Here is a 57,671-nt window from a genome sequence, read left to right as displayed (position 1 = left end):
GTGCAATAAACTGGGGGCCATGACTTCTTATGACCTCATCGTTGTTGGCTCTGGATTTTTTGGCCTCACGGTTGCCGAGCGCGCCGCTAGTCAGCTGGATAAGAAGGTGCTCATTGTGGAGCGCCGCAACCACCTCGGTGGCAATGCCTACTCCGAGGCTGAACCCACCACCGGAATCGAGGTGCACAAGTACGGTGCGCACCTCTTCCACACCTCCAATAAGCGCGTGTGGGACTACTGCAATAAGTTCACCGATTTCACCGATTACCAGCACCGCGTCTTTGCTATGCACGATGGCACCGCCTACCAATTCCCGATGGGTCTAGGTCTTATTAACCAGTTCTTCGGCCGCTACTACTCCCCGGATGAGGCCCGCCAGCTCATCAAGGATCAGGCCGGCGAGTTCTCCCCGGAAGAAGCGCAAAACCTGGAGGAAAAGGCCATCTCCCTTATCGGTCGCCCGCTGTATGAGGCCTTTATTCGCGATTACACCGCTAAGCAGTGGCAGACCGACCCGAAGGAGCTGCCGGCCGCGAATATCACCCGCCTGCCGGTGCGCTATACCTTCAACAATCGCTACTTCAGTGACACCTATGAGGGCCTGCCTGTTGACGGCTACGCGGCATGGCTAGAAAACATGGCTGACCACGACAATATTGAGGTCCGTTTGGATACCGATTGGTTCGAGGTTCGTGAGGAGCTGCGCGCTGAGTCTCCGGATGCGCCCGTGGTCTACACGGGCCCATTGGACCGCTACTTTGATTTTGCCGAGGGCGAGCTGGGCTGGCGCACCCTCGACTTTGATCTGGAGGTGCTGGACACCGGCGATTTCCAGGGCACGCCCGTGATGAACTACAACGATGCGGACGTGGACTACACCCGCATCCATGAATTCCGCCACTTCCACCCGGAGCGTAAGGATAAGTATCCGAAGGACAAGACGGTCATCATGAAGGAGTACTCGCGCTTCGCCGATAAAGGCGATGAGCCGTATTACCCGATTAATACTCCGGAAGACCGCACTAAGCTGGAGGCCTATCGCAAGCTCGCCGCCCAGGAATCGAAGGACAATAGGGTTCTCTTCGGTGGCCGTTTGGGCACCTACCAGTACCTGGATATGCACATGGCTATCGGTTCCGCGCTGTCCATGTTTGATAATAAGCTCGCGCCATTCTGGAACGAGGGCAAGGCTATCGAACAGGAGCGTGGCCACTAAGCTTGATCACCTCTGCAGGAAGGAGGTGACGGTATGGCTGATCGCCGCATGTGGAAAATGTCGCCGGAGCGGCTGCAAGAGCATCTAAAACTGCGTAGCCGTGCATCGCGCATTCCCGATAAAAAGAAGGAACAGTCCAAGAAGGCCTGCCGGAACTCCCGGCGGGCCTTCCCGCATTTTCGGTGCAGAAAACTATTGGGTTTCTCCCAACCGTTTGACTTAACCCACCGTTAACCTGTAAAGTTAACGCCAGGTTAACACTTAGCAAACGGGACAATAATCCGAGAAAGGGGATAACAATGAACCAGTTTGAAACCCTGCGTCAGGATCTGCACGAAAACTACGGCCACGAGTACACCGCCGCAGAAATCGATGCCAAGCTCGATGAGGTTATTGCCAAGCACACCAAGAAGGCAGAGCTCGAAGAATTCGTGCCGCTATTGGTGGAGCGTGAGGTGCGTGAATACTTCGGCGCTCACCGCCTTCATATCCGCTTTGCCGCCGGTACTAATAATGCGCTGGCCCAGGCTGCGGCGGAACTGACCCGCAAGCACGCCGGCGAGGCCCTCTTTGTAGATACCGCCGTTGCCCACCCGGAAAACGAGGCAGAAGGCCACCTCGCCCACGTCATGAACGAGCGCGGTATGGGTGAGGCTCCAAATAAGTACCTTGATGAGGTGCGGACGGTAGCGATGCCGGATTATATCGTGTTCCTAGGCCGTGAGGTCGAACGCGATGAGGCAGGCAAAGACATCAAAATCTGGGATATTCCTACCGCGGATACCGTAGAGCAGGCGCGCGAATTGGCCGATGACCTCGAAGCCCGCGTGCTCTACATGCTCAATAAGCTGGGCATTGATCCGGTCACTGAGCCGGTTAACGCCTAGAAGCGATACGGGTTCGGTAGCTGGGAGGAGACATTGTTGTTGGCCACCCAGAAGCCCGCGAACCTATAGGGCATATAGTGTGTGCCCATGCCGGGGCGCCATTCCGGCGTGCCCAACAGCGGGGGAGTCTGGCGGTCGCGCTGTGGATATAGCCTTTCTGGCAGCGCACCCACCAGTGGGTGGTAGTCCTCTAAGAGGCGAGCGAAGGCGAAGTCAAAGTCATCCCGCGAAAGGTCCTGAGATAGGTTACTAATGCGCTGGGTCATCTGGCGGAGGCTGGCGTTGTCGGGTTGACGGGAGAGGGCCGTTTGGGCGTCGTTAAGCAGCCATTGCGTCTCGCCGGCGCGTACCGCAGTATCGCCGTCGCAGAATTTTTCCAGGGAATCTATCTGCGCTGCGGCCGTATGGATCTGCTTGAGCGCCTTATAGGACTCCTTGATGGAGGCGGCATGCGAGGAAAAGTCCTGGACGTGTTCTAAGGCCTTGAGCGTCGGCCGCGCATCGGTGTACTGATTGACTAGGAAACGCCACTGGACCTTGAGGGAATCGCCCGCCAAGGGGGATTGCAGGGCATTAATGCGCGCCTCCGTGCGCTCGATGAGCTCCTCGGCGCTATCGCGAACTCCCGCAATATAGTCAAAGCGCTTGCGCAGGCGGGCGCGGCGGGTGAGCAAGTAGGTAATGAGCCCCACCGCGGCGAGGACCACGATCACTGACGTGGTGGCAATGAACATAGACCACGTGGGCGCCTCCTGCGCATATTGCCGGCGCACGGTCGGATCCGCGGCGGCGCGCGTGGCCAAGATCATGCCGACGGTATAGTCATCGTCCTCCAGCGCCGGCCGCATCTGATCCAAGATGCCGTCCACGCGGCCTGCGTCATAAATCTTGATGTCTCGGCACACTTGGGCGCCACAGCGCACGGCCATGCTATTGGGTTCAAAGCCTACGGCGATAACGAGTACATTCTTCTGCAGCTCACCGTTGCTGATGAATTGTGGGTGCTCGCGCGCCAAGTCATGCAAAAGGGTGCGGGAAAAATCCTCGCCCGAATTCGGATACGTGGCGTAGACAACCTCGTGCACGGAATCTGGAAGGTGCATGGACTGCGCTTGCGATTTCACGGCCTCTTCGTCCGAAGAGCTTAGAATCTGGGCGTGGTCCAAAAAATCCACCGCGGGCTTGTCCTCCGCGAGGGCGGCGGGTGCGCTAGCTGCAGCAAAAAGACCTACTACTGCCGCGCAAGGAACCCATCTCATGATGTTCCATCCTACGGGCTCCGCGTGTAAACCGTAGTACTTATGCAAAAGCAACTACGCTAAATCGCTGACTACTGTTTATACCGTTTGGAGAATCGAAGTTATCGTGACTGCCAACAACACCCAGGCCCATGAGCCCCTGCAGCGCATTCTGCTGCCTAAGCGCGGCGAGCCCTTTGATGTGCGGATGCTCTACCTCATCGAGGCCGAGCAAAACCGCGAACGCCTCAGCTGGTTTAACCGCACGTCCGTAACCATCCCGGCCGGCGAGGAAGCCTCTTTTGAAACCTACTTCAACGCCTTCCCGGCCTCCTATTGGCGCCGCTGGTCCCAGCTGCGCTCCGTTATCCTCAGCCTGGACATTGAGGGCCAGGCAAATATTTCCCTCTACCGCTCCAAGCAGGATGGCCAGCGCATTTCCGTGGCCAACCACCTGGTAAGCACCGGCCACCATGAGTTCGAGCTGCCACTCAAAAACTTCGAGGACGGCGGCTGGCTGTGGTTCGATATCACCGCCGAGCAGGACACCACGCTTGCCGACGCCGCCTGGTGCTCCCCCCACGCCCCCGGCCCGCAGGTGCTGCCGGACGGCACCGAGCAGCCGGCCCAAGACAAGCGCGTGGCGGTAGGCATTCCCACTTTCAACCGCCCGACCGATGCCGTAGCAGCCCTTAAGGCATTGGCCGAGGACCCAGTAGTCGATGAAATCATCGACTTCGTCCTCATGCCGGACCAAGGCAACCAGCACCCTGCTGATGAGCCAGGCTATGACGAGGCAGTCGCTCACTTTGGCGAGCGCTTCCGCGAGTTCCGCCAGGGCAACCTGGGCGGCTCCGGTGGCTACTCCCGCATCATGTACGAGGCGCTGGAAAATACCGATTCGCCCTTCATCCTTTATATGGACGATGACATCGCCATCGAACCGGATTCCGTGCTGCGCGCGGTGCAAGCGGCCCGTTACGCTGCCAAGCCGATTATCGTCGGTGGCCAAATGCTTAACCTGCAGGAGCGCTCCCAGCTGCGCACTACCGGCGAGCGCGTCAACCGTGCCGATTTCATGTGGGGTGCGGCACCGCACGCCGTCTACGACCACGACTTTGCCAAGTACCCGCTGCGCGCCATCGGTACCCGCGAAACTCACCTAGATCCCAAGAAGTACGATTCCCGCGCGCTGCACCGCCGCGTTGACGTGGAGTACAACGGCTGGTGGATGTGCCTCTTCCCGCGCATTGTGGCAGAAACCAACGGCCAGCCGCTGCCGCTCTTTATCAAGTGGGACGATACCGAGTATTCCCTGCGCGCAGCGCGCAATGGCTTCCCCACGGTGACCTGGCCAGGTGCCGCCATCTGGCACATGGCTTGGGCCGATAAGGATGATGCCATTGACTGGCAGGCCTATTTCCACTTGCGCAACCGCCTCATCGTTGCCGCGATGTACCACGAGGGACCGGCCAAGGGCATTACCAAGTCCATCTTCAAGTCCACCCTCAAGCACACCATGTGCATGGAATACTCCACCATGGCCATCCAGATTGAAGCTATGCGCGACTTCCTAGCGGGGCCGGACCATCTCTTTGACATCCTGGAGTCCTCGCTGCCGCGCATCGCGGAAATCCGCAAGAACTATTCCGATGCTGTTATTTTGGAATCCGCAGATGAGCTGCCCTCTCCCACCGGCGCGCCGGGTGTGCCTACGCGCAATATCGGCGGCCGCCTAGCCAAGATTAAGAAGATCCCGTGGGCCATCAAGGGCCTCAAGCACCTCGTGAGCAAGGAAGACGCTGCGCACCACGAGGCGCCTCAGCTTAACCTCACTCCGGACGAGGCCCGGTGGTTTACCCTTTCCCGCGTGGACTCTGCCACCGTCTCTACCGCAGGTGGCACCGGTGTGGCCTTCCGTAAGCGCGACCGCGACTTGGCCAAAGACCTCGTATCGCAGACCCGCGAGCTACTGAAGGAGATCGAGGAAAACTTCGATGACCTGCGCGCTGAATACCGTGCGGCGCAGCCGGAGCTGACCTCGCGCGAGTCCTGGAAGAAGGTCTTTGATGCCCAATAAACTTTCCGTAGCAGAATCGCGCGTCCTCGAATCCATCCAGGGTGCGGCCTTTGACGTGCCCGGCGTGCTTCCTACCGCCCGCGGGCTCAGCCACTGGGGCGAGCATGCCCTGGGCTGGATGGGCAGCGCTGCGGTAGGGGCGGGCGTCGACAAGCGCCGCCGCGAGGGCTGGATCCGGGTGGGCGCTGCTGCTTTTCTCGCGCACGCCGCTAGCGTGGTGCTCAAGCGCATCGTGCGCCGCAAGCGCCCCGATTATCCGTACGTGCGCGTGGGGGTAAAGACTCCCTCCAAGCTATCTTTTCCCAGTTCGCACGCGACCTCGACTACTGCATTCCTGGTGGCGGCGAGCCGCCTTACCGGCTGCAATGCGCCGCTTCTCGGCGTGCCAGTCATGATGGCATCGCGTATGGTCCTCGGAGTGCACTACCCAACAGATACGGCAGTGGGTGCGGCCATCGGCGCTGCTACCGCAGAGGTCGTGATGAAAGGAATGAAGCATGAGTGATGATGGAAACCAGCACTTTTTCCATTCGGAACCGCACACCTCTGGCGTAGATACCGGCCGCAAGCGCAAGCCGCCGAAGAATCTTGTTGATGGCATGATTAAGGCCCTGCGTCCCAAGCAGTGGGTCAAAAACGTCCTCGTGCTGGCGGCCCCCGCCGCGGCCGGCGCCGATGCCCTATTTCACGGCCGCGTGCTTGTCGATGTCCTCTTGGCCTTCGTCGTCTTCTGCCTCGGCGCTTCCTCCATCTACCTGATCAATGATGCGAAGGACTGGCGCGAGGATCAGGAGCATCCGACCAAACGCTTCCGCCCGATTGCCTCCGGCGTGCTGCCCATCAAGCTCGCCTATGTCATGGCCGTGGTGCTCATCTGCTTGTCCATCGGGCTATCCTTCCTTGCTACCGCTGGCCCGCAGCTGGCAATTGTGATGGCGATTTATATCGCGTTGCAATTGGGCTATTGCTTCGGTTGGAAGCACATGCCGGTGATTGATATTGCCCTGGTTTCCTCCGGCTTCATGCTGCGCACCATGGCCGGTGGCGTGGCTGCAGGCATCGAGCTTTCGCAGTGGTTCCTGCTGGTGGCGGCCTTTGGCTCGCTATTTATGGCCTCAGGCAAGCGCTACTCGGAGATCCTTCTTGTGGAGCAAACCGGCGCGAAAATCCGCAAGTCCCTGGAAGGTTATACGCCTACCTACCTGCGCTTCGTGTGGACGCTAGCCGCCACCGCGGTGGTTATCTGCTACACCCTCTGGGGCTTCGAGCTTGCTAACGATGCCCAGACCGGTGGCGTGTGGTACCAAGTCTCCATGGTGCCGTTTACCATCGCCATCTTGCGCTATGCGGCCGATGTGGACCGCGGCCAGGGTGGCGCTCCGGATGAGATTGCACTGGAGGACCGCACTTTGCAGGTTCTCGCTTTGGCTTGGCTCGCTTGCATCGCCATGGCGGTGTATATCATGCCGTTGTTCTAGACACAGCTGAATCGATATAGAAATTTTCCGCGGGGCTGATAAACTTTCTTCCCGTGCTTAACACCGACCACAAGAGTATCGCCCGCTGGAGTACCCCGGCGGTCGTTCTTGTGATCGGTGTTTTATCTTTGTGGGGCGGTTTTGCGCGCCGCTGGATTTCCGATGACGGACTCATTGTCCTGCGCACCGTGCGCAACCTCGAAGCCGGAAATGGGCCCGTGTTCAATATGGGCGAACGCGTAGAGGCCAATACCTCCACGCTGTGGCAGTACCTCATTTTCCTGGTGCGCTGGGTGACCCACGCAAACCTAGAAGGCATCGCCATTTACTTGGGGCTCATTCTGGCGGTCGCGGCAATGGTAGTCGGTACGGGCGCTGCGGCAAGCATGCGCACTGGCGCCGTTCTTCCGGCCGGCGCGCTAGTGTATCTGGCCCTGCCGCCGGCCCGAGACTTTTTTACCTCTGGCCTGGAATGGGGCTTGTGCATCTTCTATCTCGCTATGCTGTGGCGGCTTTTGCTGCGTTGGACGCGCCCGCGCCGCCACTCTGGGAGCAATAGCGATGCCTATTGGCTCGCCTTCTGGGCCGGATTGTCCTGGCTGGTGCGCCCAGAGCTCGCTTTATACGGCGGTCTGGTGGGAATCGTGCTTCTTGTATCCCACCGCTCGTGGAAGATTCTTGCCGCCGCGGTGCCGCTGCCGTTGGCCTATGAGATTTTCCGCATGGGCTACTACGGTCTACTAACCCCGCACACGGCCGTGGCTAAGTCTGCGGCTGGGGCCGAATGGGGCAAGGGGTTTACCTACCTGGCGGATTTTGTCGGCCCATACTGGCTCTTCCTGCCGCTTATCGTGCTCGCCGTGGCAGGTCTATGGAAGGCAAATCTGCGCCCCACCTCGGTGCGTTCTACTGCCACCGCTATTTATCTCTTTGAAGGCACTGCGCTCATTCACACGCTCTACGTGCTGCGCGTGGGCGGAGATTTCATGCATGGTCGCATGCTTTTGCTCCCACTTTTTGCGGCACTGCTTCCCATTTTTGTGGTCAGCGTTCGAGTATGGATAGCCTCCGTGTTCTGTGCGGTATGGGCGCTAGTTATCGTTCTGCGCGGACATCCGGTGGACCGCAGCATCTACGAGGGCGAGATCTCCATCGTGGATGAGCGCGATTTCTGGACCAACGCGACCCAGCGTGAGAATCCTCCCAGGCGAGCCGAAGAATTCCTCGGCGCCAAGTTTATGGAGGACTACCAAGAGGGTATCGACGAGCTGGAGGCTGGCGACGCCATGACCTTCCGCTATATCAAGGGGGAAGATAGGTTCTCGTGGACGGCGGCCCCCGCAGATCCCTCGCGCACCGACCCACCCACCGTTTACCTGCTCAATTTGGGCCTTTCTTCCATGAATGCACCGCTGGATATTCGCGTGCTGGACAATATTGGACTCAGCAATCCTTTGGCGGCGCGCCAGCCACGCATCGAGGGTGGGCGCATTGGGCACGACAAGAGCTTGGACATGTCATGGCAGGTGGCAGACTCTGCCGTCGATATTGACGAGGTTCCGGCGTGGATTGATAAGTACGAGGCTGCCAAGGCTCGCGCCGCTCTTGCCGACGCCGATTTTCAGAAACTCTTCGCTACCTACAGGGATCCTTTAACTTGGGACCGTTTCTGGAAAAATATTAAATTCTCCCTGACAGACGGGCGGACCCTAGCCTTCTCCTCGGATCCCTCGGACTACCTGCACTAATTCCTTCAAATGCAGACTTTAGGGCCAACCTAAGTTACACTAACCTGTGACATTGTTATCGATCCGTGACGTTAACGATATACAGGGTTCGGACGATAGAGCTTAGTGACAATCACCGAGTAGTTTGGAGGAGAAAGATGACTGCTTCCATCAAGGGTCGCGTCCTTTCAGTCATCATGGCAGTTGCCGTAGCTTTGGGCCTAGCCGTCGTGGCGGGGTCCCAGCCGGCAGAAGCAGCCAACCGCGACTGGCTGCGCCGTGACGCCACTGGTACGTGCGAGTGGGACAAGGTTGCCTGGTGGGTCCAGCGCTGTGACGTTTGGTCCCAGGCCATGGGCCGCACCATCCCGGTACAGATTCAGCCCGCAAAGCGCGGCGGCAATGCTGCCCTCTATTTGCTTGATGGTCTCCGTGCCACCGATCGCACCAACGCGTGGGTAAACGACGTCAATGCTGCAAGGACCTACGAGCCGCACAACATTACCTTGGCTATGCCGGTTGGCGGTGCCGCTTCCTTCTATGCTGATTGGCAGGGGCCTGCGACCTACGATCTATCAAACCCCGTTAATTATAAATGGGAGACGTTTCTGACCAGCGAACTCCCAGGCTATCTGGAGCGAAACTTCGGCGTTGCACGTAACAATAACTCTATTGCGGGTTTGTCGATGGGCGCTGGTGCCGCGCTAACCCTGGCAGCGAAGCACCCGAATCAATTCCGGCAAGCGCTGTCTTTTTCCGGTTTCTTGACTACCACTGTTCCGGGGGCACAGACGTTCATGCGTCTGGCTATGTTGGATGCTGGTGGCTTCAATATCAATGCAATGTACGGATCGCTGTTTAATCCGAAGCGTTTCCAAAACGATCCGCTGTTGCTGATCCCTCAATTGCGTAACACTAATCTATATATTTCTTCGGCCTCTGGTATTCCTGGTCCTGGGGACAGCCATTATCTGCCAGAGCATCAAGCCGCTGGGGCAGCCTTAGAGGTCGGGTCTAACGTGACTACTCACGTGTGGGAAGGTGCTGCGCGGCTGCAAGGTCTAAATCCGACTGTAAGCTACCCAGCCCAAGGCCTGCACAACTGGGAACAATTTGGTTATCAGCTTAATCGCTCTAAACCTCAAGTTCTGAACGTGATGAACGCGTGGTAGCGCAGCAGTTCATTTACTAGAGTTGGTTGTTTGAACAGTGTCCTTATAACTAAAGGCCGACAGCTAGAGTTGAAGATCGCAGTACAATCATGGTCTCGCTATATTGAATTGGTATGAATCTGAATGGCCCTACGGGGGTCGTCTCTTGCCACATCTGATTGAGTGGACACGGGTGTGGTTCTACGCGACTAGTCCGATTTTATTTGCGGTCATAGCCATCAAATTGATGGAGCAGTAATAGCACCACGAGTTCCGCCGTTTCGCCTTGTAGCGTGCGTACCAGATAAAAATTTCCTGTGGGATACGAGATGTTTTGAGGAGAACTTGGCTTAAGGGTCAAAATGTGTGTCTGGCTCGGCGTGTCGCTGGGATTGGATTTGGCCTTTTTGGATGCCGATTGAGTGGGTGTACTCGGTGTCGATACCGTTGTCGTAGAGGGCTGGTCGTCCTGTTTCGTGGTCGGCTTGGTTCTCGGTGTGGGTCAGGATGGATACTTTGGCGAGTTGGTCCTGGCCCCAGTGGGACTGCTTGGCGATGCGTAGTGGCTCGTCGGGCAGTTCTGCTTTTAGATAGAGCCACCACTCGAGCATTCGGCGTTGGCGTTCTCCGCGTCGTCCGCGGTTTGTTCTCGCTAGTAATTTCAACTGGGGGTTGATTCCGCCTTCGAGACTATTGGTGGTGGCTTATATTCGTGAGTATCAACGACTCCTTCAGGCGGGGTGAGGTAGACAAGCAGCAGGTCGCTACGCCAGGCTGTTGTAGGCCTTGCGCACGTTTGCATGGGCCAACGTATGCGTTCAATGGACTGTTTGGGGTCTTTGACGAGGGTCTTTTCCTCTAACCAGGTGCGGTAGACCGAGGCGAATCCATTCAGTTGTGCGCCCCATTGGCTGGCTTGGTCGATAGTGGTAATGCGTGTGAGTTTGGGTGCCAGTTGGTAGATGGGGCACCCAGCATCAGTACGTGGACGTGAGGTGGTATAGCGGCGTACCACACGCTGAGCATGCACCAGGCAGCGTTGGATGACAGTGGTAGGCCAGCACTGTTTGATGGCGCTAGCAGCTCCTTGCTCGCCGTCAATGACGGCGATTGAAGGCGCTGATATTCGTTCCAATAACTGTGTGTAGGCATGGGTGGTTTCGCGCTTGCACCAGTGGCAGGCAATGACGTGGTCTAGGGTGCCGGCCACGATTAAACATCTGTTGGCGGTGTAGGTGCCGTCGATAAAGACTTGGTCATAGATCCGCCCGGTATGACCGACGATGAGGTCGAGAACATCTACAAGCCAGCACCAGCTAAAGCGTCGTTTCGTTGTTGAAGCACTGATACCATTTTGTGTAGCCAAAGCTTCCAGTGAAGTTGTGGAGATGCAATGTTCGATGAACTGGCTCAATGCGGCAGCTTTGGTGACATCTGGTCGGCTTTTATTGACTGAAACTCCGCAGGCCTTACACCGCCTTCGGGTAGTTCCTTTGCAGTTGGTATCGCCGCCGCAGTGGCAACGTGGTCGATCCTTTGGCATTGGGCCACCAGACCACCGCCTACTACCACGGGTTGGCTACCACGTCGTGGATTTCGCATCTGAAGCTCAGATATACGCCCGCGAAGCATATATCCTGCGAAACGCTACAGGTCAGAATCTAAAAATACCTGATCTTAGGCATGCATTGTGACCCTCAACCCCCGTTTTATTCGAACAGCGTAAAGAGAGCGTCAAGGGAATTTTGGTATCAGTGGTAAAGCGCACTAGCAGTCAGTTAGCGCGTGTAGGTGCCATTCCGGTGCATTGAACGAAAAACGGCCCTACTAAGGAGCAGTGCACCGCCAAAGCGATATTCCAATGTGTCAACTCGAATGCATGCTTACAAACTAGACACGCCTTCTGCTCAAAAGACGGAGGAATGTCCGAACGCTGGTCAAGCATTTATGGTTTGCATGTAGTGGAATCCGCGCAAATATAGTGCTCTAGTGCGAGGAGATTTAGCAAGTAATGGGGACACATTGGATACAGCGCAGAAAGGGATTTCTAAAAAGTTACAAGCTATACAGAATATCCCTGAGGAACTTTGAGATGACGTGTAACATTTTAACGAAAGCTGAAGAACTATAAATAGTGCCACTGTGGTACTTTCAAGGATTAGCCAGTCAATTTTAACCTTGAGAAGAGGACCAATGAAGATACGAAAAATTTGCGGTGTAATAGTCGCGCTCGCCATCGGGGTATCAGGGGTGCCAATTGCACAGGCAGCCCCTTCTTTACCATCGTTACCTCAACAAGCGCCGACGCTTCCCCAACTGCCGCAAATGCCACCGCTTCCCCAACTGCCGCAAATGCCACCGCTTCCAGCGGCACCAAAAAACCTCCAACCAAAGCCTCAAGTGAACCAAAACGTTCGGGAAACCTATCTGAGCTTTGGCGACTCCGTAGCGGCCAACCCTACAGCACTAGACGTGGCGGTATACAAGACTAAAAAGAACGTCCCGAATCTTGAGTGGCCAACCATTCGCAATGGCTCCTGCGCACAGGATCCTAACAACTTTGCAGTTCAGGCTGCGAAGCGTACTGGCCTGCGCCTAGAGGACTATTCTTGTCCGGGAGCGACTGCATACGTCGAACCGCACGGAAATGATGCAATCCCACATGACACAGTTCGTCAGCAGGTTGAGCGAGCAATAGCGGATCGTAAGCTCGATGCGAATACGCGGCTGGTGACTATCAGTGCTGGAGTTAACGACACTTACCAGCCAAATAACTTGCCATCAATGACTACACAGCCCCAACGAATGGCTCGTTACGATGCGGCAATGACAGGTGCTATTAACCGTGTGAAAAGCGTCGCCCCCAACGCAAAAGTAATTCTTCTGGGAATCCCAGATGAAACAGATGGGCACAATCATACGTGTGGCTCCAATCTTCTAGGGGTTACCAGTCACTGGTATTTCCCACTTGTGGCCTATTACCAAGATGAAGTGCGGGAACAGCAACGATTGGCCGCTCTGCATACGGGAAGTGAGTTTCTGGATATGGTCGCCGAGATTTCCGTTCAAAGTGGCAAGAATGGGTGCTCTAATGATCCTGGACGTTATGGTGCCTCGATCTTTGACGATTCACCGCATAAGTTGGCCGGGCATCTCACTGATGCCGGGCACGGATATTATGGTAGGCGTATTGCCGAAACTTATCGCTAAGGCATCCAAATGGGTCAACAGGCAGGTGATGGAAATAGCCACTAATTCCTGTCTATGACTTTTACTAGAAGAGACGGCAATTTCGTCATTGACACAGAAAGAACGACGATATGACTCCTGAGTTTGTATTCACACTGGTCCAGAACTATCCGCTCACGACGCCGCTGGTTCATCTAACCGGTACATTGCGTTTAGACAATTTCTTGGACAGAACCTTGAATGCATGGCCGAGCATTCAACAAGTATTTCAATTATTTTAGAAGTACGCCTTCAAGAGCCATTTAACGTAGCTGTACAAATTCCTATCTGTAAGTCCAACAAGGACTTCAATCCGAGACGTATTACTGCGATGTGAATTCAAAGAAGGAGCTAATCTAGATGACTGGCACTAACACCAACGCCTCGAAAAATGACAATAACTCAACTTGTTTGGCGGAATTGCCAGGACCCAAGGTTTACCCGTTTGTCGGAACTGCATATTCGGTTGACCCTAATAACATTGTACAATCCGCAACTAAGCTTGCTAAAGAACATGGGCGATTTTATCGACAGGTAATCCCTGGGACAGAGCCTTTCTATGTAGTGAGCTCCTTCGCACTGGTGGATGAACTATCGGATGAATCCCGATTCCATAAATTAGTCCACCCTGCTCTGCAAGTAGTGCGTAATTTTGCGGGGAATGGACTGTTTACTTCTGAATATGATGATCCGGAGTGGGGCAAAGCCCACCGTATTCTCATGCCGGCGTTCAACCCGTTAGCGTTGCGGAGTATGTATGGTCAAATGACGGACATTGCGGACCAGTTAATGCTTAAGTGGTCCAGAAATTCTTCAGGAGCGGCAGTTGACGTTGCTAATGATTTCACTCGTTTGACTCTCGATACGATCGCGCTATGCTCGTTCAGCTATCGGTTTAACTCGTTTTACACCGAAGGTTTCCACCCGTTTGTCAATGCAATGGCAAGAGGCCTACATCATGCAGGCCGAAAGGCTCACGCACTTGAAATTCAAAAAAAGCTTGACTTTATTGGTCAACACCGATTCCAGGGGGACATTAAAACCATGGAAAATACGGTGGATGAGTTGATTTCAGAGCGGCGTCGGAATCCCAGCGCTGAGGGTGATGAAGATGTTCTCGACGTGATGATGAATGCTGAAGATCCGTCGACTGGTGAAAAGCTAAGCGATGAGAACCTCCGTTATCAGCTCATTACTTTTCTAATTGCAGGCCACGAGACTACCTCAGGACTTCTAAGTTTTGTGGTGTATGAGTTAATCAAGAATCCGGAAGTCCTTCAGAAAGCTCGAAAATTAACAGACAAGGTTTTGAATGGTCGCTTTCCTAAGTATGAAGATCTTAAAAATCTGGGATACATAGACCAGATCTTACGTGAAGGCTTGCGACTATACCCGACGGCACCAGCATATGCTGTGACACCTTATGAAACCACCACAATCGGCGAAAATGGAGGAACGGCTGGCGACCCTGTAACTGTTAATCCAGGCGACACTCTTCTTGTCCTTTTGGGACACATGCATCGTGATCCGGCTGTGTGGGATAGTCCTGAGGAATTTAGACCGGAGAGGTTTGAATTTGAGAGTGCAAAGAAAATTCCGCACAACGCCTGGAAGCCGTTTGGCAACGGCGAGCGATCCTGCTTAGGCCGTGCATTCGCCATGCAGGAAGCGACAATGGTTCTTGCTTTAATTATCCAACACTTCGATCTTGAATTCGCTGATCCTTCATACGAACTTACCATGTTGGATGGACTCACTTCGAAACCGAAAGATCTATTGATCAACATCGCTCCGCGAGAAAAGTTCCCGTACCGGGGTCGAGGCGGGGAGTCTGAGACCGAAGCAGGTGGGTCGATTTCCGGCGAGGAAAAGTTTGACAAGGTTGCGGTTGCCGAGCCAAACGGGCATAAGCTGCGGCTATTCGTCGGATCCAATGCTGGGACTTCTCGGAATCATGCGAAAAAACTGGAAGCGTTCGCTAATTCGCAAGGTTTTGAAACGGAGGTGGCTGACCTCGATGATGCAGTTGATGACCTGCACTCTGGAGACGTAGTAATAATTGCTACCAGCTCTTATGAGGGATTGCCGCCGGAGAATGCGAAGTCTTTTTTCAAGTGGCTGACCACTGGGGACTGTCCTGACTTAGGTGAAGTAAGCTTTGCCGTAATTGGTAGTGGTAATTCCGAATGGGCGGAAACGTTCCAACGCGTGCCGTCAGTCATCGATCAGGCTATGGAAGCGGCGGGGGCTAACCGGCTCGTCGATAGGGGAGCTGTAGATGTTCGCGGAGACTACCTCTCGGATTTCGCGGACTGGGAAAAGCAGCTTTGGCAGGCTATTGGAGATCATCTTTCGGTAGAAATTGACAGCCAAGACGAAGCGAATTCTGTTCAGATCCAGTACATGAGCGAAGGTCGAGCAGATGCCTTGTCGACCGATTCGGAGAGCGAATTTTTTGAGGCCGTAGTTCAAAGAGTTGTCAGGCTTTCAACCGCCGCAGATGGACCGATCAATGATAAGTACCGGGTGGATATAGAGCTACCTCAAGAAGTTAAGTATTCTACAGGTGACTATCTTGAAGTACTACCGCGAAATCCAGAGGTTTCAGTAAATCGAGTTTTGGATCGATTTAGACTGTCAAGCGAGGCCCGCATAAAGCTGAACGGCAAATCTACGATTCTTCCAGTCGGCCAAGTGATGACTCTTACTGAACTGCTTACTAACTACGTTGAGCTTGCAACTCCAGTTAGTAAACAGCACATCGGCATCCTACAACGCAACTGTGTGTGCCCCCCGGAAAAGAAGGAATTGGAAATGCTCCTTGAACCGGCCACTTATGCTCAGTTGTTGAAGAATAGGACCTCATTGATAGACCTCCTCGAGAAGTATTCATCAATTGATTTGAGCTTTGAAGAGTATTTGTCCCTCCTCGAGCCAATGAAGCCCCGCCGCTACTCTATTTCCTCCTCCTCGTTGGCATCTACTAATCGGGTGTCCCTTACCTTCTCTAGGCTAGAGTCTCCAGCTTGGTCTGGAAGTGGAGTTTTTTCCGGTGTTGCCTCCAACTATCTAGCTGGACTAAAACCAGGGGCAAAGGTTTGCGTTTCCGTTGTTGGTGGAAACCCCCACTTCCGCGCCGATGACGTGGACAAACCAGTGGTGATGATCGGTGCGGGTACAGGGATCGCACCTTTGAGGGCGTTCATCGAGGAACGCGCGATTGAATCACGGAATAGTACGCGTGCTGTGGAACCTGTACTACTCTTTTTCGGATGCCACGGACCAGATTCGGATTACTTGTATCGTGAAGAATTGGAAGTCTGGGAGAAAGACGGTCTAGTCGACGTTAGGACAGCCTTTTCTAGGCATCCAGAAATGAATTCTTCCCAAAATGAAGTGAAGTACGTTCAAGACAAAGTATACGAGAATCGTCAGGAGGTAATGGACTATATTTCCAGGGGCGCGAGGGTCCTAGTTTGCGGAGATGCGACCAAGGTTGCGCCCTCGGTGCGTGAAGTCATGCGAACGATTGTTGGGGAACATCTCAACCTAGATGAAAGCGCTGCCGCCGCTGCAGTTGGAAAGATGGAACGAGAATCGTTTACCTATGTCACTGATGCATTTTCATAAAATTGCAACTAAGTAATTTAAGCCGTGAAAGGAAAACAATGTCAAAATACACACTGCAACCTAACACTCAGCATGGTGTTCCTAGGAAGGAAGTTGTTCGTCAGTTCCTTTACTTTCTTAACGTCATTCGGAAAAACAACATCTTTGAGTTCGGTTCGGCGCGGGAGGTAAGGTCCGACTTTGAGACTATTCGAAGGTTTGGGACGTTGGAAAGTGGCGCATTGGCGAATACAGCACGCCGTCACCCTGAACGTCTGGGCCTAGTTGATGACGACGGCGAGCTAACGTTTGGTGAGTGCTTCGAGCAAGTGACTCGACTAGCAACCGGACTTCTCAAAAACGGTGTGGAGGACGGAAGCAATGTAGCCGTCATGGCACTAAACGGGCGTGCTGCAATATTTCCGCTTTGCGCACGTCAGATGGCTGGCTACCATATTTTCATGATTAACGCCAATAGCTCTGGCCCCCAGATCGAGCGCGTGCTTGAGTTCCATGAAGTTAAAACCCTCATCGTGGACCAATGTTTCTACGAAAGGCTTACGGAGACTACTAAGAAGACGTGTCAGATCATTATTGGTCACGTGGAGGATAGCTCCTCCCTCCCTGAGGGTGTCCTTACTATGGAGGGAGTCATAGAAGCCGGCAGTCCTAATTTGAACCTCCTGCCCAAAAAGCCTACGAAGTCTCAGCATGTCGTGATGACCTCGGGTACCACAGGAATGCCGAAGGGAGTTGTACGCCGCCAGCTTAAGTCGCCTCAGGGTATTGGACCGATTTTGGGCGCTATCCCATGGCGCCGAGATATGTCTGTCCTTCTTACAGGCGTACTATTTCACTTCTACGGCTGGGGTAATATGCTGTTGTGCTTATTTACCGGTTCGACGATCATTACTCAACGCAATTTCGATTCAGCGAAAGCACTTGAACAAGTGGAACGGTATGGTGTGGATGCGTGGATCAGCTCCGCCTCTCGGCTTCGCGGGATGATAGGTTATTTGGATAAGAACGGTATTGACCGCGTGCCTGGCCTTGAGTTTGTAACGTCCTCGGGTAGCCCCCTCACCCCTTACGAGGTGCAAAAAGTAAATCAAAAGTTCGGCCCCATTTTCCACAATTGCTACGGTTCCACTGAAACTTCTGGTCTTGCGATTTCGTCAGCCGAAGACTTGGCGGCAGACCCAACGTTGACTGGTACTATTCACCCAGGCTCAATGATTGAGATACGAAACGATGACGGTCAAGTGGTTCCCGACGGCGAAGTAGGGGAGATTTTCGCCGGTGCCTACGACATGTTTGCCGGATATACCGATCCATCAATTGATATTAAAACTCAAAATGGGCTACTGCGTATGGGTGATCGCGGCTATAAGAAGGGAAATAAGCTATACGTGGGCGGGCGTGCGGACGACCTAGTAATTACGCAGTATGGTGAGAAGATTTTCCCTTCTGAGCTAGAGGACTTACTGATCCGAGACAGTCGTGTCGCAGAGGTACATGTACACGGCGTTCAAGATCCTGACTTTGGCCAGGCTCTCCGTGCCTACATCATTCGGGAAGACGGCGTGAATTCGGAGGAGCTTACAGAAGATGAAGTTCGCCGGCTAGTCCGCGAGGGCTTGTCCGACGCGCACACTCCTCGCGACGTGTTTTTCGTTACTGATTTTCCTCGCAACCCAATGGGTAAGGTTATACGCCCTGAGCTTCCTGGCAAGTCGACAGCCTAGAGAGTTCAATTCGTCTGTGTAGGATGAGATTTTTCTAAGCCTATTCTCCCCTCTGCTTGCCTTCTGATATGAACTGGTCCCCAAAAGTTGGGCTGGTTTAATTCTAGGTGGTTAGACGTTCAAGGGCTTGATTCCGATAGTGCATCGGGGTCAGGCCCTTTAGTCGTTGTTGGATGGGTTCGGTTTTGTACCACTGGATGTAATCTTCGATAGCATGGGTGAGTTCCTCGACGTTGCTAAAATCTTCTCCGTGGTACATCTCGGTTTTAAGTGTCCGAAAGGTTGACCATTACTGCGTTGTCGTCACAGTTGGCTTTACGCGACACTGACTGAACACCGCCGTTGTCGTGAATCAAAGTACGCCAGGTCGACTGCTGGTGTTGGAAGCCTTGGTATAGGTGTGCATCACCCACCCAGGCTTCGGCGCACAAGCCGCAATCGCTTTTGTCAATGAATTTGGCGATAAACTCTATCGACGGTGATGGCGACACGGTGTGAGCGACAATACAGTGGTCGAAGAGATCCATTACCGGTGACAAATACACTTTGCGGCCTGCAACCCTAAACTCGGCAACCTCACGCTTTGAAGGCCTTTCACAAGACATAGCTTGCCATGGAGCAAGACTCGACCAAACAAAACAAGGACTGGATCAACGCGAACACCAACATGTTGAGCTGCAGCCTAGTAACCATAACTCGGGCCGCCAATTCTCCCGCTGCGCCACTGACAACGAACTACGTGCGCGAATACAACTGCTCCCCACTAGAGTAGGTAATTGATTTCTCAGGCGAAGTAATGGGGAGCAGTACAATACGGAAAGGCTGGGGGCTTCAGTTGGGAATACTTCTGAATGCCCGGGTGGTGGAAAATTATATAGTGGGGTCACTCTACAACCAGCTAAAACTACGAGCAATCTAGCAAGTTGCTCAAATTTTTCGAGATGCCGCCAAGATTAACCAGAGCGACTAAACTACACTTCTTCAACATAACTGAGTGGGGACCGTTGCTTGACGAGGGATTCGGTGGATTTCTCTTTCGACTGCTATCCACTGGTTGTTAAATTGAACAATTCATTGCTTAAAGGGGTATTTTTGACCCCGTACTCATATCACTATATGAGAAAGCCTGGAATGCTTGGGGCTAAGCATCAATCACCGCCGATGCAAGCTGCTACTCTGAAAAGCCCTGAAATGCCCGCATCCCCAAACGTTCTATCTTCTTTGCTTTGTGACGAAGAAGGCTGCCGATTTTGAGAAGAACTCCCTTTTCATGTTTAGCTTAGCTACTTCTTTACGGGGTACGTCAAGTTTGGCGTGCTTGTCAATATCCAGGTCTCGCTAACTTGACTGTCCATCGCTAGAGGAGGACCTCTGAGACCCGAGTTGGTTGATTGGCGTAGACTTCGTGAAGCTAGGCACCGTAAAATCCTTTCTCGCCTAGCTACACGAATGCCGCGGCCGCATTAACGCGTTTTGTAAACAGTCACCGCACAAAGGTCTCCGGCAGACGCATGAACGACCAGATAACCGCGCTCGGTGTTTACAATCTGAGGAAATCACGAGCCTCCGAACTACCTAAGGCCCGAATTGCTCGACTACCTGGGCCAGAAGCCACTGAAATTTTCAACTGCTCCGCTCGGGCAGGAGGTTAGCGAACCTTGCGGGCGATTTCTTGTGCCATGTGTTGTTGGCCTAATGCGGTGGGATGAGCGATTAGATTGCCCTCGGGAAGCCCGTGGAAGTTGGAGTTTCGTTGATGCGGCGGTTTGCACCAACCTTCATCGTCATTTGGGGGGCTGATGTAAGTCGTGTGTGACTCCAAAGCTGCTTGTTTAAGCGTATAGTTCACCTTAGTGAGAAAGCTTTCAATGTATCGTCGATCGCTTAGGGAGAGAAAGCCACTTTCTGGGCACGTGTGCTCTGGGGTCGCGGCTGTGTAGTAACCTGTGAAGAATATTTGGGCTGCCGGTGCGCGTCTCTTTACATCGTTGGCTATATCGATCAGTCGCTGTTTAAGATTCCTGCCAGTGAAATCGGGGTTGTAGATACTTCCATCTGTTACAGGCTCGGCGAGGGGCGCGCACTCGGGTAGTCCGGGAATTTGAACGTGGGGTGCGCAACTAGCAAAAAGGGCGGCTAGGCCTGCGTCGTTTCCCCCGAGACTAATGGTGACTATTTTTGTGTCGGGGGTGAGATGTTGCTTCTGAGGACTTGGAGCGGTGAGAGGCAGAGCGTGATGTTGAGGGTTGTCATATTGGTAGGTAAACGCCCAAGCGCAGGTGGCATCGTCGAGCTGGAGGTTGAGGAGCTCAGCTAGTCGGTGGGGGTAGTTGTCTCGGTCTCTGACGCAGGCCGGGGTGCTCCCCGGAGCAGGCCGTGTGATTGTGCCCGTGGAGGCGTAGGAGTCCCCGAGTGCTACGTATTTGTCTCCTGGTCGGAGGGCTTGAGCGGAGGGTGCTAGGGCCGTGGTTGTAAGTATTGCGGTTAAAAGTGCGGCAGTGATTTTTTGGGCGTGCAAGAGTCTATCCAATGTACTAGGGAAGAAAAGCCTAGGCCTTTGATTGTTTACTCGGAACTGGCGGCATGGGGCTATTTTGCAATGTTTCGCCCAATGAAACGGCCATATTCGTGTGTGCCGTGGGCATTGAGGTGGAAAGGCAGGTTTCCTGGTGCTGGTGGCATGATGTCGACGAGATTTACCCACCATCGGTCTGGGGAGCAGGCGTCGTGTCCTTGGGACATCGGCCATGCGTCGAGGAAGGTAGCGTTGTTTTGCTGCGTGACTTCACGGAGTGTGTTTTGGAGGCGCTGTTCGGTGCCAGCGGTACTACCGGCTGGGATGGGTAGTGGGTTTGATGACCCCAAGCCACTGTTGTAGCAGGACATGTTATTGAAAGATACATGTGGGTAGCCGACAACAATGACTTTAGCATTTGGTGAATGGTGATGTGCTACGCTAATGGCGTTACGCAGACCGCTTCGGATTGCGCGTTCCGAAGCAGCAACATCAGACCCGTATGGGTATGTATCGTTGGCGCCTGCGACAATGACTACGTTTTTGGTCTGTGGGTTGAGATCGCCGCGTTGTGCTGCAGTTCGAAGCGCGTCTTCAATGTGTATACCGCCAGTTGCGAAAGAGGCGCCTGCGCATTGGTACTGATCGACGTGGGCGCCCCCAGAAGCGATGGCTATTTCATTGGCAATGGAGCCGTCGGTGACGCAGCCTACTCCAGTATTTGTCTTGACTTTGGCTTTATTTTGCAAGAAATCGGTGAGCGTTGGGTTTGCTACCACGCTGTCTCCGGTGAGGACAGTGTTGCCTGGTACTGCGGCTGTTGCAGTGATATTTCCGGCCATGAGAGCTGCGGCTGCGATGGAAGTTGCAACCATTTTAGTGTGGAGTCGCATTCTTAGGTTCTTCCTGGGATTGTCGTCTGGTTAACGCTTTTGAAGTTCGCTGGTGATGATTCTGGCCATTCCGTCGTGTCCGATATCTGTCGGGTGCATAGGCATGACGGAAGGTGCTGCTTGAGTTTTCAGCGCTACAGTCCAACGCTGAGTGGCGTCAGGTTGGCAAGTGTCGTGGGTCTTGGCCTGGTCATAGAGGTTGATGAAGTTGGCTCCTAAAGCTTGTGCTGCGCGTCCGATTTCACGGTTGAATTCGGCTTCCGCATTAGTAGCACCTGGGAAGGAGATAGGCACAACTCTGATGCCATCGTTAATCGCGCACAGCGTGTCATTTACAGTCATTGGCAGGTAGTTGACCATAGTGATCCGCGCTTTGGGGGCAACTCGGCGGATTTTGTCGAACTCTGAGCTGAGTAGCGCTCGATAGTTGGATCCTTTAGGAATGTTTGGGAGGGTGGAGTTGGCTAGGGCATCTATATGAGTGTCTGGCTGAAGTCCTCCGTACATGAAGACGACTTCTTTAGTGTTGGGTCCGATATTACCGGTACGAATCGCGTCATTTACATAGGCGTCCACCCAGTAGCTGGTTCCGTTGCAGGAGTAATCTGCGAGGGTGTAGTGGAAGTTATCGGCGGTTTGATGTGCCCAGTTCCGTTTGTCATTAAAGCAGGGGTGGATTTGGATGTAGGGCTTGTAGGGGCTTGTAGATGCGCGGCTACCAGGTGCTCCGCCGTTGGCGGTAATAGAATCACCGAAGGTTACCATTTCCTGCCCTTGGCTTGCGTTGGCAGTTTGGGCGAGGGAGAAACTCACGGTGAGGGCGATGAAGCCGGCAGTTATCCTGCTTTTTATATTTTTCATGGTCTTAGGGATCGGGAACAATAGGAGTGTGTGAGGTTTGCTCATCACCCTGACAAACGTAGTGCTTATACAGGGAAAATCCAATTCTGAGGGGCGGTAATTCCTGTTATGGGGGTGAAAGTTGGTAGCCGTGTGAGCTTAGAGGCTCTTGAATCCGAGTCTGTGAAAGTATCATTTTTCCGTTTGTGACAAGTGCGAGTTTCCCAGCCTAAGTGTTTTGAAACAGTAACGCGTGAATAGGCGCTGATGCACCGGTGTATATTTAACTAGCAGAGGGAATAGGTGCAGCGGGAGTGCGCGAACGCTATGAAATACTGCAACGTCGCGTATAGAAAACCGGTTTTCCGCTGACTTGCAACCGTCGTCCGAAACGATGGCCGTACGGCCACTGACAGCCAGTCAGAGGAGGGGGAATTAAAGAGCGGCTCAAACGCATCGCATTGGGGAGGAGATCGACAGGGAAGACTGTCCGAATGGTGCCTCCCCTCGAAAACGCGATTGTCTAACGACTTGATCCAGTTCGACATGAAGTAGAGTTTTGGAAAAGAAAACTGGTTAAAGTCGACAATCTTCTACGTCCATGCTGTACTAACCGATTGCTTCGCTTTTCATAAGATCTGAAAGAACCTATGGCCTAGCAATAGGCGCCCAACCTGTAGCACGCCAATCAAGAGGACGCTTTCCTAAAACTAGATGATAAAAGATTGCGGGTGGGAACGGACTTATAAGTCCGTTCCCACCCGCAATCTTTTGGGAGGCGCATGCCTAAACTAGTGCCGTGCTGCAGGAGCTTTCAATATCACTAGCATGTAGTAGGGTGCCGAGTGTTAAATGGGGGGTAACCGCCCAAAACACTGCCTAGTGCGCTGAGATCCAGTTCGGAAGACTGAAAGTCGTTCAGTAGCTCGGAAGAGCCAGTCTCGTTGAGGAAATTCGAGGAACCCAAGTCGCCGAAAGAGGAACCGCCAACCTCAAGGTTAACCTCTTCTGGGTAAGTCGGAGACGACATTGGTGGAAGCTCCGGGAGGTTTACTTCCGGCAAAGATATGTTCGGGAGCTTAATTTCTGGGAAGTTTCCTCCAGAAATGTGAACTAGAAGGTCTTTAATGGGACCAGAAACGATTTCGTTGATTTGAAGCAGTACGGCCATAGCCATTCCTTCAATCGTGGGGATAGTACTGGGTGGTACGTTCACAGGTGTCACAAAAGGGGTGCAACAGCTACGTCTCAAATGTTATTTGCGTCAGTACAGGTTCCGAGAAGCTACGTGGGCTGTTTCTTAGTGGCATTTAAGCCGGACATAGGTGTTGGATCTGGATGGGGGGCATTGGCCTGTCTCTTGGCATCAAATAATCATTAAATAAACAATCCTTAAATTATTCGTTTACTGGGGTTTCGGGGAGTTGTAAATTCTGCGTAACTAGCCCAATCTAGAGCCGATTTCGTCGCTCCATAAGCTTGCGTGGGTTGTGATCCGCGACTATACAGGGGCCCATGTTCGCTATTGAGAATCCAAGCACAGGCAAGAGTGAAGACAAGTTTGAACGCATCGATGATTCGCAGCGCGATGACATCCTAGACCGTTCCACCGCGGCCTACGATGCATGGCGTAGTACTCGCATCGAGGAGCGTGCCGCGGTTTTGTCCCGCGCTGCAGACCTTTATGAAGAGCGCATCGATGAGTTGGCAGACCACATCGGTCGTGAAATGGGCAAGCTGACCCGTTGGGCAAAGGCTGAAGTGCAGATTGTTGCCGATATCTATCGCTACTATGCCGAGCATGCGCACGAGCTGCTCGCAGATGAGTACCTGCCGGCTCAGAACGCGCACAAGACCGTGGTACGCAAGGAGCCGATTGGCCCATTGTTGGGCATTATGCCGTGGAACTTCCCGTACTACCAGGTAGCCCGCTTCGCAGCTCCTAACCTGCTGCTGGGTAACACCATCGTGCTCAAGCACGCTTCCATCTGTCCGCTGTCTTCCCAGGCATGTCAGGACATCTTGGAAGAAGCTGGTCTGCCGAAGGATGCGTATATCAACATTTATGCTTCCGGTTCCCAGATGGATGCTTTTGTAGCGGATAAGCGCATCAAGGGCGTTTCTTTGACCGGCTCCGAGGGTGCAGGCTCTGCCGTTGCTAAGACCGCTGGTGAAAATTACAAGAAGTCCGTGCTGGAGCTGGGTGGCAATGACCCATTCCTGGTTATCGATGATGAGAATCTGGAGTGGGTATTGGATCAGTACAACCTGATTCGCATGTATAACACCGGCCAGGCCTGCAATGCGCCGAAGCGCCTTATCGTTCTAGAGGACTTCTATGACCGCACTGTGGAGTACCTGGAAAAGAAGATCGGGGACATGAAGGTCGGTACTTATGATGAGGAGAATGCCGATATCGGTCCGCTGTCTTCCATCGGCGCCCGCGATGAGATTGTGGAGCGCCTCGAAAAGGCCGCGGCCAACGGCGACGCCAAGATTCGCGTAGGCGGCAAGAAGATCGATCGCGAGGGCGCCTACATGGAGCCTACCCTGCTTACCGACGTCGACCCATCCGCCGACGTAGGCTGCAACGAGATCTTCGGCCCAGTGGCGATTGTGTACAAGGCCAAGGACGTCGAAGAGGCCATCGAGATTGCCAATAACTCTGAGTACGGTCTGTCTAGCTCCGTGTGGGGCACTGACTTGGATGCTGCGTTTGAAGTAGCCAACCAGCTCAACGATGGCATGACGTTTGTTAACGAGGCGTCGGTAACCGCAGCAGGCCTGCCATTCGGCGGCGTGAATCGCTCCGGCTATGGCCGCGAGTTGGCGCGCTGGGGCGTAGGCGAGTTCGTCAACGAGCACCTGTACCGCGTGAGCGGACAGGATAATCCGGGTAATTCCCCGGCAATGTAGCGGCGTGTCTGTCTAGCGTAAGTCTCAAGTTCAACTTAAACTTGAGTACACGATAGACAGCTCACGCCGTAGGCATCGGTCCGGGGGAGGGGAACCCTCGGAAAGGTACCGCGGCAAATCTTCAAGGACGTTTACCTATGCGCAAAAGCACTTCCCCGAGCAAGGCTCGCAAGGGCCTTGCTGTGGCCGCAGTACCTACCGCCATCGCCGTGGGTTTGGCCCTGCTGCCAAACGCCACCGCACAATCTTCTGTAGGCGATCTCTCTTCCGCAATCGGCGGCGATTCCAGCCTGTCCGATCATTTCGCACCGAAGGATCCACCCGCCCGCACCCCGCTGAACACCGAATACCCGGATGTTAAGGGCCTGCCGGAGGGCGTGAAGATCAACCGCGTGGAGTACCTAACCAACCGCCACTTGATGGTCTACATCAAGTCTGCGGCGATGCCGGACAAAGAGCAGAAGGTGCAAATCCAGCTCGCCCGTGACTGGTACTCCCACCCAGAAAAGAAGTTCCCAGAGGTATGGGCACTGGATGGCCTGCGTGCACGTGACGATGAGTCCGGCTGGACCATTGAAACCAATATTTTGAACCAGTACGCCGACCGCAACGTCAACCTGATCATGCCGGTAGGCGGCGAGTCTTCCTTCTACTCGGACTGGGAGCAAGCAGACCGCGGTAAGCACTATATGTGGGAGACCTTCCTGACCAAGGAATTGATCCCGATCCTGGACAATGAGTACCGCTCCAACCACAAGCGCGCGGTAACCGGCCTGTCCATGGGCGGTACTGCCGCGATGAACCTGGCTGAGCGCAACCCGCACCTGTTTAGCTTCGTGGGTTCTTTCTCCGGCTACCTCGATACCACTACGCGTGGCATGCCGGAAGCCATCATGGCTTCGCAGCGCGATGCCGGCGGTTATGATTCCCGCAAGATGTGGGGCCAGCCGGGCTCCCAAAACTGGATCGACCATGATCCAAAGCTGGGCATTGAAAACCTGAAGGACATGAAGGTATATGTCTCCGCAGGTTCGGGCAAGGATGACTTTGGCAACGCCAACTCCGTGGCTAAGGGCCAGGCAAACCTCGCTGGCATGGGCTTGGAGGTCATCTCCCGTATGTCCACCCAGACCTATGTTGATTATGCGAAGCGCGCCAAGATTGACCCTGTGGTTAAGTTCCGCCCATCCGGCGTGCACAGCTGGGAATACTGGCAGTTTGAGATGCAGCAGGCATGGCCATACATCGCAGATGCATTGCAGATGGACAAGGCCGACCGCGGTGCGGACTGTGAGGCAATCGGAGCCATCGCTAAGGAGACCAAGAGCGGCGTTATTGGCTCTTGCTTGAATAATGAGTACGACGTCGCTAAGAAGGGCAAGGCCCAGGACTTCGAGTCTGGCACCGCTTACTGGTCCCCAGACACCGGTGCGCATGCCCTCTTCGGCCGCATTGGTGCTCGCTACGCCGAAATCGGCGGACCAACCTCCTGGCTTGGCTTCCCGAAGACCGGCGAGTCCAAGACGCCAGATGGCAAGGGCCGCTTCGTGCACTTTGAGCACGGCTCCATCTACTGGTCCCCGGAGACTGGCGCTTGGGAGATTACCGGCGATATGTTCCAGGCTTGGGGCAAGAATGGCTACGAAAAGGGCGACCTGAAGTACCCGACCGGCTCGGTAAAGAAGGTCGGTGAGGGCTACATGCAGGAATTCCAGGACGGAATCCTTACCCGTAACCCGGATGGCTCCAACCAGGTAGTACACGGTGCTATCGGCGCCAAATACAAGGACATGGGCGGCGCGGAGTCTGCGCTCGGCTTCCCGACGTCCGGAGAGAACGCCGTCAATGGCGGCTTCTTCCAGACCTTTGAAAAGGGCAGCATCTACTGGTCCCCGAAGACTGGTGCGCACTACATTCTGAAGAGCAAGATTATGGACCGCTGGGGCCAGGCTGGCTGGGAGCAGGGCGAGTTCGGCTGGCCTACCTCTGACTACTCCGAGATTGCCGCTGGTGGCTTGAGCCAGGAATTCCAGCACGGCAAGATCAGCGAGGTTCTGGGCCAGGTTCGGACCGAGAAGAAGTAGTCATGCGCAAGCTAGTAGTAGTGGGCGCGGCGCTGTGCTTGACCCTTGCGGGGTGCGGTTCTGCCACGGTGGATAGCGAACCTTCGCAAGAGACCGAGGTCGCGCCCCTCGAGCGGGAGTCGGAGGCCCCTACCTCTGCGGAAGAGACATCCTCTAAGTCGCAGGAAGACCGCGGTGCGCGTGAGATCTCTGAAATTCCCACCGCCGAGCTGCCGGAATCGGAAGCAAAGTACCTAGGCAGGCTAAAAGACGCCGGCGTCAACGTTGATGGCGTAGAAGATCAGCTCCTCGGCGCGGGCAAAGCAGCCTGTGATGAGAATGATGTCACCCTCTCTGCGGTCGCCGGCCAGCTTGTTGAGCAACAGCGCACCACGATGGGCTTTGAAGAGCTTTCTAAGCTGATTACGGATTCCGCACGTACAGGGATTTGCTAGGTTCACCTGGTACAACTAATCCATGAGAAAAACCATTACCGTTGTCGCAGTCCTCGTCGTTTTAGCTGTTATCGGCGTGGGCGCGTCGCGTTACCTCAATAGTGGAACGGATGACTCCCCAGCTCCGCATTCCACGGAGCAGGCTGCGCCACCGCCGCAGCAGCCCGAGTGGTGCCCGCGCGTGGAGTTCATTTCCGCCCCGGGTACGTGGGAATCTGCGGCTGACGACGATCCCCTTAATCCTTCTGCCAATCCGCGCTCGTTCATGCTGTCTATTACGAAGCCATTGCAGGAGGCCTACGGGGAGGACGTGAAGGTATGGACCCTTCCTTATACCGCGCAGTTTAAAAACATCAATGCACAGCATGAAATGAGCTACGACGATTCCCGCAATGAGGGAACCGCCAAGATGAATGATGAGCTGCGCAGTGTGCATGAGAGCTGCCCGGCAACCAAATTCATTGTGAGTGGCTTTTCTCAGGGGGCGGTCATTGCAGGTGACGTTGCCGATGAGATCGGTGGCGGCCAGGGTGCAGTGCCGGCGGAAAGCATTGCAGGTGTGGCCCTTATTGCAGATGGTCGCCGCCAAAATGGCGTTGGCCAAAACCCAGGCCGCAAGGTCGGCGGCGTGGGTGCGGAAATTGCCCTCCAGCCGGTATCCGGTTTAGTTCAGCCCATCGTTCCGGGTGCGTCCATGCGTGGTGCGCGCCCGAATGGGTTCGGTAGCTTGGCGGATCGGACCTTCCAGATTTGTGCGCCCAATGATTCAGTCTGTGATGCCCCGCCAAACGTGTCTAATGCGCTGGAGCGCGCGCAGGGTTTGATTGCCGCGAATGGCGTCCATGCGCAGTACGCCTCTAATAGTGGTGTCATTGATGGCACGACGGCTAACCAGTGGGTAGTGGGCTGGGCCCGACAGCTTATCGACGCCGCGTAACAGCAATTCCCCACCCTCCGATAGTTTTATTAAAGAAACCATTCACTTAAGGAGATTCCATGGATCTGAAAGCGCAGATGGGGCAATTCCTAGCGCCCGAGTTCAGTTTGGCCCAGCTGGCAGAAAGGCTCTACCAGGCGGAGACTGACCCAGACCGTGTGGTTATGCGCCAGTGGATCTACGGTGAGGAAGAAACCTGCCGGGAGCTTAGCCGCGCGCAGGTCAATAAACGCATCAAGGTGGTGGCGGCGCGACTGCAGCAGGTAGCAGATCCGGGCACCCGCGTTGCCATCTTGGCTGGTAATTCACCGGAATACGTCTTTGGCTTCTTGGGTGCACTGTACGCGGGTATGGTGCCGATTCCGCTTTATGACCCCAATGAACCGGGCCACGCGGACCACCTGGAGGCGGTATTCGGTGATTGCGAACCGCCTATCGTGGTGACGAATCGTGTTTCTGCCGCCGCTGTGCGTAAGTACTTCTCCGCCCAGCGCGAGCGCCCGCGGATTATTTCCCTCGACGCTCTTCCTGATTCCTTGGCTGGTTCTTGGACACCCGTGGAGGGAAGCGCGGAGGACATCGCTTTCCTGCAGTACACCTCCGGTTCCACCCGCACCCCGGCCGGCGTGGAGCTCACCAATCGCGCGATTATTACCAACGTGGCGCAGATCTTCCAGGCTGTGCAGCTGCAGATGCCTGCCCGCATCGTTTCTTGGCTGCCGATGCACCACGATATGGGCATCATTTTGGCCGTATTCGTTACCATTTTGGGCTTGGACTTCGAGATGATGACCCCACGCGATTTCATCCAACACCCAGACCGCTGGATCCGGCGTTTGACCGCCGGCGAGCAAGCTACGTACTCCGCTATCCCCAACTTTGCGCTGGAACTGGCCGCGCGCCATGCCAAGGATGCTGATTTCTCGCACGTAGCAGGCATCATTATCGGCTCAGAGCCGGTAACGGAGGCGGCCGTGGATTCCTTCTTGAATGCCTTCAGCGTGGATCGTTCCGTGCTGCGCCCGTCCTATGGTCTGGCAGAGGCGGCGCTTATTGTATCTACCCCGCAAACCGACAAGCGCCCGGTCATATCGCACTTTAACCGCACAGAGTTGGCCGCCGGTCGCGCCATCATCGAGGATAAGTCCGACGCGACTGTGGCCTATGCGTCCAATGGGCAGTGCGTGCCGCATCAGCACCTTGCCATCGTGGACCCGGAAACGCGCGCTGAGGTCAAGGACGGCGTAATCGGTGAAATCTGGGTGCATGGTCCCAATATGGCTACCGGCTACCTCAATCGGTCTGAGGAAACCGCCGTGACCTTCCGCAATACCTTGGGTGAGCGCCAGCAGGACGGCCTGCCAGAAGACGATTACTGGATGGCAACCGGTGACCTAGCCGCCATCGTGGATGGTGAGCTTTATATCACTGGCCGCCTGAAGGACCTCATCGTCATCGCTGGGCGCAATCACTATCCGCAGGATATTGAAAGCACCGTACAAGCAGCGTCCACGCAGGTGCGACCGGACTCCGTTGCCGCCTTCTCTGTGGAAGGCAAGGATTCTGAATCTCTCGTATTGTTGGTGGAGCGCGCCGATGATGCGCAGCCGGCCGGCGATGCAGAGGCGTCCGCAGTCATCCGCACCGCCGTCACCTCGCATCATGGAATTACGCCAGATGACATCGTGTGGAAGGCCCCAGGGGAAATCAACCGTACTTCTTCCGGCAAGATTGCGCGCCGTGTAGCTAAGAAGAACTATGTAGGGATCTGATTTATCGCTAACAAAGTGACAAAATATAGCGATATACCCTCTTGCCATTTAATAACTTCTCGTAATGAAAGACCTTTTATGACCATCGAGCAACTGCGAGCATGGCTGCGTGACTGGGTCGCCCAGGCCACCGGTGTTTCCCCAGAAGAGATCCTAGATTCCAAGCCCCTGGAAAACTATGGTCTTTCTTCGCGGGATGCTGTAGTGCTATCTGGCGAACTGGAAAATCTACTCGGTACCCGCCTCGATGCCACCGTGGCATACGAGTACCCAACCATCGAATTGCTGGCAAATCGCCTGTTGAACGCTCCAGCGCCTCAGCCTGAGGCGCACTCTCCTCGCATAGCGCATGGAGCCGATGTCGCGGTTATTGGTCTTTCGGGCCGCTTCCCGGGTGCAAAAAATGCCCAGGAATTCTGGTCCATGCTGGCCGAATCCCGCGCCGGAACAGGTCCACTGCCGGTAGGACGTTGGTCCGAGTACTCGGCGGACCCTGTAATGAGCGAGAAGATCGCCCAGCAAAATACCGATGGTGGCTATATCGAGGATATTGCTTCCTTCGACGCTGAATTCTTTGGTCTTTCTCCACTCGAAGCCGCCAATATGGACCCCCAGCAGCGCATCCTGTTGGAGCTGGTGTGGGAAGCGCTAGAAAACGCTGGTGTTCCTGCCAACGAGCTGCGCGGCACGCAGACTGGTGTGTACATGGGCTCGACCAATAATGACTATGGCATGCTCATCGCCGCCGATTCTGCCGAGATGCATCCTTATGCGCTGACCGGTATTTCTTCGGCTGTGGTGGCCAATCGCATTTCCTATGCCCTGGATTTCCGCGGCCCTTCCATCAATGTGGATACGGCCTGCTCCTCCTCCCTCGTAGCCGTCAATCAGGCGGTGAAGGACTTGCGCACGGGAAGCGCGGACGTGGCGCTGGCCGGTGGCATAAATATCCTCGCCGCTCCCCACGCGTCGACGGCGTTTTCTGAATTGGGCGTTACCTCTCCGACGAGTGCCATTCACGCTTTTTCTGACGACGCCGATGGCATCGTGCGCGCCGATGCCGCTGGTGTCCTCGTCCTCAAGCGTTTGGAGGACGCGGAGGCGGACGGCGACGATATCTTGGCTGTCATTAAAGGCTCGGCCGTCAACTCCGATGGGCACTCCAATGGCTTGACCGCCCCGAATCCGGAGGCACAGGAGGATGTTCTCCGCCGAGCTTATGCCGATGCGGGCGTGAATCCGCAGGACGTGGACTATATCGAGGCCCACGGCACCGGCACCATCTTGGGTGATCCGATCGAAGCTTCCGCTTTGGGGCGGGTGCTCGGCGCCGGTCGTGGCGCGGATGCGCCGATTTTGCTGGGATCTGCCAAAACCAATATCGGCCACTCCGAATCCGCTGCGGGCGTGGTGGGCCTTATCAAGGTCATCCAGGCCATGCGCAATGATGTGATTCCGGCGAATATCAATTACTCGGCGCCGAACCGTTATATCGATTTCGAAGCAGAACGCCTGCAAGTAGTCGAGGATCCGCGCGAGTGGCCCGAATACTCCGGCCGCAAGATTGCTGGCGTATCCGGTTTTGGCTTCGGTGGCACCAATGCACACGTCGTACTCACCGATTACCGCGGCACCCCTGTCGAGCGCGAGCCGCAGCTTTCCACGGAAATGGTCGCGTTGCCGGTTTCTGGCCTCTTGCCATCGCGCCGGGCACGCGCTGCGGCCCTGTTGGCGGACTTCATTGAGGCGGAAAAGCCCGCGCTTGTCGACGTCGCCCGTACCGTCGCCCGCCGCAATCACTCCCGCTCCCGCGCCGTCGTGATGGCTAGCTCTACCGAAGAAGCGGTCAAGCGCTTGCGTCAGGTGGCTGAGGGCAAGGTATCCGTCGGTATCGCTGCTGCGGATTCGCCGCAGGTTCCGGGCCCGGTATTCGTGTACTCCGGTTTCGGCTCCCAGCATCGCAAGATGGCTAAGGACATGATTGCGCTTTCGCCACAGTTCACGGCCCGTTTGGAAGAGCTAGATAAAATCGTGGACTTTGAGTCCGGATGGTCCATCTTGGACATCGTCAACGACGATGCTCAAACATATGACACCGAGACCGCCCAGGTAGCCATTACCGCCATCCAGATTGCATTGACGGACTTGCTCGCTTCCTTTGGTGTGCGCCCTGCCGGTGTGATGGGCATGTCCATGGGCGAGATCGCAGCGGCCTATGCCGCGGGCGGTATTTCCGCCGAGGACGCTATGGTGATCGCCTGCCACCGCGCGCGGTTGATGGGTGAGGGTGAGGCGTCGCTAAGCGATGCCGAACAAGGAGCCATGGCCGTAGTCGAGCTCTCTGCCGAGGATGTTGCCGCGCTTGATGGAAACATCGAGCCTGCCGTGTATACCGGTCCAGGTATGACCACCGTGGGCGGCCCGCGCCAAGAGGTGCTGGACCTGGTGGAAAAGCTCGACGGCGAGGGCAAATTCGCCCGCGCTCTCAATGTGAAGGCGGCCGGGCACACTTCGGCCGTAGATCCCATCCTGGGAGAGCTGCATGCGGCCATTGCCGGCATGGAAGCCAAGCCGCTGCACACCCCGCTGTTTTCCTCCGTGGATAAGGGCACGGTCTATCGTCCTGGAACCACCGTGCATGATGAGGATTACTGGCTGCGCATGACCCGCCACTCGGTCTACCTGCAGGATGCCACCGAGGCAGCCTTCGCTGCCGGGCACAACCAGCTGGTAGAAATCTCGCCAAACCCGGTCGCGCTCATGGGGCTCATGTCCACCGCCTTTGCGGTAGGCAAGGCCGATGCGCAACTGCTGTATGCCCTAAAGCGCAAGGTAGATCCCACCGAGTCTCTCCTCGACTTGCTCAGCAAGCTCTATGTCGCCGGCATGCCGGTGGACTTCGGTGCGGTCTTTGGCTCTGGCGCACGCGTAGAGGCCCCCTATACCCAGTTCAACCGCCAACGTTTCTGGACCAATGCCCGTCCATCGGCCGGCGTTTCTGGCCTGCCGGGCGCACGCGTTAACTTGCCAGAAGGCAAGGTTGCTTTCTCCACCAATGCGGACCAAGCGCCATCTGCCCTGGCCATCGTCGAGGCTGCGGCCGAGGCCGTCAAGCCAGGAGCACGCATCATCGCCACCGAGGAACACGCCGATTTGCCACCGCACGGCGAGGTCACCACGGTGGCAAATCAGTCCATCGGCGGTATGTCCGTGGCTGTCTACGCTGTTCGTGGTGCACAGACAGAGCTGGTGGCGGAAGGCTTTGCCTCCGCTTTGGATTTGGGTGCGGCGCCTATTCCAGGCGTGGCTGAGGTGCCCGAAAGCGCGCCTGCAGCGACGGAAGAAGTCGATGCCGTGCGCTGGGATCCCACAGAGGAAACCGTGGAGGACCGCCTCGCGCTCATCGTTTCTGAGTCCATGGGCTATGACGTATCCGACCTGCCGCGAGAGCTGCCGCTCATTGACTTGGGCTTGGATTCCCTGATGGGTATGCGCATTAAGAATCGCGTGGAAAATGACTTCCAGATTCCGCCGCTGCAGGTGCAGGCGCTGCGCGACGCCTCCCTGGCGGACGTCATTGCCATGGTGGAAGAGGCCGTAGCCGGCGGTAACGTAGATACCAGCGAGATTGCTTCCGAGGACACTCCTGCGCCAGAAGAAGATGAGCCGGGCCAGGGCGTGGGTGTTGCCCCGCGCGATGCCTCCGAGCGCATGGTCTTTGGCACGTGGGCTACCTTTACCGGCAAGGCCGCGGCGGGAGTGACCTCTGCACTGCCCAAGATAAGCGACGAGGTTGCTAGCAACATTGCCGAGCGCCTTACCGAACGTGCAGGCATCGAAGTCACTACCCAGCAGGTCCACGAGGCTGAGTCCTTGGAGAGCCTGGCTGACTTGGTCCGTGAGGGACTAGAGACCGAGGTAGAGGGCAATATCCGCGTGCTGCGCGAGGCCGACGGCCCCGCTGTATTCATGTTCCACCCAGCCGGTGGCACCACGGTGGTCTACCAGCCACTGACCCGCCGCCTGCCCGAGGATGTGGCTGTCTACGGAGTCGAGCGCATCGAGGGTTCGCTAGAGGAGCGAGCCAAGGTATATGTCGAGGACATCCTGCACTACGCTCGTGGCCGCAAGGTCGTGCTCGGCGGTTGGTCCTTCGGCGGCGCGCTGGCCTACGAGGTGGCCTACCAGCTGCATCAGCGCACCCAGCGCGGCCAGGATTCGGCGGACGTGGCGTTCATCGCGCTGCTGGATACCACTCAGCCGTCGAACCCGGCTCCGGATACGCCGGAAGAAACCCGTGCCCGGTGGGAGCGCTACGCGGCCTTTGCCAAGAAAACCTACGGACTGGACTTCGAGCCGCCGTACGAGATTCTGGAGACCATGGGCGAGGATGCGCTCATGACCATGCTGGCGGAGTTCCTCGCTACTACCGACGCCTCCGAGCACGGCCTTGCCGCCGGCGTTCTAGAGCACCAGCGCGCTTCCTTCGTGGATAACCAGATTCTGGCCAAGATCGACTTCCACCGCTGGGCCGATGTCACCGTGCCGGTTCTGCTTTTCCGCTCCGAGCGCATGCACGACGGTGCGATCGAGCTGGAGCCGCGCTACGCTGAGATTGACCCTGACGGAGGTTGGGGAGTTATCGTTAAGGATCTAGAAATTGTGCAGCTGCAAGGCGATCACCTTGCAGTACCGGACGAGCCGGCCATCGGCATCGTGGGCAAGCATATGAACGAATGGATCGAGGAGAAGGTACGTGGCGGCCAAGCAGACAACCGCTGAGAAACTCGCTGACCTGCGTGAGCGCCTAGATAAGGCGCAGGACCCAGGCAGTGAGCGCTCGCGCAAGCGCCGCGACGAGGCTGGGCGCACCACGCCTCGTCAACGCATCAATGAACTGCTGGATGAGGGTTCCTTCGTTGAGACGGGTTCCTTGGGCAAGACCCCCGGCGACCCGGATGCTATCTACTCCGATGGCGTGGTCACCGGCTATGGCCGCATCTCCGGCCGGCCCGTGTGCATCTACGCTCACGATAAGACCGTCTACGGTGGCTCTGTCGGCGTGACCTTTGGCAAGAAGGTTACCGAGGTCATGGATATGGCCATTAAGATTGGCTGCCCTGTCATTGGCATTCAGGATTCCGGTGGTGCCCGTATCCAGGATGCGGTGACCTCGCTGGCCATGTACTCCGAGATCGCCCGCCGCCAGCTGCCGCTGTCCGGCCGCAGCCCGCAGATTTCCATCATGATGGGTAAGTCCGCTGGCGGCGCCGTCTATGCTCCTGTGACCACGGACTTTGTGATTGCCGTGGACCAGGAAGCGGAAATGTATGTCACTGGTCCCAACGTGATTCGTGAGGTCACCGGTGAGGACATTACTTCCGCCGAGCTGGGTGGAGCTCGCCAGCAGGAGCTCAACGGCAACGTTTCGGCCGTCGTTCCCTCTGAGGAAGACGCTTTCGACATGGTGCGCGATCTCTTGGACCACCTGCCGCTAACCTGCTTTGATGAGGCCCCGGAATTTGCCGCGCCTGCCGACGCCGACGTGGCCGAAGACGAAGACCTTAACTCCTTTATGCCGGATGACACCAATGCCGGCTACGACATGATGGACTTGTTGACCCAATTGGGCGATGACGAGGACATCATTGAAATTCAAGAGAACTTTGCGCCCAATATGATCACCGCCTTTGGGCGCATCGATGGCAAGACGGTGGGATTTGTAGCCAATAATCCCATGCACCTTGCAGGCTGCATTGATGCGGACGCCGCCGATAAGGGCGCACGTTTTATCCGCATCTGCGATGCCTACAACATTCCGTTGGTCTTCGTGGTGGATACTCCGGGCTACCTACCAGGCGTAGAGCAAGAAAAGGTCGGCCTTATCCACCGCGGCGCCAAGTTTGCTTTCGCCGTGGTAGAAGCCACCGTGCCCAAGGTTTCGCTCATCGTGCGCAAGGCCTATGGCGGTGCTTATGCCGTGATGGGGTCGAAGAACCTGACCGGTGATATCAACTTGGCGTGGCCAACCGCACAGATCGCCGTTATGGGTGCCGCAGCCGCCGTGGTGATGATCGCCGGTAAGCAGCTAGACGCCGCCGAGACCCCTGAGCAGCGCGAGATGACCAAGAAGATGTTCATGGACTTCTACGATGAGACCATGACCGCTCCCTATGTTGCGGCTGAGCGCGGCTATTTGGACGCCATGGTTCAGCCGAGTCAATCCCGGTTGGCTCTCCGCCAAGCGCTGCGGCAGCTGGCAACGAAGCAGGAAAGCGACCTGCCGAAGAAGCACACCATTGCCCCGATGTAACGTCATGTGCTTGGATTAGCGATAGGAATATAAAGTCCCAATCCTAGTCAAGGAGTTATTTATGATTCTATCTAGCGCTGTGGATCTCATCAGCGAGATCATTGGTTTCGTAGCCGATATTCTCAATCAAGCAGGCGTACCGGTAAGCTCCAAGTAAAACGAGCAAAAAATAAGGAGGGTTCAACCCTCCTTATTTTTATTTGCGGGCGAAAAGCCGCCAGCCAAAGAAGAATAGTGCCGACATAACGGTTGCCACGATGATGAAGCTCCAGTGTGGTAGCCGGCCATTGACCAGCATCCACAGGGCCATGCCGCCCACGATGGTGCTTAGCCAGACGACGCCGCCTTCCTTCCACTTGCCCTGCACCTTGGCGGCCAGGATGATAGCCCAGCCGATGAGCGCGCCGATGGCCCATGGCCAGAAAGCATCAACCCAGGTGGAAAAACTTAGTCCGCCGTGGGCGAGACGGGCGGCCACAGCAAAGAGCATCAAGGCGATGATATCGATGACGGGGGCGATTCTCATGCGTTTTCCTTTCGATTCAAGGCGGCGTAAGTAATGCCCTTGCGAGCATAGTGCCAGAAGTAGATTACCCAGCCAATGATGGTGATAAGGGCAAAGGAAATCAGCCGATAAATGATTGCCGCACCGGTTGCATCCACCGCGGTCATACCGGTGGCAACCAGGGTAGCGATAATGGCGGCCTCTACCGTGCCCAGGCCGGCGGGCGTGACCTGGGCGGAGCCGGCCAGCTTGGCGGTAAGATACGCTAGCGCCACACCGGCCATAGTCGTAGTGTCTTCACCCGCATGCAGGGCAGGGAGGTGGCCGGTTACGGCCCAGACACAGCCCCAGAGCGAGACCATATCGATGAGGCGGTTGGCTAGGGAGTAAAAGGAAACCCAAGCGAATTGGCGGCGGGTGAGGTGAACCTCTTCTAGATTCTTTACCTGGTCCACGATGGCTTCGCGCTTGGAGCCCTTAACGAGTTTCTGGCGGTTGAGCCAGCGAATGATGGTGTCTGGGTGATTGGTCAGCCAGAAAAGGCCGCCGGAAAGCGCCAGCATGAGCACCAGGGTGCCAATGAGGGACCACAATGCCATGTCAGCATTGAGGAAGAGCACGCCGCCCAAGCCGATGAGTACGAGCCACATGGTGGAAATGGCCGAAGACAGCACGAAGAACCACCCACAGAGCATGACGGAAGCACCCCACGTGCGCTGCACGTAGAAGGTGAGGATGGCGGAAAAGGCCGGGCCCGCTGGAAGCGTGGTAGACCAAGCATTAGCCGCCAGCGTGAGGGCGGCCGTCTCTGAGGCTGGTACGTGTACGCCCCCGGCGCGAATGAGCAGGCGCATAACCTCGCCCATGGCAAGGACTGCCACGATTGAGGCGATGACCACCAGTGCTACCGCAGCCGGGTCAGAATGAGACAGGCGCGAGAAGCCTTCGCGCAGGAAGTCCAACTCATCGCGGAAGACATAAATCAGGATAAGCAGGACGATGAGCGAGACGATAAGCCGCAGCCAGTTCTTCACTTATTTATCTCCTTCGAGGCGTTGTTTGAGCTCAGAGAAGGGAACAGTCTTGCCGCGGTGTCTAGCGCCACCAGTCAAAGCAGTAGTGGCGTGGCGCAGCCAGCTAGGTGCCCACCAGTTATCCTCGCGCAGCAGGTGCATGACGGCGGGGACAAGGAGCATGCGGACAATGGTGGCGTCGATAAGCAGGGCAAAAATCATGCCATAAGCGATGTATTTCATCATCACGATATCGGAGAAGCCGAAAGCGCCACAGACCACGATCATGATGAGCGCCGCCGCAGTGATGATCCCACCCGTATGCGCGGTGCCGGCCGCAATGGCCTCATCGGTGGTGGAACCACGCCGTCGCGCCTCCACCATGCGGGAGACCAAGAAGACCTCATAGTCGGTGGACAGGCCGTAAACAATGGCGATGATAAGCACCAAAATGGGGCTCATGAGCGGGCCAGGGGTGAAGTTGAGGGCGCCCGAGCCAAGGCCAGCGACGAACATCAGGGTCAAAATGCCCAGCGTTGCCCCCAAGGTCAAAAGCGTCATCACGATCGCCTTGAGCGGGAGCACGAAGGAACCGAAGACCAACGCCATGAGCAGGAACGTGGCTAGCACCACGTAGAGTGCCATCCACGGCAGCTTATGGAAGAGCGCATCAAGGGATTCCACTTCCATGGCAGGCGTGCCTCCCACGTACAGGTTCACGCCCTCGGGTGCCTTTACTTGTTCCAGTTCGTGGACAATCTTCGCGTAATCATCGCGGTCTTTAATGCCGGCGGAAAGAACTGTCGTGCCGTCCTTGGTGGCTGTTGTCGGCGCCATGGGCTCGGTGAGGCCATTGAGGCCACGGACTTGCATGACGACGTCGACAAGCTGCTGGTTAGACGCATTTTCCACGACGAGCTTTACCGGCTCCGTGCGGAAGGTAGGGAATTCCTCATTGAACCTATCCTGCGCCACACGGGTTTCCTGGTTGGGCGGTAAGTAAGACTCGTTGATGCCGCCGAAGGTGATACTCATGATGGGCAGGGTAAGTGCGATAAGCAGGCCGTACACGGCGATGGTCAACCCGCGGGCATGGCGCATTGCCCAAAGCGGCAGCTTGTACCACCAGGTGTCTTCGATGGTGCGCGCCGTCCGAGAGGTGCGGCGCACAGACCAGGTATCGATCTTGGGGCCGAGCATGCCAAAAATTGAGGGCAGGACGGTGACCGAAAGCAGCGCTGCTAGACCCACGGCGGAAATGGAGCCATAAGCCACGGACTTCAGGAAGGCTTGCGGGAAGAGAAAGAGCCCCGAAAGTGCGACGGCGACCATGGCTGCCGAGAAAACCACCGTTTGGCCGGCAGTCGCGGTGGTGGTAGCAACGGCCTCCTCGGTGGAGCGACCCTTATCCAGCTCTTCGCGGAAGCGCGAGACCATAAAGAGACCGTAATCGATGGCTAGGCCGAGGCCCAGCAGCGTGACAACGGCCTGAGCAAAGACATTGACCTGGGAAAATCCCGCCAAGATGGACAGGATTCCCAAAGACCCCAGGATAGAGAGGCCGCCGACGATGAGCGGCATGCAGGCCGCAACGACGGAGCCAAAAACCACCAGCAGGAGGATGCCCACCAAGGGAAGCGCGGCCTTTTCGGCGCGGGAGATATCGTGGGACATGCCATTATCTAGGGCATCAGCAACTGCGGTAGCGCCCGCGATTTCCACTGGGGCGGAGGTATCCGTAAGCGCGCCTTGGATGGTGCGGAAATCCTTGAGTGTTTGCTCATCATCGCCTTTAAGACCGATGGCGGCGAAAGCTAGGGAGTGATCGTCATTGACTAGGTTGGGGTTCTTCGTATCGAAGTAGCTGGTCACCGAATCAATCTGCTCGGGATACTCTGCTTTCAGCTGCGCCAAGTGCTGCTTGGCGGCGTCGAAGTTCTCATCGGGGGAGTGGAAGAGCAAGATGACATCGCCGGAGTTATCGCGGCCGAATGTTTCCTCCTCGATCTGGGCCGCGCTTGTCGACGCCGCATTGGGATCCTCCCAGCCCTCTTGGCTCATGCGATCTTCGAGCTGCAAGCCAAAGCCCACGAAGAGCGCAAGGATGGCAGCGACAACGATGGCGGGGATAAGCCGGCGGTGTGCATAGGAAAAACGTCCCCATTTCTCAAACATTGGGGCAGCCTCCTAGCGGTTATTAAGCAGGGCCGCCAAGGGACGGAATGGCTGCAGCCATGCACCACCCTCGGGCAGGTTATCCAGATTCACGCGCGGTAGCGGTTCGCGGAATACGCCCTCGATGTCTTCTAGATCCACAAAATTGATATCCGCGTGGCCGACGGCCCAAGCGGCGTGCTCGTGGAATCCCAGGACCGTAACCGGAATCCCCGCGGCGATGAGCTCCTCCAAAGGCTCTTGGAAGTTTTGGCCATCGGCGGAGGCGACAATGGCACCGGCCAGATCCGCACGAAGATTGTCGATGTGGTCGAGCATATCCGGATCCACGTCGTCGTCTTCGTGGATCTTGGGCTTGGCAAAAACACCGAAACCCACGTTGCGGATGGCTTCTACCCATGGGCGAATGACATCTGCGCCGCCGGGGGTCACATTAGTAAAGACATCGGCGCGCGGTTCAGCATCAACGTCTTGAGCAAGATGTACCAGCCAGCGACCGATGGCGTCGAAGCGCGGGCGGTGTGCGGCGGTAGGCCGACCGCCCAGCAGGGAGCCTAGGCCCATGTCCATATTGGGTGCATCCCAGACAAGCAGATAGGTGCTCATTTATTTCTTCTCCCAGAGATACTCCGTAATCACGTGTTCTTTATCTAGGCCCTTGCCCTCAAACTTGGTGATGACCTGACGATCTACCAGCTGCGGGCACTCCGGCCATGGCCAGCCCTTGTAATCCAGGCTTGGTTCTACTTCAACTAGTTCATCGATCCACTCGGCATATCCGGCGTGGTCGGTAGCGACGTGCAGCACACCGCCCTTCTTTAACCGGGAGGCAAAAAGATTTAGGGTGCCCGACTGAATAATGCGGCGCTTGTGATGGCGCGCCTTTGGCCACGGATCCGGGAAGAAGACGCGGATTCCGTCGAGGGATTCCGGTTCAAACATGCGCATCAAGACTTCGATGCCATCGCCGCGGATCATGCGGATATTTTCGATACCCTCACGCTCAATCTGGCCGAGCAGCTTGGCAAGGCCTGGTTTGTAGAGCTCGACGGCGATGATGTTGGTATCGGCTTCTTTCGGTGCCATGGCAGCGGTGGAGGTACCGGTACCGGAACCGATTTCCACGATCGTCTTGGCGCCGCTGCGGCCGAACCAGGAAGCGAGATCAATGACCTCGTCTTCCAGCACGCGTCCGAGCTCCGGCCAGCGCTTTTCAAAAAGTTCATGCTGGTTTTCGGTCAGCGTGCCGCGGCGGAAAGTGACGTTGCCTAGGCGCGGGTAGTCAAGCTCGTTGTGGAAAACGGCGTTGAAGTCGGTTTGTGGCGGGCGGCCAGGGGGCATTTCCCCAGCGCGGGTGTTTTGAGAATTATCTGTGCTATTCATTGCGGCCTATTTTCCCCTGCTTAGCCCCGCCAAGCAATACGCCGCGCCGAGGGATACATGTGGCGATGACATCCCGGATATAACCAGTGGGCCCAGTTGGGGGTGGTAGAAGATCGTTTCGAGGCGGAAAAGTGGGACAATGAACCCCCAGAAAGGGGGAGTGGAAAAGGCGATTTTTAACACATTACCTTCGTATGCGCTTGGTGAAGTTCTGGTTAACGTGGTGGATATAACCGGTGTGGCAAGTTCTGCGCAAATTATTCGGGCGAGCACGTTAATCTTGAGGTGGAAGGCACAGTTGGGGCTTTTCGCTCCAATTTTCACACCCACCCTCAGGAGAATTACTAATGACCGCCACTATCCCAGGGCTCGTCGGAGAGCTGCCGACTAAAAATGAAAAGCTTATCGGCTGGATTAGCGAAAATGTTGAGCTTTTCCAGCCGGACCAGGTGGTCTTTGTAGACGGCTCCCAGGACGAGGCTGACCGTTTGGCCGGCGAGCTGGTGGAAAAAGGCACGCTTATCAAGTTGAACGAGGAAAAGCGACCTAACTCCTACTTGGCTCGTTCCAACCCTTCCGACGTCGCACGTGTGGAATCCCGCACCTTCATCTGTACCGAGCACGAAGATGGCGCCGGCCCTACCAATAACTGGGCTCCGCCTGCGGCAATGAAGGAAGAGATGACGGAAGCTTTCCGTGGTTCCATGAAGGGTCGCACCATGTACGTGGTTCCCTTCTGTATGGGCCCGATTAGCGATCCGGAGCCGAAGTTGGGCGTGCAGCTGACTGACTCCGCCTATGTTGTGCTCTCCATGCGCATCATGACCCGTATGGGTGCGGAAGCCTTGGACAAGATTGGTACCGACGGCGATTTCGTCCACGCCCTGCACTCCGTGGGCGCCCCGCTAGAGCCAGGTCAGGAAGATGTGGCGTGGCCATGCAATGACACCAAGTACATCACCCAGTTCCCAGAGACCAAGGAAATCTGGTCCTACGGTTCCGGCTACGGCGGCAACGCCATCCTGGCGAAGAAGTGCTACGCGCTGCGCATCGCTTCTGTCATGGCTAAGGAAGAAGGCTGGATGGCTGAGCACATGCTCATCCTGAAGCTCACCAACCCAGAGGGTAAGAAGTACCACGTTGCGGCCGCCTTCCCTTCGGCATGCGGCAAGACTAACCTGGCCATGATTACCCCGACCATTCCGGGTTGGAAGGCTGAGGTCGTCGGTGACGATATTGCTTGGCTGCACCTGCGCGAGGACGGCCTTTATGCCGTAAACCCGGAAAATGGTTTCTTCGGCGTGGCCCCTGGCACCAACTACGACTCCAACCCGATTGCCATGCGGACCATGGAGCCGGGTAACACCATTTTCACCAACGTTGCGCTTACCGACGACGGCGATGTCTGGTGGGAGGAGATGTCCAAGGAGGCACCAGAGCACCTCATCGACTGGACCGGTCAGGATTGGACTCCGTCCTCCTCCACGAAGGCTGCACACCCGAACTCCCGCTACTGCGTGCCGATTTCCCAGTGCCCTAGCGCCGCACCAGAGTATGACGACTGGCAGGGCGTGAAGATCGATGCCATCCTCTTCGGCGGCCGCCGCAAGACCACCGTCCCGCTGGTAACCCAGGCCTTTGACTGGAACCACGGCACCATGATCGGTGCCCTGCTGGCTTCCGGCCAGACCGCTGCAGCAGAGGGCAGCGTTGGCACCCTGCGCCACGACCCGATGGCTATGCTGCCGTTCATGGGCTACAACGCCGGTGACTACCTGCAGCACTGGATTGACATGGGTGAAAAGGGCGGCGACCGTATGCCGTCTATCTTCCTGGTTAACTGGTTCCGCCGCGGCGACGATGGCCGCTTCCTGTGGCCGGGCTTCGGCGAGAACTCTCGAGTGCTCAAGTGGATCATTGACCGCATCGAGGGCAATGTTGAGGCCGAGGAGACCGTCGTAGGCCACACCGCCCGCGCCGAGGATATCGACCTCGAGGGCATCGACTTCGATATCGAGGACGTTCGTGCCGCTCTTGCCGTCAACCCGAAGGACTGGGAAGGCGATATGCAGGATAACGCCAGCTACCTCAATTTCCTGGGCTCCCGCGTGCCGTCCGAGGTATGGGACCAGTTCCACGCCCTGAAGGAGCGCGTAGAGAACGCCTCTTAAAAACTAGGCTCAGCTAGCCCCCAGCGACGGCATTGTCGCTGGGGGTTTTCGTATTGCTTTACCTAGATATAAAAAGTAAACAATAAGTTAATATTAGTTAATAAAAATGAAACTCTTTATCGTTAATGATGACAACTATTAATAATTATGAAATTATTTTATCGGCTCGGAAAACGGGTATTTCATTTCGGAAAAGGAGAGAAATAGATGCGGAAAAAAGTCTGGCTTCCGCAGCCGCTGCTTTTGTACTAGGTGCTGGTGCGCTTGGGGGAACTGCTTTGGCAGGAGAACTTGTCGATGGGGGTATGTGGGAACACGGTAAGGGTGGAGGCCGAGTGTGGTCGAACTACCACCATCCCAGTGTTAATCACGGTAGTTCTGTGAATGGCCACCAGTACGTTGACTCTGGCTGCCAACCGGCTAATACGTGGGCCCGTGCGCAGGCATCATCTCGTTGGCTCGGGGCGGATGGCGCTTATTACCGCTTGTGTTAATAGAAGGTAAGCGTCACAAGGGTCGCCGTCATTGGCGACCCTTGCTTTAGTTAAGGAAGTATTTCATGAAAGAAGGCGTTAGCCTTTCTCAACGAATTCTCGCCGCATTTTGCGTACTATCCGCATTGTTCTTGGGGTATTGGGCATTTGCGATGACGCAGTCGGAGGGAATATTTGAAACCGGCTCTTTTATCAACGTCGGATCGAATGATGGTCAGGGCTCTGAAATTCTTGCTGCACTCGATGAGGCTGCGCAATCGAAGGGGGAGCGCATTGCAGTGGAGCTCGAGCAACCGGACCATACCGACGTCTACGCCGCTGGGGACTTTGGTAGCAGTTGGTACGACACGATTGCGCCGGGCAGTCCAGTTCGCGTACACGATCTGTCGGAATTACCGGATGAGGATCCGCGTCAGCTTCTACAACTGTCCGGAGGCGAGGATTTCAAAAATACAGTGTATGGAATTCTGGATGCCCACAGCGCGCAGCATCAGGAACTCGAAAGCCTAGAATGGTCGTTCCTTTTCACGGATACCGCGCTAGCCGGAATTTATTTTTTGATTCTGGCCACGTGCTTTGCTGTCGTCGTGGCCGGTGCGATCGCGCGAACCAGGGATTATGCCGTGTGGCAGCTCATGGGACTATCGCCTAGGGCCATTTTCGCACGTGAATTTCGGCGTTCTTATGCAAGTGCATTTCTTGGCGCACTGGCTATCGGGGCGCTGGCGCTGGTGCTGTGCGCAGTATTGGTTTCGCCACGGGTAATGCTGGGGATTTTGCGCTACTCGGCAGTCTTTCTGTTTCCTCTTCTCGTGGTCATGGTGGTGGCATTCCTCCTGACTACATGGGCGTGTAAAAAGCTAGCGTTGAGGGATCGGCTCAAAGGGAAGCTGCCGCAGCGCAGCACCGTGGCAATTGTCGTCTTGTTGAAACTCGTGCCCTGTATTGCAGCTGTAGGACTCATAGCCCCAGCACTAAACCACCTGCATGAAGTAGAGGTGCAAAAAGGCGTTGGTAACTTCTGGAAGCAATCCGATGATCTTCAGCTCCTGGAACTTTCAGGAGCGCGTGATAGCGATGGCATCGTAGATTCAACACATAAGTTAGCCGAGCTTGCGCGGGCTAAATCTGCAGTTGGTCAGTTTCAATATGTACAGTTTTCTGAGGACTCACCGGCAGAGTTCGGCGGAGTCGGCCGGGATATGCTCAGTTTCAATTACACGGCAGCGATGCGTTCGGTGGAAGGCCCACTGCGCGAGAGATTGCAGAATAATCCGCCGCACGAGCCCACAAGGTATATTCCGCGAGGACTGGAAGGCATTGCAGATTCGGTCCCGAAGGACTTCTATTGCAGCGAGCACGAATGCCCAGTGGAGATCCTCGATAGTGATGACTTTGACGTAGCTACTTGGCAGATAGATGAAACTGGTTGGGGAGAACAGGTAAAAACTGCGGGACCGGTGATGACCATCTATCCGGACGACCAGCTGCCGTCAGATAGAACCATTGTTGCCGGCATGACTCAGAATGGCACGGGCTTTCTGGGTGAGGTTCCGCCTGAGCTTCGCGATGACCCGGACCTTAGCAACTTCGTTTTGAAAACCAACTCGGCTGCACATCTTTGGGCCAAAGGAAACGCGTCGCTGCGTGCCGATACCGTTGCGTTGGTTCTCGGTGTCATCGCTGCGGCTTTGATTGCGCTAACCATGGCGGTCATTGCGGGCTTTTTGTATCGAAAGTTGTTTGCACAGCGGCTTCGCGTCTACCGCTTCATGGGAATCCCTATGGCTAGGGCGTATCGATATTTGTGGCTTGCTGACGCCGCAATCTGTTGTGTCACCATCGCTTATTTATGGTTTAAAGGCGGCCAAGCACGAGAGTTGGAACGGATGAATAGTATGCCCGCCGTTGTCGCTCAGCTGAAAGTAACGCCAGAAGCAATGGCCTACGGGGTTGGGCTTTCGATTCTTGTGGCCGTCGTTTCGGTAGTGACAATGGTGCACATCTCATATCGGGTAGGAAAGAGATAGAAAAATGAATGAGGCCGTAATAAAGATTCGGGAAGGTCGCTACTCCATTGCTAAGCGCACCTTGTGGTCCGGCGTGGATTTAGATATCGCTCCAGGGCAAGTGGTGGCATTGACCGGGCCTTCGGGCTGCGGAAAAACCACGCTATTAAATTGCTTAGGCCTTCTGGACTCGCTCAGCGGCGGAAGTATGGAAGTACTCGGGCACGATGCTACGCGTATGAAAGAAAGGCAGGCGCGAAAAGTGCGCCGCAACGATATTGGCTATCTATTTCAGGATTTTGCTCTGGTTGATACCGATTCGGTTGCCGATAATTTGGCTGTAGCATTGCCTCCTAAAACACCGCAGGCTAAGAAATTAGAAATTATTTCCGGTGCGCTGGAGCAGGTGGGCTTGGCTGGACGAGAGAAGGAGAAAGCATTTTCCTTAAGCGGTGGCGAACAGCAGCGAGCTTCTTTTGCCCGCATCTTGGTACGCACCCCGAGCCTCATCTTGGCGGATGAACCAACTGCGGCTCTCGACAGTAGGAACAGTGACCGCGTGCTGTCCCTGCTGCAAGAACAAGCCGCTGCCGGCGCTGCGGTCATCGTGGTTACCCACGATGACCGAGTCCGAGATCAATGTAGCGAGGTAATCGATCTCAGCGCGTATTGCCATTGAAACTTTTAGGTTGCAATACCAATGTCAGGTTAGAAACCGCGAATTCCCGCACACCTGGCACGCGGGTGAGCCACCAAGCCCAGCTGGGGTGGTAGCGGGGGAAGGCGAGTTTGAGCGCGCCGGTGCGCTGTGCCCAGTGGAGGCCGGCGGAACAGGGGACGTCGAAAAGCGAAGTGCCAAAGACATTCTTGGGCGGGTGACCGTGGCGGCGGGTGTAGCGATCGCGGGCAAACTCGCCGCCCACATAGTGCTCCCACAGGCCGGTCTCGTGGCCGCCAAAGGGGCCTAGCCATACCGTATAGCTCAGGATAGTCAGGCCACCCGGGCGGGTCACGCGCAGCATCTCCTCGCCCATATCCCAAGGATTGGGGATGTGCTCGGCCACGTTGGAGGAGTAGACCACGTCAAAAGAGTCATCGGCAAAGGGAAGGTTGGTGCCGTCCCCGCGCACCGAGTTGCTCAATTGGATGCCAGCCGCAGACATTTCGCCGGCATCTGGCTCTAGTCCCACATAGTGGGCCCCGCGCCGGGCAAAAGCATCCGCAAAATAGCCCGGTCCGCCGCCCACATCGAGTACCCTCGCCCCGGGAAGCTGCACGCCCAAGTCGCGGCCGAGGTTATCTACCAGTGCGGCCGTATCTTCCGCTAGCCCACCGTAGAAAATCTCGGGGTGCGTCTGCTCAAAGCGAAAGGAACGCAGCAGCTGAATGGAGCGGCGGAGCGTGGCCATCTCACGGGTATGTCTCATAACCCACTAGGCTAATACCTCACAATGAAGATTCTTTTACTATGCTGGCGCGATTCCACCCACCCGCAAGGAGGCGGCTCGGAGCGCTACTTGGAGCGCGTGGGCGAGTACCTCGCGGCGCAGGGGCACGAGGTGGTCTTTCGCACCTCCAAGCACATGAATGCCGCGCGCCGTGAGGTGCGCGACGGCGTGCGCTATAGCCGCGGCGGTGCCAAGTTTGGCGTGTATCCGCGCGCCTGGGCGGCGATGCTGGCTGGCCGCCTGGGGGTGGGAGACCTGCGCGGGGTGGATGCGGTAATCGATACCCAAAACGGCATTCCTTTCTTTGCCCGCTTGGTATCTGGAGCACCGACGGTGCTGCTTACCCACCACTGCCACCGCGAGCAGTGGCCGGTGGCAGGTCCCCTCCTGGGCCACCTCGGCTGGTTCCTTGAGTCCCGGGTGGCTCCGCGTGTGTATCGCGGCGCGCCTTATGTCACCGTTTCTGAGGCTTCCCGCGAGGATCTAGAGGCACTGGGAATTAAGGGTGCGCACATCATTGCCAATGGTCTGGACCCGGTTCCGGACCATGTGCCTTCCCTGGAGCGAGAGGCCGACGTGCACTTGGTAACGCTCTCGCGCCTGGTGCCGCATAAGCAGATTGAGCATGCCATGGATACGGTGGCGCAGACCCCGGGCGCGGTCCTGGATGTCATAGGCTCCGGTTGGTGGGAGGCTAACCTGCGTGCCTATGCCGAGGAACACGGCGTCAGCAGTCGCGTGCGCTTCCGCGGCCAGGTGACCGAGGACTATAAGCATGCCCTGCTCGCCCGGGCCGATGCCCTGCTTATGCCCTCCCGCAAAGAGGGGTGGGGCTTGGCAGTAATGGAGGCCGCCCAACATGGGGTTCCCACCGTCGGCTATACGTTTGGCCTGCGTGACAGTGTTATTAACGGTGAGACCGGCATCCTAGTAGAGCGCGAGGAAGACTTTGTTGCGGCCACCAAGCAGCTGCTTGCCGACGCCCCCTTACGCCGCACCCTCGGCTCCAACGCGCGCGATTTTGCCGCTAGCTTCTCGTGGGAGAAGACCGGCGAGCAATTCGCGGAATTGCTGCAAGGGCTAGTAGCGGACAAGCCATCCACAACGCAGTAAGCGCCCATGGAACCTGCGGCCGTGGTGCGTCCGTCTCCGCGGCTATAGCACCGTCCACGACAACCACGCCGACACCGATCCGGGACAGCTGCTTCATATCGTGTGCCTCCCATGCGCGCAGCGCCGCCCGGTACTGCGGCGAAGCCTGATCCACCACGGTCCCGTCTACGCTCAATTCCCCTGATTCCACCATGGCCACCGCCTTGGAATAGGGATCTACCGCCACACCGCCAGGCACCTCTACAAGGTTGGCGCGCTCTGGAAAGAAAGCCACTCGGCCGTCAATCTCGCGCACCAGCTGCTTATCTACTCCCATATCCCGCGGTGCGAGCACCGCTAGCCGCCCCGGAACCGGAATCAGCTGCACTGCCGCGGCCACGGTGGCTAGCGCTGCCGGTACGTTCGGCAATGCACCCAGCGAGGCCACATAAAGCGGCAATGTCAGCATGGTTAGCTTCCCGCTATCGCGCAGTAGCGCCGCCCCTGGTACGTGATCGATGGACCACACCAACGCGCCGGGAACCAGCCAGAAAAACATCGCTCCGCCAAGACCAATAGCTGCCAGTATGCTCAGCCGAACGGGAACCCGCCACGCCCCGAGCAGGGCGATGATCGCCACGATGACACCGCATATCGCGAACCCGATGGCTGCTTGTGCATTCCAGATGCCGCCCAGGCGCAACAACGCGCCCCCGGTGCCGACGTGCTCTTCCGCTCGCGGGGCAAACGCAGCCACCGCCGCAGCGGTATCACCGGGCGCAGTGGGATAGAACATTCCTGGAATGGCCCACGGCAAGCACAAGACCACGCCGCCAAGTGCCACCCGCTTGCGGCAGGTCACCGCCGCGGTCACCACGGCAAAGAGCCCACCCGTAGGGGTAAGTGAAGCGCCCCACATGGCGAGCCACGCCACCCAATTGCGCTGCTTTCCGGCCCACGCGATGACCGTGAGCAGCCACGCGGCCACAGCAAGTGACCACTGGCCTTGGAGGAGGCGCTCGATAACGAAAGGATTGGCCACCGCCACCCCCATCGCGCTCACCGCGGAGGCTGTGGAGCGCGCCCAGCGCGCCGCGGTGAGCGCGGAGGACGCCGCGGCGGCAAAAATGAGCACCCGCGCCGCCCACGCGCCGCCTACTACAGCCAAGAAGCCGTCTTGCGGGGCATTGCGGGCAGGCAAACTGCCGCCGCCGAAAGCCGAAGGGGAAAGCGCCGGATGGTCAAGCAGCGCCATATCGCGCCACAGGAACTCACCGGGCAGGGCGAAGGGCCAGCACACCGCGGTCACGAGGATGAAGCCCCAGGCGAGGAGTACTAGACGCTTAGCCTTCACGGTGGCGGCGCATGTACATATAGGCAGCACAGAGCAATAGGCCGACGCCGATGGCTTTGCCCGCCCAGCCGACGACCATCAAGGCACGAATGGTGCGAATGACCGGACGCACCTCGTCGAGGCGCTCCGCGCGAGTGTCATCGGACCAGCGCATATCGGCAGCGAAGATGGAGCGATCCTCCGTATCGTTATTGGCCACCATGGTGCCGGCTTGTTTTTCGTCGGCAGCGAAGAAAATCTTGATATTTTCCCGCAGATCCACGATGGTGCCGGTGGTGGGTTCCACGGAGATATCGCGGCCGACGGTATAAAAGGGTTCCACCGTGACCCGGTCAGTGGGATCTAGGCCGAGGAGCTTGCGCGAGTCTTCGTCATAGAATCGCTTCGCCGGACCAGAGATGCGGAAGTCCTTAGCGGCCAGCTGCTTTTTGCCGCTGCCGGAATCGACCGCCTCGGTGGTGATGTTTCTGCGCATATCGGCCAGGGAAATGGGCTGAATATCGTGGTGGAAGGAATAGGTAGGGATATCGTCTAGCTTTTCCGTAGTGGTGAAGTCCACCGCCGTGGAGGATTGTGAGGCCAGATCGAAAAAGGGATAGGAGCGCTGCTCGGTTCCGGAGGGGAAAAAGTAGTTGATGCCATCTCGTTCGAAATCTGTGCGGGCCATGCCCGTGTCCACTGACGGCAGGAGGAATTCCCATTTATCCTTAGGGGCCGCCACAGGGTAGGTGGATTCTCGGTTCAACACGGAGTGCTCGGTGATTTGGGCGAGCGGAGTCTCTCCGGCGAGCAGGCGCGATAAAGAATCAGAGTGAGCGAGCGCATCGTCTTCTGCCACCTCAGCGGTCGTGGTGTTGCGCTCGATGGTGAGCAGGTCATGGTGCAGGTAGCACCAGATGGGTGCCTTCTTTTCTTGGCACTGCGGATTCTTGCTATCGCCTGTGGCCTTGGCGCCGGCGATAAAGGCGGGCGCATCCATCCACACGCCGGCAGAGGGAGCGGTCACGGTGTTGATGTTTTGGTCGAAGGCGAGGGGCCGAGTCTGATTGTTATATAGCGGTGGCACCACAGTGCCCAGCACTAAGAAAATGACGGCGGCAATGACAACCCACGCCAGTGGCGAGCGTGGCCAAAGGTAGCGTTTCATTGCAGTAATATGTCCAATCAGTTTCAGGTCGATCCGGGGTTAGGAGCAAGCGTGCAGCCGCAGGCATCTGTGAAAAGCGTACCCCAGCATCTGCCGGAGCTAGACGGTCTACGCGCGGTCGCCTCCCTTGGAATCATTGTCACCCACGTGTCCTTTCAGACCGGAACTGGGTGGGGGTTTGCCGGGCGATTCGATTTTTTCGTCGCCGTTTTCTTTGCACTCAGCGCGTTCCTCTTGTGGCGCCGCCGCGGCTTGCACAGCTTAGCCGGCTATGCGCGCTCGCGCGTGGCCCGTCTTTTACCGGCCTATTATGCCTGCGTGGTGGCGGTGATGCTCCTGCTTCCCGACGCTCACTCACTCACCCTCACCCAACTGCTGAGCAATCTTACTTCCACGCAAATTTATGTGGTCGACGGGTTGGCCTCAGGTCTTACCCATCTGTGGTCGCTGTGCGTGGAATTCTTCTTTTATCTCTTCTTGCCTGTGCTGGTGTGGCTGCTTGGAACGCTGCCGCGGCGCTGGCGCATTGCCGCCATTGCCGTGGCAGGAGTGCTCAGCTGGGCGTGGGGATTCGTGCCCTTTGTAGCCGATTACGCCAAGGACCAGGTCAACTCGCAGATCTGGCCGCCCGCGTATGCCTCGTGGTTTGCCGTGGGAATGCTGGCCGCCGAATTCGAAGAAGCCGGCATCAGTCGGCGAGTGCAGCGCGTGCTGCGGCCGCGCTGGGCGTGGTGGATCGTGGCGGCGGTGGTGCTGTGGGTTGCCAGTCGCGAGTGGTTTGGGCCGCAGGGGCTTATCCATCCCGAACCCGCGGAATTTTCTCGCCGCATCATGGCGGGCGCGGCCTTTGCTGCGGTCGTAGTGGTACCGGTGGCACTCGCCCCGCGGGAGAAATCTTGGCTGACCAGCCCACTCATGCAGGCACTGGGTACATGGTCCTATTCCATTTTCTTGTGGCATGTGGCCATCTTGGGTCTGGCCTTTCCCCTTACCGGGGTGCCGCTTTTTAGCGGGAAACCCCTGGACTTTTGGGTCATTCTGACCGTGACTGTGGTGGGCACCGTGGTGGTTTCGGCCGCTAGTTATACGCTCATCGAGCGTCCCGGCCGGGATCTTCTCCTCGGTCGGCGGCGAAAAGACAGGCCACGCCCGCGGCACACAAGCAGCTAAGCAAGAGCGAATCACCCGCATAGGAACCAGACGTCCACGGTGCGCGGGCGAGGATGGCTCCGGCCGCAGCGACTACGCCGGGGGCGAGATAGGCGCGCGGGATGGTGGTCCAGCGCACTACCAACCACGCAGCCACGGCCGCCACTGCCGCCGGCCAGCCGGTAAGGGCCAGTGCACCAAGTGCCACGGCGGCTGAGGCAGCGCCCCCACGCGGTGCGTGCCAGGCGGGCTGGGACGGGCGGCGCGCGGCCGCCAGGAGGCACAGGCCGAGCGTCAGCAATCCCAAGGAGCCTCCCAAGAGGAGGGTGGCGCGATAAACCGGCTGGGCGGTGAAGGACATATGGAAGTCGCCGGAACGGCCGGCCGGAATGACAAAAGCCTGGGTGGCGGCGTCGATCTCGCACGGGGTGAGCTCGTCATTGTCCAAATACCCGCGCAGGCCCTTATTAAAGGCGCGTCCGGTGACCAAGAGGCGGTCTTCCTCGCTGGCTTTAATCGAGTATCCAGTGGGCTCCGAAGGCTCCGGCGGGCGCCAGCCCACCTCGCGAAGGCTCACCCACGGTCCAGTGGTGCGCACACGGTGCGTGCCGGGGCTCAGGGTGAGGGAATCGCCGGGGGAGTAGCGGTGGGCGTCGATAAGCACCGGCTTGGTGGAATCTACCTTTACCCGCATGGGGCGCGGCGCCGTGAAGTCGCGGATGAGCACACCGGTATCTTGCAGCATCTGCTGGAAGAAGAATTGGTGCACATCGGGGGAGGTATCCGGCACGGTCACTACGCGCTCGACCGGCTGGCCCTCTACCCCTAGTTCCGCGATGCCGGTGCGGTGGGACAATTCCACGCGGATGGCCTCGGTATCGCCGCCGGGAACGCGGACCTCCTGTGCATGGAAAGGCTTGAGATCCACGTCCACCGCGGCACTGCCGGAGCGCACCGTAACCGTAGTGGCGCTGGTGGCCATGAGCTTTAGGCGCGGTTGGGTGAAATGACCGCGCAGCTCAATCCACCCGGAATCATCGCCCGGCGCGGGCCACCACGCGGTGGAATTTTCCCCATCCACCGCGGCCGTAGCGGACTTGTGCGGTTGGGCGCCACCGAAGGCCGTGGCATCGGCTGCCGAGGAGGAGACCGCCACGGAACCGCCGTGGGTCTCGACCTGGCTAAGAGGCCCTGCGGAAGGATAATCGCGCAGGCGGTTATTTACGTGGCTGGGGTCATCTGCAGCCAAGGGTGCGGAGATAGGGCCATCGAGGGTGCCGTAGTTGCGGTCCGAAAGCGTCGGGGTATCGGTGACGATATCGGCATCGCTATCGACGAGCTGGCGGGTGGTGGGGCCATGGTGGGCGTCGAGAAGCGCCAAGGCTTCCCCGCCGCCGGCCACGCGGACTGGGTCTGTGGGCCCTAAGGACATGCCGGCGTGGTTGAGCAAGATGACATCGACCTCGTCGAAGCGGTGGACTTCGCCGCCAAATTTACTGGCCAGGGCCTCGTCCTCACCGGTGAAGAGATCGTGGCGCACCATGACCGCGCCGATGCCCAGGCGCTGAAGGGAGCGCACGCCGGTGGCTGGGTCCTCCTTCAGTGCGGCCATGACGCCGTCGAGCCCGCGGATAGCCTCTGCTGGTACGAGTGGAACGGCATCGCGCACGGCCCAAGGGACATCGAGCAGCGGCTGGGCCGGCTCATCGCGCGTCCACCCCCAGGTCTGCCGGGCAAAGGATGCTTCCGGGTAGATAAGGGTGCGGGTATCGGCGGCATGAGTATTGATAAAGTCCGTGGCCTCGTGCCAGTAGGAGGGAACCTCCTTATACGCCCCCAGCGGCAGCAAGCGCTGCGACCATGCCGGGGAGATGACCGCGATGCACAGCAGTAGCGTGAGCGCGCCTACTGTCTGCTTCTTGGTAGGCCGCAAGCTCTGCGGTAGAGGCAGATGCGCGCAGGCGCGCGCGACACCCAAAAGCAGCGGGATGCGCACCAGCGGATCAAACTTATGCAGGTTGCGCAGCGCGGCCAGCGGGCCATCGAGAGCATCGAGGTACCACCCCGCCTGGCAGCCCAGCACCGCGATGCCCACCATTAGGACAACGGCCCACACACGCGGCAGTTTGGTGAGTCCGTAGATGCCCACGGCCGCGATGCCCATGGTGACCAGCACGAAGAAGGATTCGGTAGCCAGTGCATTGCCCGCCACGCGCTCGGTATCTACAAACGGTGTCCAGCTCGTGGTTCCGCGCAGAATTTCTGGCAGGTTGAGCCAGCGCGTGGTCACGCGAGCGGATTCGATGAATTCCGTAAACGGCGGGGCATAGCGGCCAAGTACGATAAGCGGGCCGATCCACCACGCCGATACCGCCAGGCACCCTAGGAGCCAGGCCGCGCCGGGTTTGAATGCGCGGCGGTAGAGCACAATTACCGCGGCCGGGGTGCAGGCGGCGATGGTGGCGGTGGCATTGACCGCACCCATGAGCGCTACGGGGATGGTGGCTGCGGCGGCATCGCGCCACGTGAGCTTGGCATTGAGGAAGGGCAGGATGACCCAGGGGGCGAGCATGACCGGCCAGGTCTCGGAAGAAATGGCGGTCAGGGTAGAAAGCGCGCGAGGCGAGAGCGCGTAGAGCATCGCCGCGACCCAGACCCACCCGCCGCGCAGGCCTACCTTGCAGGCGAGCTTATGAAAGCCGATGAAGCCAACGCTTAAGACCACCAGCCACCACAGGCGCTGGGCCAGCCAATCGGGCAGTGGCTGGGTCAAAACGAAGAAGGGCCCCTGGGGAAAAAGATAGCCATAGGCCTGATTTTGTAGTTGTCCCAGGGTAAAGATATCCGTATAGGCGCTCAGTGCCCCGCGGAGAAAGTGCAGCGGATTGGCGGCCAGATCATGCTTGGTATCGGCAGCTGTCAGCCCCCACGGCTGCACGAGGAGGATGAGCGCTAGGGCAAAGATCCCCAGCGGGTAGGGGCGGGCAAGCCGCCCGCGGAGGGTACGCACACCTAGTTGCGGGATCCGTACTCAGGGCCGCCCAAAACCGCATCGGAAGCAGAAACCGCATTGCCTTCCGGCACGGTATCAGTGCCGGAGAACTGCGCGATGCCGATGATGGTGATGACGCCGAGCGCGATGCCCACAACAGCGCTACCGATGGCGGGGCCAAGGGTGCGCTTGTTCAAAGAATCGGTTTCCAGAGCCATGGCTAAAAATACTAGCAGCTATTTAGAAGTATTCTGCCTCATCATCGTCCGCGTCTTCCTCGTTTTCCTGCGGCACGATAAAGACGGGAAGGCCGGCATTGCGCACAATCTGATCGGCGGTGGAGTTGGTCCACCAGGCGCGGAAACCTGTCAGGGCGCGGGTGCCGGTCACGATGACATCCACGTCCAGCTCGTGTGCTGCATCAATGATGGCGGAGGAAATAGTGGTGGCGGATTCCACCAAGTGGGCGCGGCCAGCCAAGCCCAGGCTTTCGGCTAGTTCGATGCCCTGGCGGCAGATTTTCAACGCTTCCTCGTAGGCCGGATCCTCTTCAACGCCGTCCGGGGAGACGGTGGACTGGTGCATTCCAGTGCGGCTGACGGCGCGGGCGGTCTGCCGGGCTACGGGTTCCCAAGCGGTGAGGATTTCCACCGTGGTGGGCCGCAGCAGCTGGGCCGCGTGCTCGAGGGCGCGGCCGGCTCGTTCGGTGCCATCGTAGGCAATTAGCATTGTCTCGCCGTTACTCATGTGGCTAGTCTACCCACCGTTTCAGACAGAAGGCGAGGAATATTGCACACTGGAAGGCATGAAAACTCCGCGCATTCTCGCCAGCCTTGCCCTCGTGACGGCCTTGGGCGCCTGCTCTACCTCCCCTCAGGAGGACGCCGAGAGTCAGGACTCCACCACCCCAGCGGCATCGAGCTCACCGGCCGCGACGCAAGAGACGCAAGAAGAGACTTCGCAGGAAGCAGCCCCGCAGCAGGACATCCGCGCCATGGCCGCCTCTGTGTTGATGCCCCCGGTCACCAATTACGACGATGCTAAGGCCAAACTGGATGCTGGCGTGGGCGGAATCTTTATTCCCAGCTGGGCGGATCCCAACCTGCTGCAGGAAGAGGGCCGCGATATTAATGCCCTGCGCCAAGAGGTAGGCCGCGACTTTGAAGTCTCCATCGATTTTGAAGGCGGGCGGGTGCAGCGTTTCTCAGAGATCTTGGGCGATTATCCCGCACCGCAACAAATGGCAGCCGAGCGTTCCCCGCAAGAGGTGGAACAGCTGGCCCACGAGATTGGCACGAGCCTCAAGGCGCATGGCATCAACGTGGACTTTGCGCCGGTGCTCGACGTCGATGGCAATGGCCTAGAGGTGGTGGGCGATCGGTCCTTTTCCACCGATCCAGCACAGGCGGGTGAATACGGCGCCGCCTTTGCCCGCGGGTTGGATTCCGCTGGGGTCAAGGCCGTATTCAAGCATTTCCCGGGACACGGCCGTGCTTCTGGCGATACCCACCTGGCCGAGGCCGTTACCCCGCCGCTGGAAGAGCTGGAGGGACACGAGTTCATTCCTTTTAAAACCGCCCTCCCTCAAGCGCCGAATGCCGCGCTCATGATGGGCCACCTCGCCGTGCCCGGTTTGGGCGATGGCCAGACTCCTGCTTCTATGCTGCCGGAGGCTT

The 57,671-nt window shown here is 57.1% G+C and carries 41 protein-coding genes and 1 pseudogene (1 of these 42 only partly in view); 25 read left to right on the top strand and 17 right to left on the bottom strand.

The window, feature by feature from the left end; genetic code table 11:
- Positions 1–19: 19 nt before the first annotated feature.
- The 3 genes from glf (at position 20) to WMP97_RS09425 (ending at position 2,103) form a co-directional block, all read left to right on the top strand.
- Positions 20–1,216 carry a UDP-galactopyranose mutase gene (glf, locus tag WMP97_RS09435; RefSeq protein ID WP_340440382.1) on the top strand — a complete coding sequence of 399 codons (1,197 nt, stop codon included), beginning with the start codon at positions 20–22 and terminating at the stop codon, positions 1,214–1,216.
- 33 nt (positions 1,217–1,249) lie between these two features.
- A complete protein-coding gene (locus WMP97_RS09430) occupies positions 1,250–1,450 on the top strand; it encodes a DEAD/DEAH box helicase (protein WP_340440381.1) in 201 nt (66 codons plus the stop codon).
- A 65-nt stretch (positions 1,451–1,515) separates the two neighbouring features.
- Entirely contained in the window at positions 1,516–2,103 is a 588-nt protein-coding gene (locus tag WMP97_RS09425; RefSeq protein WP_248099964.1) for a three-helix bundle dimerization domain-containing protein, read from the top strand.
- On the opposite strand, the gene WMP97_RS09420 is transcribed toward WMP97_RS09425, so the two are convergent.
- The gene (locus WMP97_RS09420) at positions 2,100–3,362 is read right to left on the bottom strand and encodes a TPM domain-containing protein (protein ID WP_340440380.1); all 1,263 of its coding nucleotides are present in this window, start codon (positions 3,360–3,362) and stop codon (positions 2,100–2,102) included. The genes WMP97_RS09425 and WMP97_RS09420 overlap by 4 nt on opposite strands.
- A gap of 106 nt (positions 3,363–3,468) precedes the next feature.
- On the opposite strand from WMP97_RS09420, the gene WMP97_RS09415 reads away from it, so the two are divergent.
- The 5 genes from WMP97_RS09415 (at position 3,469) to WMP97_RS09395 (ending at position 9,798) form a co-directional block, all read left to right on the top strand.
- Entirely contained in the window at positions 3,469–5,421 is a 1,953-nt protein-coding gene (locus WMP97_RS09415) for a glycosyltransferase (RefSeq protein WP_301733060.1), read from the top strand.
- Positions 5,411–5,926: a phosphatase PAP2 family protein gene (locus tag WMP97_RS09410; RefSeq protein WP_340440379.1), complete on the top strand. Its 516-nt coding sequence runs from the start codon at positions 5,411–5,413 to the stop codon at positions 5,924–5,926. The genes WMP97_RS09415 and WMP97_RS09410 overlap by 11 nt, the downstream gene beginning before the upstream one ends.
- A complete protein-coding gene (locus WMP97_RS09405; protein ID WP_023020079.1) occupies positions 5,919–6,899 on the top strand; it encodes a decaprenyl-phosphate phosphoribosyltransferase in 981 nt (326 codons plus the stop codon). Before WMP97_RS09410 ends, WMP97_RS09405 begins: the two co-directional genes overlap by 8 nt.
- Positions 6,900–6,952: 53 nt before the next feature.
- On the top strand, positions 6,953–8,647 hold the full coding sequence (locus WMP97_RS09400; protein ID WP_340440378.1) for a hypothetical protein: 1,695 nt from the start codon (positions 6,953–6,955) through the stop codon (positions 8,645–8,647).
- A 137-nt stretch (positions 8,648–8,784) separates the two neighbouring features.
- On the top strand, positions 8,785–9,798 hold the full coding sequence (locus WMP97_RS09395; protein WP_023020077.1) for an alpha/beta hydrolase: 1,014 nt from the start codon (positions 8,785–8,787) through the stop codon (positions 9,796–9,798).
- 329 nt (positions 9,799–10,127) lie between these two features.
- On the opposite strand, the pseudogene WMP97_RS09390 reads toward WMP97_RS09395, so the two are convergent.
- Positions 10,128–11,320 (bottom strand): annotated as a pseudogene (locus tag WMP97_RS09390) (IS1249 family transposase).
- 650 nt (positions 11,321–11,970) lie between these two features.
- Between WMP97_RS09390 and WMP97_RS09385 the strand changes: the two are divergent.
- The 3 genes from WMP97_RS09385 to WMP97_RS09375 all read left to right on the top strand — a co-directional run bounded on the left by WMP97_RS09385 (position 11,971) and on the right by WMP97_RS09375 (position 18,359).
- A complete protein-coding gene (locus WMP97_RS09385) occupies positions 11,971–12,987 on the top strand; it encodes a GDSL-type esterase/lipase family protein (RefSeq protein WP_340440377.1) in 1,017 nt (338 codons plus the stop codon).
- Between the two features lie 378 nt (positions 12,988–13,365).
- Positions 13,366–16,635, top strand: coding sequence for a cytochrome P450 (locus WMP97_RS09380; RefSeq protein WP_340440376.1), 3,270 nt, complete (start codon positions 13,366–13,368; stop codon positions 16,633–16,635).
- A gap of 38 nt (positions 16,636–16,673) precedes the next feature.
- Positions 16,674–18,359: an AMP-binding protein gene (locus WMP97_RS09375; protein WP_340440375.1), complete on the top strand. Its 1,686-nt coding sequence runs from the start codon at positions 16,674–16,676 to the stop codon at positions 18,357–18,359.
- Between the two features lie 103 nt (positions 18,360–18,462).
- Here the strand turns inward: WMP97_RS09375 and WMP97_RS09370 are convergent, their stop codons facing one another.
- From WMP97_RS09370 to WMP97_RS09360, 4 genes are all read right to left on the bottom strand, one after another.
- Positions 18,463–18,618 carry an IS3 family transposase gene (locus WMP97_RS09370; RefSeq protein WP_234288152.1) on the bottom strand — a complete coding sequence of 52 codons (156 nt, stop codon included), beginning with the start codon at positions 18,616–18,618 and terminating at the stop codon, positions 18,463–18,465.
- Between the two features lie 1,389 nt (positions 18,619–20,007).
- Positions 20,008–21,066 (bottom strand): SGNH/GDSL hydrolase family protein, encoded by a 1,059-nt coding sequence (locus WMP97_RS11865; RefSeq protein WP_366918352.1) that lies wholly within the window; start codon positions 21,064–21,066, stop codon positions 20,008–20,010.
- On the bottom strand, positions 20,949–21,749 hold the full coding sequence (locus WMP97_RS09365; RefSeq protein WP_248099975.1) for a GDSL-type esterase/lipase family protein: 801 nt from the start codon (positions 21,747–21,749) through the stop codon (positions 20,949–20,951). Before WMP97_RS09365 ends, WMP97_RS11865 begins: the two co-directional genes overlap by 118 nt.
- Positions 21,750–21,797: 48 nt before the next feature.
- Positions 21,798–22,628 carry a GDSL-type esterase/lipase family protein gene (locus WMP97_RS09360; protein WP_340440374.1) on the bottom strand — a complete coding sequence of 277 codons (831 nt, stop codon included), beginning with the start codon at positions 22,626–22,628 and terminating at the stop codon, positions 21,798–21,800.
- A 1,494-nt stretch (positions 22,629–24,122) separates the two neighbouring features.
- Between WMP97_RS09360 and WMP97_RS09355 the strand changes: the two genes are divergently transcribed.
- From WMP97_RS09355 to WMP97_RS09325, 7 genes are all read left to right on the top strand, one after another.
- Positions 24,123–25,523, top strand: a complete 1,401-nt coding sequence (locus WMP97_RS09355; protein WP_239208200.1) for an NAD-dependent succinate-semialdehyde dehydrogenase — start codon at positions 24,123–24,125, stop codon at positions 25,521–25,523.
- A 137-nt stretch (positions 25,524–25,660) separates the two neighbouring features.
- The gene (locus WMP97_RS09350; RefSeq protein WP_023027781.1) at positions 25,661–27,607 is read left to right on the top strand and encodes an alpha/beta hydrolase-fold protein; all 1,947 of its coding nucleotides are present in this window, start codon (positions 25,661–25,663) and stop codon (positions 27,605–27,607) included.
- Positions 27,608–27,609: 2 nt separating this feature from the next.
- On the top strand, positions 27,610–28,041 hold the full coding sequence (locus tag WMP97_RS09345) for a hypothetical protein (protein ID WP_301716238.1): 432 nt from the start codon (positions 27,610–27,612) through the stop codon (positions 28,039–28,041).
- Between the two features lie 22 nt (positions 28,042–28,063).
- Positions 28,064–28,978 (top strand): cutinase family protein, encoded by a 915-nt coding sequence (locus tag WMP97_RS09340; protein ID WP_023020061.1) that lies wholly within the window; start codon positions 28,064–28,066, stop codon positions 28,976–28,978.
- 59 nt (positions 28,979–29,037) lie between these two features.
- Entirely contained in the window at positions 29,038–30,750 is a 1,713-nt protein-coding gene (locus WMP97_RS09335) for an AMP-binding protein (protein WP_340440373.1), read from the top strand.
- Positions 30,751–30,828: 78 nt separating this feature from the next.
- Entirely contained in the window at positions 30,829–35,532 is a 4,704-nt protein-coding gene (locus WMP97_RS09330) for a beta-ketoacyl synthase N-terminal-like domain-containing protein (RefSeq protein WP_340440372.1), read from the top strand.
- On the top strand, positions 35,507–37,063 hold the full coding sequence (locus WMP97_RS09325) for an acyl-CoA carboxylase subunit beta (RefSeq protein ID WP_340440371.1): 1,557 nt from the start codon (positions 35,507–35,509) through the stop codon (positions 37,061–37,063). The genes WMP97_RS09330 and WMP97_RS09325 overlap by 26 nt, the downstream gene beginning before the upstream one ends.
- A 196-nt stretch (positions 37,064–37,259) precedes the next feature.
- Here the strand turns inward: WMP97_RS09325 and WMP97_RS09320 are convergent, their stop codons facing one another.
- From WMP97_RS09320 to trmB, 5 genes are read right to left on the bottom strand one after another with little or no spacing between them, the layout of a single operon-like run.
- Positions 37,260–37,589 (bottom strand): DUF3054 domain-containing protein, encoded by a 330-nt coding sequence (locus WMP97_RS09320; protein ID WP_340440370.1) that lies wholly within the window; start codon positions 37,587–37,589, stop codon positions 37,260–37,262.
- Positions 37,586–38,602 (bottom strand): lysylphosphatidylglycerol synthase transmembrane domain-containing protein, encoded by a 1,017-nt coding sequence (locus tag WMP97_RS09315; RefSeq protein ID WP_023020055.1) that lies wholly within the window; start codon positions 38,600–38,602, stop codon positions 37,586–37,588. Before WMP97_RS09315 ends, WMP97_RS09320 begins: the two co-directional genes overlap by 4 nt.
- Positions 38,603–40,756, bottom strand: a complete 2,154-nt coding sequence (locus tag WMP97_RS09310; protein ID WP_340440369.1) for an MMPL family transporter — start codon at positions 40,754–40,756, stop codon at positions 38,603–38,605.
- 12 nt (positions 40,757–40,768) lie between these two features.
- The gene (locus WMP97_RS09305; protein ID WP_340440368.1) at positions 40,769–41,362 is read right to left on the bottom strand and encodes an NYN domain-containing protein; all 594 of its coding nucleotides are present in this window, start codon (positions 41,360–41,362) and stop codon (positions 40,769–40,771) included.
- A complete protein-coding gene (gene trmB / locus WMP97_RS09300; RefSeq protein ID WP_259825190.1) occupies positions 41,363–42,139 on the bottom strand; it encodes a tRNA (guanosine(46)-N7)-methyltransferase TrmB in 777 nt (258 codons plus the stop codon). It lies immediately after the preceding gene.
- A 347-nt stretch (positions 42,140–42,486) separates the two neighbouring features.
- On the opposite strand from trmB, the gene WMP97_RS09295 reads away from it, so the two are divergent.
- From WMP97_RS09295 to WMP97_RS09280, 4 genes are all read left to right on the top strand, one after another.
- Entirely contained in the window at positions 42,487–44,310 is a 1,824-nt protein-coding gene (locus WMP97_RS09295) for a phosphoenolpyruvate carboxykinase (GTP) (protein ID WP_340440367.1), read from the top strand.
- A gap of 125 nt (positions 44,311–44,435) precedes the next feature.
- Positions 44,436–44,804, top strand: coding sequence for a lactococcin 972 family bacteriocin (locus WMP97_RS09290; RefSeq protein ID WP_340440366.1), 369 nt, complete (start codon positions 44,436–44,438; stop codon positions 44,802–44,804).
- Between the two features lie 65 nt (positions 44,805–44,869).
- Positions 44,870–46,834, top strand: coding sequence for a hypothetical protein (locus WMP97_RS09285; RefSeq protein WP_340440365.1), 1,965 nt, complete (start codon positions 44,870–44,872; stop codon positions 46,832–46,834).
- A 4-nt stretch (positions 46,835–46,838) separates the two neighbouring features.
- Positions 46,839–47,492, top strand: a complete 654-nt coding sequence (locus tag WMP97_RS09280; RefSeq protein WP_340440364.1) for an ABC transporter ATP-binding protein — start codon at positions 46,839–46,841, stop codon at positions 47,490–47,492.
- Here WMP97_RS09280 and WMP97_RS09275 read toward each other — a convergent pair.
- Positions 47,473–48,240, bottom strand: coding sequence for a class I SAM-dependent methyltransferase (locus tag WMP97_RS09275; protein ID WP_340440363.1), 768 nt, complete (start codon positions 48,238–48,240; stop codon positions 47,473–47,475). The two genes, WMP97_RS09280 and WMP97_RS09275, sit on opposite strands and share 20 nt — an antisense overlap.
- 24 nt (positions 48,241–48,264) lie before the next feature.
- Here WMP97_RS09275 and WMP97_RS09270 point away from each other — a divergent pair, with 24 nt between their 5' ends.
- Positions 48,265–49,374: a glycosyltransferase family 4 protein gene (locus WMP97_RS09270; protein ID WP_340440362.1), complete on the top strand. Its 1,110-nt coding sequence runs from the start codon at positions 48,265–48,267 to the stop codon at positions 49,372–49,374.
- On the opposite strand, the gene WMP97_RS09265 is transcribed toward WMP97_RS09270, so the two are convergent.
- Together WMP97_RS09265 and WMP97_RS09260 are read right to left on the bottom strand one after the other, a co-directional pair.
- Positions 49,289–50,707: a hypothetical protein gene (locus WMP97_RS09265; protein WP_340440361.1), complete on the bottom strand. Its 1,419-nt coding sequence runs from the start codon at positions 50,705–50,707 to the stop codon at positions 49,289–49,291. The genes WMP97_RS09270 and WMP97_RS09265 overlap by 86 nt on opposite strands.
- Positions 50,697–51,854 (bottom strand): DUF3068 domain-containing protein, encoded by a 1,158-nt coding sequence (locus tag WMP97_RS09260; protein WP_340440360.1) that lies wholly within the window; start codon positions 51,852–51,854, stop codon positions 50,697–50,699. The genes WMP97_RS09265 and WMP97_RS09260 overlap by 11 nt, the downstream gene beginning before the upstream one ends.
- A 9-nt stretch (positions 51,855–51,863) precedes the next feature.
- Between WMP97_RS09260 and WMP97_RS09255 the strand changes: the two genes are divergently transcribed.
- Positions 51,864–53,024, top strand: a complete 1,161-nt coding sequence (locus WMP97_RS09255; protein WP_301733044.1) for an acyltransferase family protein — start codon at positions 51,864–51,866, stop codon at positions 53,022–53,024.
- Here WMP97_RS09255 and WMP97_RS09250 read toward each other — a convergent pair.
- From WMP97_RS09250 to WMP97_RS09240, 3 genes are read right to left on the bottom strand one after another with little or no spacing between them, the layout of a single operon-like run.
- The gene (locus WMP97_RS09250; protein WP_301733043.1) at positions 52,945–56,013 is read right to left on the bottom strand and encodes an alpha-(1->3)-arabinofuranosyltransferase domain-containing protein; all 3,069 of its coding nucleotides are present in this window, start codon (positions 56,011–56,013) and stop codon (positions 52,945–52,947) included. The genes WMP97_RS09255 and WMP97_RS09250 overlap by 80 nt on opposite strands.
- A 2-nt stretch (positions 56,014–56,015) precedes the next feature.
- Positions 56,016–56,213: a DUF2613 domain-containing protein gene (locus WMP97_RS09245; RefSeq protein WP_005325448.1), complete on the bottom strand. Its 198-nt coding sequence runs from the start codon at positions 56,211–56,213 to the stop codon at positions 56,016–56,018.
- Between the two features lie 22 nt (positions 56,214–56,235).
- Positions 56,236–56,742, bottom strand: coding sequence for a universal stress protein (locus WMP97_RS09240; RefSeq protein ID WP_034655562.1), 507 nt, complete (start codon positions 56,740–56,742; stop codon positions 56,236–56,238).
- A gap of 58 nt (positions 56,743–56,800) precedes the next feature.
- Here WMP97_RS09240 and WMP97_RS09235 point away from each other — a divergent pair, with 58 nt between their 5' ends.
- Positions 56,801–57,671: the 5' portion of a glycoside hydrolase family 3 N-terminal domain-containing protein gene (locus WMP97_RS09235; protein WP_316327412.1), read on the top strand. It continues 290 nt past the right edge of the window; 871 of the gene's 1,161 nt are visible here — the first part of the coding sequence; it begins with the start codon at positions 56,801–56,803; its stop codon lies beyond the right edge, outside the window.

The sequence above is a fragment of the Corynebacterium sp. KPL4072 genome (genome assembly GCF_037908395.1).
In the GTDB taxonomy this organism is placed as follows: domain Bacteria; phylum Actinomycetota; class Actinomycetes; order Mycobacteriales; family Mycobacteriaceae; genus Corynebacterium; species Corynebacterium kefirresidentii.
The sequence above is the reverse complement of the archived record's forward strand: the minus strand, read 5'-3'. Positions and strand labels throughout refer to the sequence as shown.

What these genes read in the sequence shown, in the direction of transcription:
- glf (WP_340440382.1), top strand. Translation starts at nt 20, where the DNA reads ATGACTTCTTATGACCTCATCGTTGTTGGCTCTGGATTTTTTGGCCTC.
- WMP97_RS09430 (WP_340440381.1), top strand. Translation starts at nt 1,250, where the DNA reads ATGGCTGATCGCCGCATGTGGAAAATGTCGCCGGAGCGGCTGCAAGAG.
- WMP97_RS09425 (WP_248099964.1), top strand. Translation starts at nt 1,516, where the DNA reads ATGAACCAGTTTGAAACCCTGCGTCAGGATCTGCACGAAAACTACGGC.
- WMP97_RS09420 (WP_340440380.1), bottom strand. Translation starts at nt 3,362, where the DNA reads ATGAGATGGGTTCCTTGCGCGGCAGTAGTAGGTCTTTTTGCTGCAGCT.
- WMP97_RS09410 (WP_340440379.1), top strand. Translation starts at nt 5,411, where the DNA reads ATGCCCAATAAACTTTCCGTAGCAGAATCGCGCGTCCTCGAATCCATC.
- WMP97_RS09405 (WP_023020079.1), top strand. Translation starts at nt 5,919, where the DNA reads ATGAGTGATGATGGAAACCAGCACTTTTTCCATTCGGAACCGCACACC.
- WMP97_RS09395 (WP_023020077.1), top strand. Translation starts at nt 8,785, where the DNA reads ATGACTGCTTCCATCAAGGGTCGCGTCCTTTCAGTCATCATGGCAGTT.
- WMP97_RS09385 (WP_340440377.1), top strand. Translation starts at nt 11,971, where the DNA reads ATGAAGATACGAAAAATTTGCGGTGTAATAGTCGCGCTCGCCATCGGG.
- WMP97_RS09380 (WP_340440376.1), top strand. Translation starts at nt 13,366, where the DNA reads ATGACTGGCACTAACACCAACGCCTCGAAAAATGACAATAACTCAACT.
- WMP97_RS09375 (WP_340440375.1), top strand. Translation starts at nt 16,674, where the DNA reads ATGTCAAAATACACACTGCAACCTAACACTCAGCATGGTGTTCCTAGG.
- WMP97_RS09370 (WP_234288152.1), bottom strand. Translation starts at nt 18,618, where the DNA reads ATGTACCACGGAGAAGATTTTAGCAACGTCGAGGAACTCACCCATGCT.
- WMP97_RS11865 (WP_366918352.1), bottom strand. Translation starts at nt 21,066, where the DNA reads ATGGTGGGTAAATCTCGTCGACATCATGCCACCAGCACCAGGAAACCT.
- WMP97_RS09365 (WP_248099975.1), bottom strand. Translation starts at nt 21,749, where the DNA reads ATGGTTGCAACTTCCATCGCAGCCGCAGCTCTCATGGCCGGAAATATC.
- WMP97_RS09360 (WP_340440374.1), bottom strand. Translation starts at nt 22,628, where the DNA reads ATGAAAAATATAAAAAGCAGGATAACTGCCGGCTTCATCGCCCTCACC.
- WMP97_RS09355 (WP_239208200.1), top strand. Translation starts at nt 24,123, where the DNA reads ATGTTCGCTATTGAGAATCCAAGCACAGGCAAGAGTGAAGACAAGTTT.
- WMP97_RS09350 (WP_023027781.1), top strand. Translation starts at nt 25,661, where the DNA reads ATGCGCAAAAGCACTTCCCCGAGCAAGGCTCGCAAGGGCCTTGCTGTG.
- WMP97_RS09345 (WP_301716238.1), top strand. Translation starts at nt 27,610, where the DNA reads ATGCGCAAGCTAGTAGTAGTGGGCGCGGCGCTGTGCTTGACCCTTGCG.
- WMP97_RS09340 (WP_023020061.1), top strand. Translation starts at nt 28,064, where the DNA reads ATGAGAAAAACCATTACCGTTGTCGCAGTCCTCGTCGTTTTAGCTGTT.
- WMP97_RS09335 (WP_340440373.1), top strand. Translation starts at nt 29,038, where the DNA reads ATGGATCTGAAAGCGCAGATGGGGCAATTCCTAGCGCCCGAGTTCAGT.
- WMP97_RS09330 (WP_340440372.1), top strand. Translation starts at nt 30,829, where the DNA reads ATGACCATCGAGCAACTGCGAGCATGGCTGCGTGACTGGGTCGCCCAG.
- WMP97_RS09320 (WP_340440370.1), bottom strand. Translation starts at nt 37,589, where the DNA reads ATGAGAATCGCCCCCGTCATCGATATCATCGCCTTGATGCTCTTTGCT.
- WMP97_RS09310 (WP_340440369.1), bottom strand. Translation starts at nt 40,756, where the DNA reads ATGTTTGAGAAATGGGGACGTTTTTCCTATGCACACCGCCGGCTTATC.
- WMP97_RS09305 (WP_340440368.1), bottom strand. Translation starts at nt 41,362, where the DNA reads ATGAGCACCTATCTGCTTGTCTGGGATGCACCCAATATGGACATGGGC.
- trmB (WP_259825190.1), bottom strand. Translation starts at nt 42,139, where the DNA reads ATGAATAGCACAGATAATTCTCAAAACACCCGCGCTGGGGAAATGCCC.
- WMP97_RS09295 (WP_340440367.1), top strand. Translation starts at nt 42,487, where the DNA reads ATGACCGCCACTATCCCAGGGCTCGTCGGAGAGCTGCCGACTAAAAAT.
- WMP97_RS09290 (WP_340440366.1), top strand. Translation starts at nt 44,436, where the DNA reads ATGATGACAACTATTAATAATTATGAAATTATTTTATCGGCTCGGAAA.
- WMP97_RS09285 (WP_340440365.1), top strand. Translation starts at nt 44,870, where the DNA reads ATGAAAGAAGGCGTTAGCCTTTCTCAACGAATTCTCGCCGCATTTTGC.
- WMP97_RS09280 (WP_340440364.1), top strand. Translation starts at nt 46,839, where the DNA reads ATGAATGAGGCCGTAATAAAGATTCGGGAAGGTCGCTACTCCATTGCT.
- WMP97_RS09275 (WP_340440363.1), bottom strand. Translation starts at nt 48,240, where the DNA reads ATGAGACATACCCGTGAGATGGCCACGCTCCGCCGCTCCATTCAGCTG.
- WMP97_RS09270 (WP_340440362.1), top strand. Translation starts at nt 48,265, where the DNA reads ATGAAGATTCTTTTACTATGCTGGCGCGATTCCACCCACCCGCAAGGA.
- WMP97_RS09260 (WP_340440360.1), bottom strand. Translation starts at nt 51,854, where the DNA reads ATGAAACGCTACCTTTGGCCACGCTCGCCACTGGCGTGGGTTGTCATT.
- WMP97_RS09255 (WP_301733044.1), top strand. Translation starts at nt 51,864, where the DNA reads ATGTCCAATCAGTTTCAGGTCGATCCGGGGTTAGGAGCAAGCGTGCAG.
- WMP97_RS09245 (WP_005325448.1), bottom strand. Translation starts at nt 56,213, where the DNA reads ATGGCTCTGGAAACCGATTCTTTGAACAAGCGCACCCTTGGCCCCGCC.
- WMP97_RS09240 (WP_034655562.1), bottom strand. Translation starts at nt 56,742, where the DNA reads ATGAGTAACGGCGAGACAATGCTAATTGCCTACGATGGCACCGAACGA.